Genomic DNA, 56336 nt, shown 5'->3' on the forward strand with positions numbered 1-56336 from the left:
TCACCGGCTCGGACGGCCCCTTCACGGTCCACACCCGCTGGATCGAGACCGAGTTCGTCAACGAGATCAAGCCCTTCGTCCCCGCGGCGGAGGGCGGGGAGGAAGGGCTGGACGGCCGCGAGACCCTGGCGGTCGAGGTCGGCGGCAGGCGGATCGAGGTCCGGGTCCCCGCGTCACTGGGTGTGCCGCGGGCGCGTACGGCACCGGGCATGCCGTGGGGGCGTACGGCGCCGGGCGTGGCAGGCGCGCGTACGGTGCCGGGTGGCGCGCGTCAGGTCAGGCGCCGCCCGGGCGGCCGCGGTGCCGGCTCCGCCGTCTCGGGTGACACGCTGACCTCGCCGATGCAGGGCACGATCGTCAAGGTCGCCGTGGAGGAGGGCGCGACGGTCGCCGCCGGTGACCTCGTCGTCGTCCTGGAGGCGATGAAGATGGAGCAGCCCATCACCGCCCACAAGGCCGGCACGGTCGCCGACCTCCTGGTCCGGCCCGGCGCGGCACTCACCGCCGACGCCGCGATCTGCGCGATCAGGGAGTGAGGGCGATGACGACGTACCAGACGTATCAGCAGACTGCTGTACTGCTGCGCTCGTCGCCGAGCGGACCTCACCTCCCCGACGGCGGCGCGGGATTGATGGCCTCGCTGCTCCCGCCCCGGGTGGCGGCGTCGGAGGCGTTCGGACACGGGGACGAGGAGTGGTGGGGAGCGCTGCTGCCCGCCGAGGCGCGGCTCATGGCGGGCGCGGGGGCCAAACGGCGGCGGGACTTCGCCGGGGTGCGGGTGTGCGCCCGGCGCGCGCTGCGGGTGCTCGGCTTCGGGCCGGTGCCCGTGCTGCCGGGTCCGCGGGGAGAACCGCGCTGGCCGGCGGGTGTCGTGGGCTCGATGACGCACTGCGCGGGCTACCGGGCAGCGGTGGTCGCCCGCCCCGAGACGGGCCTGGCCGGACTCGGCATCGACGCCGAGCCGCACGCCCCGCTCTCCCCGGATGTGCTGGAGATGGTCGCGAGTCCCGCCGAGCGCGCGCATGTGGCGATGCTGGCCGACGGCTGGCCGCGAGTGCACTGGGGACGCGTGCTGTTCTGCGTGAAGGAGGCGGTCTTCAAGGCGTGGTACCCGCTGGCCCACACCGAACTCGGCTTCCTGGAGGCGGAGGTGGCGTTCCAGGTGAACGGCGACGGCTCCTCCGGTGGTGTCACGGCCGAGGTGCGGCGGCCGGGCCCGTTCACCGTGGTCTCGGGCCACTGGCGGGTCGCCGATGGCGTGATCGCGACCGCGGTGGTGGCGGAGGCGGCCGCGGCCTGGAAATCTGCCCAGCCGCCGGCGGCCTGATCCGCAGCGCCCTGTGCCCAACCTGTCTATTTTTCAACCAACCACGTCCAGGAGGAAGAAACGATGCGTCTCGCCGATGCCCGTGTGGAGTGCGTGACCGAGATCGCGGCCGCGCCGCAGCGGGTATGGGAGCTGGTCTCGGACATCTCCACCTCGGCCCGGCACAGCCCGGAACTGCAGGAGGTGGAGTGGCTCGACGGGGCCGAGGGTCCCGCGGTCGGCGCCTGCTTCTCCGGCCGCAACCGCAACAGCGGGCTGGGGGAGTGGCGCACGGTCAGCCGGGTCGCGCGGATGGCGGAGCAGCGCGTCTTCGAGTGGGAGGTCGTCCACTACAACGACCGGCGCCACGGCGAACCGCTGGCTGTCTGGACGTACACCCTGGAACCGCTCACCGACGGCTCCGGCACCCGCCTGCGACACGGCATGCGCTTCGGCTCGGCACACGGCCCCATGCACGAGGTCGTCGAGCGGTACCCGGACCGCGAGGAACAGATCATCGACGGCCGCCTCGCCCTGCTGCGCACGGGCATCGAGCGGACCCTGGCCGGGGTGAAGGCGGAGGCGGAGGGAGTTTTGCTGCCCTGAGGGGTGGATGGGGAAGTCCCCGGACCGTGATCGGTCCGGGGACTTCCTTCGGTGCGTCGGGTGGTGCTGTCACCACCACCCGTCGTCGTCGCAGATCACCCGGAAGCTGCCCACGACGCCGTGGTGACCGAATTTGCCGTCGCCGCCGCCGTCACGGTCGGAGCCGAATTCGCCGTCGTGGCCATGGGGCTTCACGCCGAAGGTCGCGCTGCGGGGTCCCACGATGGCGACCGGAGCGCCCCCGTCGCAGTTGAAGCCCCGGAAGACCTCGACGGTCCTCCTGCTTTCATTGAGCACATTGAAGCTCTTCGCGCCCAGTCCGCTGGCCACGGTGATGCACCCCTCGATGGAGCCGGGGAACGAACGTTCGTTGATGAAGATCCTTCCGAATCTTCTGTGGCCGTGACCGCGTCCACCGCCGCCGTGACGTCCACCGCCGTCGCGCCAACCACCGCCGTCGCGTCCACCGTCGCCGTCGCGTCCACCGCCGCCGTCGCGCCCACCGCCGTCGCGGCCCCCCTCGTCGCGGCCCCGGTTTCCGCCTCCGCCTCCGCCCCCGTTCTTGGCGCCCGAAGGGGCTGCGGCAGAAGCGGCAGAAGCTGCTGATGCGGCGTGCTGCGCAGGCTGGGCGGCATGGGGGGCCGGTTGGGCCGGGTGGTGGGCCGGTTGGGCGGGGTGGTGGAGCGGTTGGGCTGCCCGGTGGACAGAGGGGGAGGCCGGGGTGGACTCGACGGTCGAGGCGTAGGTGATGCCGGCGGCTGCAAGGACGGTCGCGCCTACTCCGGCGCCGACCACAGCGAAAGCACGCGAGGGCATGGGCACTTCTCTCTTTCTCATGTGCGTCGGCCGGACGGACGACCGACCTGCGATGAACGTACCGATAGCTCAGATAACCGGCATTCCGGGCCTGTCCAAGGTGTGACGCTGTGAGGCCAACCGGGTGTCAGGGCTTCAGGGCGCTACATGACTGCAGCCGTAGGGCATCGGCAAAGACCCCGGCAGGGTTCGACCCGCGGCACCCGCATCGGGAGTCGTGGATGTCAGCCGGCCCCTCGATACCTGTGGTCGCCCGCCTTGCGCGTTCGGGTGCGTATCTCGCGCAGGTTCCGGCTCAGGTGCCCAGGCTTGAACTCGCGATGTGTCCCCTGGTGGAGGTGGAGATCATGCCGACGTACGTCGCGTTGCTGAGCTGGACTGATCAAGGGATCCGGAACTACAAGGACACCGCGAAGCGCGCCGAGAGCTTCGCCTCAGCGGTACAAAAACTCGGGGCGAAGCTCCTGAGCATCTACTGGACCGTCGGTCCGTACGACCTCGTGGCCATTGTTGAGGCACCCGACGACGAAACAGGCGCGGCGGCACTTCTGCAGCTCGATGGGGTGGGCAACGTCCGTTCCACGACTCTGCGGGCCTTCGGCGCAGAGGAGATGCAGCACATCATCGCCAAGGCGGCCGGCTGACGAGTGCAGACGCACGCTTTTCAAGTCTGTGTTGGTGGCTTGCGGCGCGACGTGCAAGGGCGTTCACCCGTGTTCATGGGCGGGTGGCCGCCGACGCGGGGACGGCTCGGGGTCTCGTCCGAGCGGCCATGAACGAGGCTGAATGCGACGGAAACGCGGCGCTCGCTGCGACTGTTCGGCGGTGTGTCCGTGCTGCCGATTGAGCGCTCGCCACTTCTCCGCGGCTGACAGCGTGACGGCGCCGATCCAATCCGGATCGTCAGGGCCGTCCCAGATCGCCGGGTCCGGCCGATGTACAACTCCGGCTGTGCCGGAGCACTGGCGCTGGACCCCGACGGTGTGGCTGCCCTTCTTCACGTCGTTGGTCTCGTCGACAACGAGCACTGCGGCTTCGTCGTGGAGGCGCTCGACGACGTATTCGCGCACGTAATGACCTTGTCATCCGGCACGCACTCCCAGCGCCCCAGCAACTCTCCTCTGGTATCGCAATCATCCCGGCCCCCTACGTGCCAGGCTGCTGCAGCCACCAAGCGCAAGTCGGCCACTGCTGCCCGGCAGACCGGCACTATGAAGATCGCGATCTACAGCTGGTGTACTTCGACACGCATCCGACACGGCCACCCGCGAAACCCCGGCCGCAGCCGGACAGCCCCGGACTCGGTCCTTGATCGCCAAGACGGCGTCCGAGGCGCACCCGTGTCGAGCCCCACCCGCCCTGACCAGCAAAAAGCCCTCCCAATGGGAGGGCTGAGGCTATGCGCCCCCGGCAGGACTCGAACCTGCGGCCAAGCGCTTAGAAGGCGCTTGGTGTTTGAGAGGCCAGGTGGGCGCTGATCTGCTCAAACGTCCGATCAGATCCCTCTCAACTGCAAGCTTCGACACGCATTCGACTCGTATTGGGGAGGCGATCGCCGCACCGCTCAGCGTCAGACCCCCGGCTGAGCCGCCGGCGGCAAGCTGCCACTGCGCCAAAGGCGGTAGTCAGATCGAGTAGCTCCGTACGGATCACGGGAAACGAGGCACGTGTAATGAAGGCCGAGTAGCGAACCGGCGTCAACACCCAGGTTGGTAGCGAGGACCCGAGTGGGCAGCGGATGCTTGTCATTCGGGTCAAGGACCGCAACCGAATCAGCCAGCACGCCGCGAACTTCGACTACCTCGTACTCGACTCGGGTTCCGAGAGTCTCCTTCTCGTGGGAATGATCCCCGTCGAGCGGTTGATCGTATAGGCCACAGGTGTTCGCATGACGGGCGGCATCGGTCATGTTCGCCACGCTACCTAGCATCGGGGGCATTGACCGAGATCCTGGCCACCGGGAGTGACCTGCAGTTCCAGAAAGCGCCTGGCCATCTCCTCACCGCCTTCGGCCGGACCGTGCCGGGTACTCCCCAATGACCGCCGATGGATGTGGTTCCTATCCACGCCCATCGAGTGGCGAGCTCGCCGTCGTGTCTCGGCTAGGGGTTGATCGGGATCTCATAGACGATCTCGCAGTGAGCTGCAGGCACGATGATGTCCGCCGTCTCCACGGGCCGCCCCTGGTCGCTGTAGTACGTCCGCCGGATGTGCGTGACGAGGGCGGCCTTCTGGATGCCCAGGAGTGACGCCTCCTCGGCGGTTGCCTGCCGCGGCTCCGGCTGCTCCACCGCATGGCTGACAGTGACGCCGATCGCGGCCATGCGATTCACGACGCCCGCCCCTGCATGCGGCCCTCCTTCGGGGAGGACGACGAGGGTGCCGGCGGTGAGGTCGTACGGCTCCCAGCTCGTAGAGAGCTGCACCGGCCTGCCGTCGGCCAGGAACTCGTACGTCGTCCGGACGCACAGGTCGCCCTCGGCGATGCCGAGCCGCGCCGCGATATCCGTCGGCGCCGGCACCTTGGCCTCGGTCCGGCTCTCCCAGTCTCCTTGCCTGCCCACGGCCTTCATGTCCGCTCGGAACGGCGACCCGTCGGGCCGCTCACGCGCCGACGAACGGACCACTCGGACCCGCTGCCGGGGCTCGGCGACGTACGTGCCTGAACCCGCGCGGCCCTCCAGCACACCCTGGGAGATCAGCAGCTCCTGAGCCCGGCGGACCACGTTCTCGCCCACTCCGCACTCCTGGCCGATCTGGGCGCGGGACGGCAGGCGGTCCCCGGGCTCCCACACGTGCTCCGCGATCCGCCGCCGGAGTTCGTCAGCGATGCGGAGGTAGGGCGGCTGCTCAGGCATATGGAAAATCTAGTCCACTAGCTCTAATCTAGTTAACTAGCTTCACTGAAAGTGATCGCCGGTTGACGGAGGCTGCCCTGTGCCCGCTTCGGGAGTTAGCGCGGCGGCCATCGCTGCCCGGCTGTCGGCCGTCGGGCTCCCCGCGCGCGTGGAGGAGCACGACCGGTACTGGTCGGTCGAAGCGGAGGTGCCCCAATCGCTCTCCGCCGACTTATGGCGGGAGGTCCTGGAAGTGGTGGCCGAGGCCGATCGGTTCGGGCTCCTGGCCACCAGCTTGAACGGCCGCACCCTCTGGGCGGTCGTACACAAAGCGGTCCCCACGACGGGCGATGTCGGGGGACCGAGCCATCAGCGATAGGAGCTGAGCAGCGTGCTCAACCGTATCCGCCGTGCCGTCTCGCTCACCAGAGCGCGGTACGCCCCCAAGGGCAGGCACCGCCGCCCCTTAACGCCCTCTCGACCGAAGGCCGCCCGGGCCTTCCCGGCGTTCGCCGAGGCGTCGGCGCCCTTCCTGGGCCGCGTTTCCGAGAGCGCGAACCATCGACACCGGCTCGCGGGGGAGGACAACGCACTCGTCCGCCAGTACGTGCTGGCCTGGGAGGAACGAGTAAGGCCACGGGCGGTGGTCGTCGCTTCCCATCTGCCGACTGAAGCCTGGTCAGCCCTGACGGGGGTCCGCTGATGCCTCCTCGCCAACAGTTTCACGTCACCGACGCCTCGGCCGTCCCCTACCAGTCGACCGCGTGCCGTATCGGCACACACCCTGTCTGCGCGGAGTTTTCCTCGGCCTCCGCGCCGATCGACCTGCCGGTTGTCTACGAGACGTGCGCCTGCGTATGTCACTCGGTGTCGGACTGCTCCACTCCCACAGAGGTGCAGCGGTGAGCGGCTGGGCACCCGGTGGCGCGCTAGTTTCCACCATTGAGGTCACCGCGACCACCGTGCAGCGTGGCGACGTCATTCACCTCGGTGGCAGGGCGTGCCGGGTTATGGACCTCTTCCAACTCCCACAAGGGGCCAAACAACTGCTCTTCGAGTCGGGTGAGCTGCTGACCATACACACGCGAACCCGGCTTGCCGCCGTTCGCGTACGGAGAAGGCGGTGACCCGGTCTGTGCCTTCACGCCATCATGACATCGCCGACGATCTCCGACACCAGATCACAACCGGCCGCATCAAACCCGGCGAACGCCTGCCGTCCGAGGCTGGCCTCGCCGACCGATACAAGGTCAGTACGGTGACACTGCGAAGTGCCCTCGCGGTCCTCCAGAGCGAAGGTCTCGTCGAGAAGATCCACGGCAAAGGCAATTTCGTCCGCCGCCCACTCCGCAAGGTCGTGTACGTCGGCGGATGGGGGACGCTGGACCCATGGACCGCCGCTGAAGCGGCCCTGCGCGTCACTGTTCGCACCACCACCGTGCAGGCGGACGGGCATCTGACGACCTTGCTGAAGGTGCCGACGGGCAGCCCTCTCGCCGAGTTCTTCTGCATCAGCCACGAGGGAGACTCACCGCACGGTCTGGCCCGCATCTACATCCCGCGCGACCTGGCACAGGCCGGAGTGCTGGGCGACGACTCCTCGTGGCGGGAGACGGCCACGCGATTCGCCGTCCTGAGCTCGCCGCCGGCAGCTGTCCAGGAGACGGTATGTGCCCGTCCACCGACGCCGGACGAGGCATCGGCCCTCCGGATCGGCTCCGCCGTTGCAGTCCTAGCGATCACAAGGGTCGCGACCGACTTCACCGGTCGAGTCGTCGAGGCCGCGCTTCTCGCGTTCCCAGGGGATCGTGTCGACGCGGTCTTCACCACCCACCACATGGCCGATGAGAGGCAGACGCAACGATGACGGCACCGAACGAGCTGCGGCTCCTGCCGTGGTCTGGTCCGGAGGGGAAGCCCTGCTACCTGAACACCGACGATAAGACGGGCTATATGTCCCGCTTGGCGGACAACATCGAAGCGGTGCAACTGGGAACGGCGGCCGAGCTGCTGGAGCACGCCTCGGAAACCCTCGACGATCAGGAGGCAGGCCTTGAGGACCTGCGACGGCTGGCGAAGGAACTGACCTGCGCTTTGCGGGACGTACTCCGCGTTGCGACCAGCCGCGGTCACCTCCTAGTGGTGAGTGATCCCCAACGCTCCTGAAGAGGACGGCTGAGCTCGGTGACTGCTGGCGGTGAGGTTCCGCTCCCCTTTAGGGGAAACGAACCCGGGCTTCTCTACGGCCGCCATGCCTGACTTGCCGGTCTATTAAGCACGGGTCTCGCTGGCCAGCGGGACTGACGAAGCCCATGGCTCTGACCTGGTCGGATGCCGTGGGCTTCTGTCGTTGTCTGTCGGCGACGGCTAACCTCGGACGGCCCAGAGACGGCCTGGCTGCCGCAGGGCGCCCCTCCTGGCGCTGGCCGCTGGCATGCTGGCAACGAGGGGGAGCCATGGCACTGGGACGCAAGGGATCACGGCGCATAGTCGTTGACGGCACGAGCTACCGCTGGCGGCTACGACGCAGGCCCACCTACGGCCAGGGTCTCTGCTGGTCGCCGTGTACGTACGCCGTGGAGCATGCGGAGCACCCTGGTACGACCCTGGTCGTCACCACGAACCAACCTCACACCAGCAACTGGCTCGAACGCCCGAGCAACCCGGTCTTGCCCTCCAATGTCGCCGAGGCCATCACGGCTGCCCTGCAGCAGGGATGGGTTCCGACTCGTGCGGGCTCACCGTTGCACCTCGACCAGTCCGCCGGCTTCTCTCCCTCGCTCTGAAGTGGGTAACGAGCGCACCGCTTTAGGAGTTCGATCCGGAGTCCGTGGGCTCGGTGATGCTGACCGCTTTCCCAGTCGCATAAAGACGCTTGCGTGCGTCTCTGTCTGGTGTCGTTGATGTCAGGCATGGATGTCAGCGGGCTGCTGACTAGAGCCGCTGACGGGTTCTAGAGCCACAGACAGCGGCCAGCCGCTAGGGTCGCGCGCATGGGTGCCACGACTGCCGCCATGGTCACTGCCGTCGTTGGAGTGCTCGGCACGCTCCTGGCGCCTGTGATCACGACTTGGACGACGAAGCGCCAGCGGGCGGAAGAGAGGCAGGCTGAGGAGGGAAGGCGGGTCTTTGAGGAGCGGCGCGCTGCGTATAGCGCTATGAACCGCGCGTCCCGTCACTTCCACACCATGCTGAAAGACGCCCTCCACCGCATGCGAGACGGTGTCTACACCGACGACGACCGCGCCCAGGTCGAGGAGGCGCGGCGGGACTACCGGGATCGCTACGCCGAGGCTCAGATGATCGTCCCCGAAGCGGTACTCAGGGCATCTCGCGAGTTGAACGTTGTCCTGGCCGCGATCGACGCTACTGCCAAGCGCATTGATCGGGGTCTGGCTCGGGAAGGGGAGAGCGCGGATCAGGCACTCATCGACCTGAAGGCGGCAGAACCCGCACTGACTGCCATGCGCCGGATCATGCGTGAGGACCTGGGCGTGTCTGACTAACCCTGTCTTGCCTACGGGACCGCTTTGTCCCGAAGCAACTTGGAGCGGCCGTTGTGCTTGGGGTGTAGTGCCTGTCATCTGCGCTAATGGTCCGCTGACGTCCACGGGTGTTCGCCGTTGTGCGTCGTGGTTGTCACGCAGTTAGACACTCAGTGTGCCTCGCCCGCATCGCTCTAGGGGTGTGTTATGCGCGAGCCACGCGATCTCTAGGCCCGCTCCACCAGTTCAATCGCGATGGGCGCGGCGGACTCGATCTCGATCGTGGCCCCTTCATCCTCCTGGAGGGCGTCAGAGGAAACGTCGATGGGGAGTACGACCAGTCTCGTGTGCGGTCGAGGAAGCCGACCCAGGTCCAGGGGCGGATCGTGACGCAGGATGTCGACGACGCGAACGAGCGTCTCGGGGATGCTGACGCTGCACAAGTCCCCACGGTTTAGGTACTGAGGGCTCGGCTCGGTGCGAAACAGCGTGTACGACCACTCCCACGAGCCAGGGTCAACGGGAAAGGCCACTTGCCCGTTCCATCGGAACCGTGAGTCCGGATCGACCTTCTCCCAGGGCCACTCCACAGAGATGTAGAAGCCCCGAACGTCGGCAACTCGCGCCCTCGCTGGCGAGCAACCCACTCGCAGTACATCGCCCACCTGGTAGGCCGGTCGACCGGCTTCGCGCTTCACCACGCTGTTCCTAACATGTCTGATCCGTGTCCGAAGGCTACGGCTGGTTGCTGTCTTCTTCTTGCCCTGGGTCTTGTCGGGGATCTTGGTGAACTCGGTTTTTGACGGTCAGGGGCGGTGGGCTCGTGCGCCTGGTGGTCGTCGTTGGTCGTCATTGGCCACTGTTGAGCGGCCTCGGACGGCCCAGAGACGGCCCAGAAAAACGACCCGGCGGCCCGCTCGGCGGCCTACGAGCTGATGGGCAACTCCCGGGCTCGTTGGCGAGCTTGGGCCCGTAGCTCCTTCAAGCGGAACGCGTTGTGACGGTTCTGGTCGAGGTTCAGTGGGAGGTCGAGTCGGGAGATGAGCTGTGACTCGAGGTCCCACGGTTCGTTCTGCTCGATCCAGCACACTCGCGCGTTGTCCGCCATCCACTGGCTCAGGGTGGCTTCGCCGGCCTTGCCGAAGGTCATCCGCTTGCCGCTGCCCACGCGGCGCAGTTCAAGTCCGAGCAGGCAGCCGAGGGTGAGCCGGAGGGTCGAGCCGGCCGCGTTGCCCCGGTAGTGGTAGCGCACCCGCTTGCGCAGGTTCTGCGTGCTGGTCCGGTTCGCCATGTACCGCGGTGCTATCCCGACGTAGAACAGGCGCCCAGCGTCCAGGTCCTGGTGGGGCGGCTGCTTGAAGTGCCACCCGTAGACCCCTGCTGCCGCCGGGACAGGGCTAGGACGCACCAAGACCTCTGGCGCCGACCACAACCGATCGGGACTGACGAGAGCGGTAGTTTCCACGAACCCTCCAGGCGTGCCACGAATGATCGCCGCAGGCTACTGGGCGACGCTAACAGAAGGCCCCAGCGTGCACAGCTATGTGACATCAGCTTGGGAAGCTGCGAGCATTTGCGGTTTGTTCGGGCGCTGACCTGCGCGAACGGTCACGATGGGGCCTCGTAGGGGTGGGCCGCTTTCACCGTGATGCCCCGCTGTTCCCCGCTCGATCTGGTGCGCTTGTGGTGCGGCCGTGGTGCAGACCACGGCCACAACTTCTGATCGGTAGCTCTGAAAGCTGTCGCTCATGGTCGTTGGCTGCACTTCGCTGCTGTACTCGCAGGCGCGCTGACTTGCTGCGGAGGGCGGCGTAATCAGCCGTAGGTGCGACGTAGCGTTCTGGGCTTGCCCAGCTACGACCTGTGCTGGGAAGATTCAACGCATAGTAGCGGCTTGAGCACCTGGGAGACGTGAGTGAGCCTCCATGAAATCTCTGGTCTGGCGAAAGCGCTCATTGCCGAGCCGGCAGAAGACTCAGGAAGCGATACATCCTCCAGGTACAACTTCCAGTATCAATGCGCAGCGCGCCACTGCTTCGCAATGCTCACCGACTCGCGATTGAAAGGTGTGGTTTGCGAATGGCACGTTGACTACGTGCTTATATATGACGACGGAACAAATGAACTAGTATCAGTAAAACATCGAGAGCCTCAAACGGGCCCATGGCCTTTCTCGGAACTTTGGACAAAGGGTGGCCTGGCGACACTATATGCCCGCTGGAGGGCCACGCCCGAGGCGAAATGCCGTCTCGTCACCAATGGTTCTATGAAATCCACCCGAGACATAGCCGCCGCGTTTTCTCAATCCTTGGCCAGTCAGGATGTCGAAGATTACGTAACTGATGCTGCGGACAAACTCGATTGCGATGCAGAAGAGGCAAGGGAGTTTCTGAAAGCGCTACGCATCGAGCATGGAATTCCGGACAGAGTCACTCTGCGTGCACATTCGATCGTAAATCTCGTGGAGGGTGCCCTAGCTGAGTCAAGTATTAGAGATTGCAACGCTGCTGAGGCTTGGGACGCTGTCGTAAATCTTGTTGCATCGAAGTCTAGAGATCTCGACAACCGTGACTTCTCATCCATTGACTTGGCGAGCCCGAAGGCCCTCGATTCAGACGTCCTTACTTCCGCTAAGGCTGTGAGGCGCACGATTACACGGCCCCAAGTGGTGAACGCTCTCTCATTGTCACGCGAGGAGGCCATAGCGGATTATCCCCACACGTCCAACTTGTGGATGCGTGAACCCGTCTCCGATTTTTTCGGCAGAAGAGACACTCTTCAGAAAATTGAAGAATCGCTGAAGGATGGACTGGCATCTAAGCCTTCACTTGCGCTCATCGGGATGAGCGGCGTGGGAAAAAGTGAGCTGCTTGCACAATATGCCTGGGAGCATGCGGAGCAGTATAAGTTTGTATGGTGGGTCCGAGCGGATTCCTTGAACGCCATGGTAACCGACCTATCTTTTCTTTCCGAGGAACTTGGCTTGTCGGCACCGGATTCCGATGACGGACTTCGGCGAATGAAGCAATATTTCCTCAAGAATCGTGGCCTGATTCTTTTGGATGGGGCGCCCGCGAATCAGGAAATTCTGAATTTCATCCCAAAAGTTTCTGCGACTCAGTTCTTGATCTCAAGTCTCGACCAGAGCTGGGCGGCAAATGTGGCGACAATCAACGTCGCACCGCTTAGCGATGCCGATGCCATAGCACTGTTGGCGTCGACTCTCTCTGATGCATCCCAGGACGATCTTGTAGCCCTTAATGAAGCCTTGAACGGGCTTCCCCTGGCACTGAGACAGGCCGCTGGCTACATCGCTACCTCGGGCATCCCACTGGGCACCTATACAAGTATGGTGCGTGACCGAGCGAGTGAGCTCTTGAGTCGGTCAGCGCCACCGGAGCATGTAGGGCTCACTGCTGCGCTATCGATAACCACTGAACGATTGAAGAAAGATCATTCGAACGCTCTTGCGCTTTTGCATGTCTTCTCCTTCCTGGCCCCGCACGGATTTCCGACCGAGCTTTTCAAAATCGAGCTAACTCCAGCCGGGCAAGGGCGAGAAGATGGCGCTGTGGTTCTACCAACTTCCGTAGAAGTCGAACAGCTTGCAGCTACCGAGCTTACGGGTATCTCTCATAGCGCGGCTAGGCTTCTTGAACTTCTCAAGGATCACCTTTCTCTCTTTGATGCGGTGGCGGACCTTCAAAGGTTTTCCTTGGTTGAAGCGCAGCAGAACGGCGTTAGCTGCCATGCTCTCACTCAAGCCGTGGTACGCCAGTCACTCACACAGGAGCAGACGGCTGAGGCCTTGGAAGTGGCAACGGTGCTCCTGAATAAGGTCGCTAACCTAAGTCCCTTTGACTCACGGTTCTGGCCGCACTACAGGCACATGATGCCTCACTTCGAGGCTCTCCTTGTCTACTTGGAGGATCGCGGTCAGCTTCCTGAAAGCACTATCCTCTTTTATTCCGCGATTACATTGAATCTCGGAATGCAGGGTTTCAAGGGGACTAGCCTTTCCTATGCGGACAAGGCAATGGCCAAGATAACCAGCCGAGATGACGTAGCCGTAACCACGAGGGTATTTGTTCGTACGCTGCTTGTTGAGGCTCTAACTGGTTCTGACCGTTGGAACGATGCTCTTCGAGTGGTAGACGAAACTATGGCACTCGCTGCAGAAGAGCCAGTGGATAGCGTCTCGATGGCGACTCTGCACACGAAGAAGGCAGCGGTTCTCCACTTGCAGGGTAAGCTAGAAGAGGCGCTCCTTGAATTTGATAAGGCTCATACCTACGCTGAATCCTGCGTTGACTCTGATGACATGTCAACCCTCAAACGCTCAGTGAGGGCGAATAAAGCCACGCTGAAACGTGAAATGGGCGACGCTCATGGTTCAGCACAGGAGTTCAGGGCGCTAATTTCGGAGTATCCAGAGACTTCAACACGTAACGGTCTGGCCACTCTTTACAGCAATTTGGCTCTCGCGTATCTAGACGCCACGGAGTTCCAGGATGCGTTGACGGCATCGGAGAAGGCGCTCGAAATTGATTACGAGAATTCCGACGGATTTCATCTTGATGCGGCACGTGATTGGAATAATGCAGGGCTAGCGCTACTCGAATTGAGTAGAGCTGATGATGCTGCCGCAGCCTTCGAGGCTGCACTACGTATACACGAGCACCTAGGAAACGTGGGATCAACGCTTGATCTCATTGTGCGCATGAATCTTGGCCGAACGCAGTTGGCTGGAATGGATTTCATTGCAGCGCGAAAGACGTTCGAAGAGACGTTGAAGCGGCAAGAGGAGGTCCTCGGCCCTAGGCATCGCGACATTGCATCGACGTTGGCCAACTTGGCGGTCGTCTATACAGGCATGCGACTCTTTGGGAATGCGGCCTCGGCGGCCCATCGAGCGATCAAGATCGATCTCGTGGTTTACGGTGAGGGGCATCCTGAACTTATCCCTGATTACAATAACTTGGCTGGCGCGCTGATGATGGCGGGGAACTATCGAGCAGCCTTGAAGTGGCTACGCAAAGGGTATGAAATCGCCCTAGAGACATTTGGGTCTGGAAACGTTAGAGTTGGATACTGTTTGGAAAAGATTGCTGTTTGCGTATACAGTGGTGGTAATGCTGCCGAAGGGATTTCTGTCATGAGTGAAACCGTGGCAATTTTTGAGTCCAAGCTTGGCGCCGATCACCCTGAGACGATGTCCTGTCGTTCCCTCCTAGGGCAGATGCGTCAGCGTAAGTTCCCCCTAGATTGGGCAAGCATCTGAGCGCCGTCGATCGAGGTCGGTGGAGCGGCTTTGGGGTGGCGCTGCTTTGGCGCGAGTGATCATGGCCCCGTAAGCTTCCGGCGCGTCGGGCAGTCTGTGGACCTGCCCGGTAAAGCACGACGTTGGGGCCATGATCTTCGAGGCTCGCGCCAAAGTGGCTCCGTAAAGCCGTGGAGCCGACCGCCCCAGCCACGACGTACCTCTTGTCTGGCATTAGGCGGCTGATTGCTGTGAGCGCGGCACGGGCGCCGGCCGGGCTGGAGCGGGGCGGAGACATGAGCGCAGGCCCGGCCGGGGGCCGGGCCGCGCGCGGTGAGCGGAGCGAGCCGCCTTGATGAAGTAGGGAAAGTCTTATCCCTCGGCTGGGTGGGCCTCTTGTCCGATCCCGGGTGATGCTTGACAGTTCGATCCCAGCTGATGGTTGACACTGGCCGTGATCGGCTTTTCTGCGCGCATCGTTGCGGTGCATGGCAGGAGGCCGGGATTGGCGCTGGTGGAGTTGTCGGTTGTCGAGGCCGACCTCACGGCCGCTCACTCTGGTGGTGCATGGGTGGCCGATCGAGCACTTCGACGTACATGATCCGGTCATCCACGACGTCCAGGCACAGCATGCCTCGCGAGGGCAAGAGAGGCACGCACCGATGGCCGGCGCCGTATGGCTGCCCCTGCGGATGAGCTGCTGTCTGGAAGCTCTGGCAAAAGTCATCGCCGCAGCCGCACTCGTCAACCAGACGAAGATCCCACGCACAGATGGCTAGCTCACGTTCTCCTTCGTTCTCCAGGAGAGTGATCAGCTCTGTGACGAGCTCCGGGAAGACGGTGCGGACAAGGGGGTAGTCCTGCTCCATGACCGGAGGGTAACTGGAGACGGACAGCCCTTAGGCCCACCGTCAACCATCACCTGGGACTGGAACGTCAAGCATCAGCTGGGATCCGACAGCTGGGTGGGCCTCTCGTCGGTACTCATCGAACAGGCTGAAGAACAGCTCAACCGCAGGTACGCCGGCCTCTTGTGCCTCGCGTTCGATCTCGACCGCCCAGCCAAGGGAGCTGTGACGGCCGAGCCGCTGCCACAACCACTCGGCGAACGGGCCCTGAGTGCCAGGGCTCCAGAAGGGGAAGTCTTCCTCGGCACCGTGCACTGCCATCGCGGTTCGGTAGCCGATGAGCATGGAGTCCAAGTGCTGGAGTGAGCCGCCGCGTAGCCACATTTCGGGGCGCAGGCGTATCTCATCGAGGAACTCATGGACGCTGGAGAGCTCCGTGACGTGCCTCGGTTGCCGACGTGCGTTGTCCGCTTCTGTCATCGGGTGAGCAGCTGCCTGCCATCGTGGCTGCGTACGTGAGGACCGTTGCCGTCCAAGGCGTCCAAAAGCCTGACGGCGAAGACCTCGGACATACGCGCGCTGACCTCGTCGGGTGTTAGCCAAGCGACAGCCGTGGACTCGCTTGAGGTGCGCTCTGTGCCGCCGGAAGGCTTGCAGCGGAAGACCAGGGCCACGATGCCGCGGGTCAGGTTCTTGTAGACGCCGGTCAGTTCGTCCACCTCGACGTGGATGCCGGTCTCCTCCAGGACCTCGCGGGCGACGCCGGCCTCGGGGGTCTCGTTGAGTTCGAGGATGCCGCCGGGGAGCTCCCAGGTGCCGTTGTCGGCTCGGCGGATCGCCAGGAGGCGGCCGTCCTCGCGCACCACCACTCCGGCCACGGATACGGAGTGCAGGGGAGACGGCGTCGCTTCCTGTGCTTGACTCATGTAGAGGAGCATAGGAGGCAGAGAAGGACTATGGGAACTGCGGCTGGAGGGGTCGGGTCCGGACCTCGGTACGTGCAGATCGCGGACGAGATCGTGCAACAGATCCGGGCGGGAGTTCTCAAGCCTGGCGACATGGTGCCGAGTGAGTCTGAGCTGGTGGAGCGCTACGGCGTGTCCGGCGGGACGATTCGTAAGGCCATGGTCGAGGTGCGGGCGAGTGGGCTGGTCGAGACCCGGCACGGCAAGGGCTCGATCGTGAAGAACCGGCCTCCAGTGCGGCACCGCTCCTCCGATCGCTTCCGGCGCTCGCTCCGGCAGGGCGGACAGGCGGCCTACCTCGCGGAGTCCGCTCAGTCCGGCGCCACCGCCAAAGTCAGCGTTCTCTACATCGGGCCCATGGAGGCGCCCGAGGATGCCGCCCAGCGACTGGGCGTCTCGGTCGGTACGCAGGTGCTGGCTCGTCGTCGCCTGTACTTCCGTAACGGCACCCCGGTCGAGACCGCGACGTCGTACCTGCCCTGGGACGTCGTGAAGGACATCCCGGAGCTGTTCGCCGAGAACCCCGGCGGCGGTGGCATCTACGCCCGACTCGAAGACCACGGGCATGAGTTCGCGGAGTTCGTCGAGACGCTGCAAGCACGGCCGGCCTCCAAGGCGGAAGCCTCGGAGCTGGCACTGAGTCCGGGTGCGCCCGTGGTTCATCTGATCCGTGAGGCCCGTACGACCGCGGGTCTCGTGGTTGAAGTGTGCGACACCCTCATGGCCGCCGACCAGTTCGTTTTCGAGTACCGGATCCCTGCCGCCGACTGACGCGCACTCAACTCTCCGCAACCCGTCACGAGTTCCTCTTCGTGGCGGGTTGACTCATGTACAGGAGTCAGGCACTCTTCTTCACGTCACTCATGTACATGAGTGACGGAGTTCGGCATCTATAGAGGAGTGATCTCTGTGCGTCAGATTCCCGTCGACACCGCCGGCGCGGTCGTGATGGTCGCCAAGTCCCCGCAGGTCAAGGTCCGTGACCGCCGTACCGGCGAGATCGCCACCGACGCCGAGACCGGGGCCAAGCTGATGACGGTTGACGTGATGTTCGCGGCGAACGAGGAGGTGGAGATCCTCTCCATCACCGTCCCGGAGCCCGGCATCACCGGCGAACTGGCCATGGGCACGCCGGTCGCACTCACCGGCCTGATCGCCCGCCCCTGGGAGAACGACTTCAACGGCCAGAAGCGGCACGGCATCGCGTTCCGCGCGGTCGCGGTCACCTCACTCGCCGACGCCGCCGCAGGGCCCAAGGCGGCCTGATCATGACCGGCTTCTCGGTCTCCCTGGTGCTGGTCGCCGTCGCCGCGGTTCTTCTGCGGTGGCGGCGCCCCGCCTGGTACTGGCTGACCTTCGGGGTCACGCTGGCCGTGGTGCGGGTCCTGGTCCGGTACGGCTCCGTCATGGACGCGTGCGGGTTAACGGTGCCGCCTGCGCGGTGGCGGCTCGCTCTCGCCCGTGCCACCAACCGGCCGATACCGGGACCACGGGCCCCGCGCATCCTGCGGTTGCGGCCCACTCGCACCGGCTTGATCCTGCGGCTCAAGCTCCGTCCCGGGCAGGACGCCTTCGATATCGCCGCCGCCTCGGACCGGCTCCGGCACTCGTTCTCCATGTACGGCGTGACCTCGCGAGAGCTGCGCTCCGGCGTCGTAGAGGTGCGGATGACCGGCTACGACGTCCTCAAGCGGGTGCAGATGCCGGCCAAGACCGACATCCGGCCAATGCGGGTACCGGTCGCCCTGCGGCAGGACGGCTCAGTGCACTACCGGGACTATCGCGCGATACCCCACGCCCTCACCCTCGGCGCCACGGAGTCCGGCAAGTCCGTCTACCAGCGGAACCTCGTCGCCGGACTCGCCCCGATGGACGTCGCCCTCGTCGGCATCGACTGCAAACAGGGAGTTGAACTGTTCCCGCTGGCCCGCCGATTCTCCGCGCTGGCCGACGATCCCGACACCGCCGCCGAAGTACTCGATGCGCTCGTGGTCCGGATGGAGCGCATCTATCAGGTCATCCGGGCTCAGCAGCGCATCACCGCCGACGTGTCGGACGCGGAGATCGCCGCCAACATCTGGGACCTGCCCGATCACCTGCGCCCGGTCCCGGTCGTGGTCCTGGTCGACGAGGTCGCCGAACTCGCCCTGTACGCCAACAAGGAGGAGGAGAAGCGCCGGGATCGCATCATCACCGCCCTGGTCCGCCTCGCCCAGCTCGGCCGCGCGGCCGGCATCTACCTCGAAATCTGCGGACAGCGCTTCGGCTCCGAACTCGGTAAGGGCATCACCATGCTCCGCGCCCAGCTCACCGGCCGCACCGCCCACCGCGTCAACGACGAGACATCTGCCAACATGGCCTTCGGCGACATCGCCCCGGACGCCGTCCTCGCCGCCATCCAGATCCCGGCCGAAATGCGGGGGCTCGCTATCGCGGGCGACTCCTCCGGAGGATGGCACCGCATCCGTGCTCCGCACACCTCGCTCCGCCAGGCCGTGAACATCTGCAACCGGCACGCCGACCGGACCCCGGACCTGCCCGAGCTGGCTCCGTTCCGGCCCGTCCTCTCCGCCTCCGCCGCCGCTCCCGTGTCGCTGGCCAAGGCTTCCTCAGCCGCTGTCTGATCCCTCTCGGATCCCCACCGGTCGGCGCGACCGCCTTCGCGCCAGGTCCCTACCCCCGCCATGCCTAAAGAAGGGAGAACTCGCCGTGTGCCCGAACTGCGAGGACTTCGCCCGGACCGTGCTCCTGCTCGGCCAACTCGCCTTGTACGCCGACATGGCCGGCGCTGACCTCGACTTCGTGGAAGTCGTCAGCGCGTCCCTCGCCGTCTCGCTGCCCGAGCCGCCGCCCGGCACGTTCCCGTCCGGCTACGACCCCGACGGCGGCCCCGCCTACCCCGGTGACTCCTGATGGCTGCCCGTCACGGGCTCCGTGTCGACGCGGTCCTGGTTCAGGCCGTCATCGCCGGTGCCCTGTCCTTCGCCCACCTGCACGACCTGGCCTCCGCTGCCGGACAGAACGGTTGGAAGGCCTGGGCCTACCCGGTCAGTGTCGACCTGCTCTTGGTCGCCGCCTGGCGGCGCCTGCGCAGTGAGGGCCCGTCTCGACTGGCTTGGTGCTGGTTCGTCGTCGCGCTGTTCGCCTCGCTCGGCGCCAACGTCGCCACGGCCGGGTTCCTCGACCTGGCCGACCCGCCCGCCCTGCTCCGTCTCGGCATCGCCGGATGGCCCGCGCTCGCCTTCCTCGGCGGAACGCTCCTCGCGCACTCGTCGGCTGCGGAGTCGGGACCGGTGCCGCCGGCATGTGTCGCGGACGTGGAGGAGGTCGTGTCTCCGGTCGAGCAGCCGGTCCCGGACGCCGAACGCGCATCGGGAACTGAGCCGGTGCCCGAGCCTGACGGCGTCCCCGCATCTCAGGCCCCGGCTTCCGCTCCTCCGGTCCCCGCCGTCCTGGTCGACCACGCCCGGAAGGTCGCCGACGAGTACCGCGCCCGTACCGGTGCCCCGATCGACACAGACACCCTGCGCTCCCGCCTCGGCGTCCCGCCCCACCTCGCCGACGCCATTGCCGCCCACCTCACCTGACCAGCACGAGAGGAAGACCAGTGACCCGCGACCCGGCCGACCTGACCGCCTCCGACTACCTCGACGGCGCCCGCGAGATGGCTGCCGCCAACCGGCCCTTCCTCGCCCACCTGCTCGCCGAGGAAGCCGCCCGCCTCACCGCCGACCCGGCCACCGCCGCCGGTATCCGCGCCAGCTTCCCCGCCCCGACCACGGCCCGAGAGGAGACCGACTGACATGCCCGCCCGCGACCACTTCCACTCCGTGATGCACATCGGCCCGGTGCAGATCGGCACGCACCGCGACCGCCACGGCCAGACCAAGCACGCCGCCGTGTGCACCTCCGACGACTGCGGTTGGTCCGCCGACTACTCCAGCCAGTCCGCGGCCCAACTCGCCGCCCGCACCCACCGCTGCCGCGTCCGCTAGGAGACCCACCGCCATGCAGGTCCCGCTCTGGTTCGCCCTGCTCGTCGTCGGCTACCTCGGCGTCAAGCTCATCCGCCCGCCCGCCTGGCTCATCGCCGTACTCCTGCTCGGCGGCTTCCTCCTCGCCGACAGCGTCCTCGCCCCGGCCATCAACGCCCTCGTCAAGTAGCCCGCCCGCGAGAGGAGACCACCCATGCTCCGTCCGAAGATCCCCACCATGCCGATGCCGACGGGCCTCACAACCCCGCCCGCCGTCGTCGAGCCGACCACCGTCACCCGGAACGCAGAGATCCCGCCGGTCACCACGCCTACTCCGGCGCCGTCCCGGCCCACGGTCCAGTTCACGCCCGGCACCGCGCTCGCCCTCGTCGGCGGCGGCACGGCCGTCGTCCTGGTCCTCGGCGCCGTCCTGGTCTCGCTGCTCCTGGCGGTCGCCATCACCGGCGCCTCGGTCGCCGTCTGCGCGGTCGTCCTGCGCTCCCTGCTCGCCGCCGACGCCAAGCGTCGCTGACCGGCACCCGGGCGGCCTCGATACCGCCAAGCATCCGCCGCCCGGGCGCCGTCCCTGTCCGATCTCACAACCGGAAGGAACCCCAAGCATGGCCCACCGCGCCTCACCCGCGACACCGAGTGCGCCCATGCCCGACACATTGCTTGACCCGATCACCCTCGGGGACGTGCTCCGGGTGGCCTCGGCCTCCGACTACGCACGCTGGGAAGACCAGATCCGCCGCACCGGCGGCTGCTCCGACCCGATCCACCTCACCGGCTGGGTCCTCCACAAGGACAAGACCACCGGCGAGACCCTGCACCACTACTCCACCGAGAAGGAGCCGGCCGGACGCCTCCGCCTCGCCTGCGGCAACCGTCGCGCCTCGCGCTGCCCGTCCTGCGCCTGGACCTACGCGGGCGACACGTACCACCTGATCCGCGCGGGGCTGGCCGGGGACGACCGCCGCAACGTCCCCGCCACCGTCCGCGATCACCCGCGCGTCTTCGCCACCCTCACGGCGCCCTCGTTCGGCCCGGTCCACAACCGTCCCGATCACGGCTCCTGCCGCTGTGGCACCCCGCACGCGCCCGACGCTCCGGAGCTGGGCACCGCCCTCGACCCGGACACCTACGACTACGCGGGCGCCGTACTGTTCAACAACCACGCCGGACAGCTCTGGCAGCGATTCACCACCCGGCTCCGCCGCGAACTCGCCGCCCGCGCCGGCCTGCCTCGCCGGGAACTCGCCGAACACCTTCGGGTCTCGTACGGCAAGGTCGCCGAGTTCCAGAAGCGCGGGGCTCTGCACTTCCATGCCGTCGTGCGCCTCGACGGCCCGGAGGGGCCCGGAACACCACCGCCCGCCTGGGCCACGGTCGAGCTCCTCACGGACGCCGTACGTGCCGCCGCAGCGCACTCGTACACGTCCGTCTCGGTCCCGGCTGCCGGTGATGAGCCCGCCCGTACCTTCCGCTGGGGCCGACAGGTCGACGTCCGCCCGGTCAAGGCCTTCGGTGACGGCTCCGACATCACCGAACAGGCCGTCGCCTCGTACGTGGCCAAGTACGCGACCAAGGCCGCCGAGAACACGGGCACCCTCGACCGCCGCATCGGCGAACTCGCCGAACTCGACCGCCACCAGGTCCCGGACCACACCCGGCGGCTCATCACCGCGTGCCGCGACCTGGACAGCCTGTACCCGGACCGGCGCCTGTGGGCCTGGGCCCACATGCTCGGCTTCCGCGGGCACTTCTCGTCCAAGTCGCGCACCTACTCCACCACCCTCGGCGCCCTCCGCCAGGAACGCGCCGAATACCGCGCCGCCCAAGAGGCATCCGTCCTCGGCCTCGACGACCGCGAGCCGGACACCGTCCTCGTCCTGGCCGACTGGCAGTACGCCGGCCACGGCCACACGCCGGGTGAGGCCGCCCTCGCCGCGACCATCGCCCGCGACCTCCAGACCAACCGCGAGACCGCCCGCGACGCCCTCCTGAGCGAAGGGAGCACGGAATGACCACGGCCATCCGGTCACGACGCACCATGCTCACCCTCGCGGAGGTCTGTGAGGAACTGGCCATCTCCCGCTCGACCTTCTACGACTGGCGCGCCAAGCACCGCGCGCCACGCTGCATCAAGCTCCCGAACGGCGATCTCCGGATCCGGCGGAGCGACCTCGATCACTGGCTCGACGACTGCGAGGACGCCGCCTGATGGAGACCACGTACGACGTGAAGATCTACAAGATCCTCACCTACAAGGGCGCCAGGAAGACCACGTACACCGTGCGTTGGACCGTGGCGGACAAGCGCTGGCGCGAGCCCTTCAACACCGTCGCACTCGCCGAAGGCTTCCGCTCCGAACTCATCCGGGCCACAGGAAAGGGCGAGGCATTCGTCGTCGCTACCGGCCTTCCGGTGTCCCACCGTTCCAAGTCCGCCGCCATGAGCTGGTACAAGTTCGCCGTCGAGTACGTGGACGCCCGCTGGTCTCAACTCGGCGGCAACAGCCGCAAGAACATCGCCAAGACCATGACCGCGACCACCATCGCCCTGCTGCGGGCCAAGCCCACCCAGTTCGCACCTGCTGCCGTGCGGACGGCCCTCCGCGAATGGGCGTTCAATACCAACCGACGCCCCGACGCACCCCGAGACGTGCTGGCCATCCTCAAATGGGTCGAGCGGAACTCCCTGCCCGTCTCGGCCTGGGAGGACCCGGAGAAGGTCGACCAGGTCCTGCAAGCCATCGACACCCGCCTCGACGGCAAGCAAGCGGCGGCCTGGTCCCGGAAGCGCAACCGCCGGATCCTCAACGTCGCCATGAAGTACGCGATCCGACGGCGCATCCTGCGGACCAACCCCCTGCCCAAGGGCAAGGATTCGACGGCGGCCACGAAAACCACGAATGCCGTCGACAAGCGGTCTTTGCTGAACCCCGTGCAGGCGGCGGCAATCCTCGACTGGATTCGGCGCCGGCCGCGCGGCGGCAAGCGGCTCCACGCCTTCTTCGCCACGCTGTACTACTGCGGCCCCCGGCCCGAGGAAGCCGTAGCCATGCGCGTGGAGGACGTGACGCTGCCCGCCCCCGACGCCGACGACCAGTGGTGCGAGCTGCTGATCCACACAGCGACGCCGGAGATCGGGAAGCAGTGGACCGACACGGGGGAGATCCACGAGCAACGCGACCTGAAAGGCCGTGCGGAGGGTGAAACACGCACCGTGCCGGGGCATCCGGCGCTGACGCGCATCCTGCGCCAACACATCGAGGACGAACAGCTCCAGCCGGGTGATCTCCTCTTCCAGGGGGAGACCGGTGGCATCCTCGCCGGCTCTGTCATCCGCCGGGCGTGGCGCAGCGCCCGTAAGGCCGTGCTGCCCCCGCACGTCTTCGAGTCGCCCACCGGACGCCGCGTCTACGACAACCGGAACACGCGCCTGACGAAGTGGCTCAACGACGGCATCCCGCCCGCCCAGGTGGCGGAGTGGGCCGGGAACAGCGTCGCTGTGCTCCTGGCGACCTACGCCCGGTGTGTCGACGGGCAGCTGCCGGATCTCAAACGGCGGCTGGAAGCCGCTGGCGATCTCCCTGAGGCGGAGGTGCCGGGCGCTGGCTGATCTTCCACCGGTCGAGAACTTCGACACGTATTCGACACGGCCACCCGCGAAAACCCGGTGACAGCCGGACAGCCCCGGACCGCGCCCTTGATCACCAGAGGGGTGTCCGGGGCTGACCCGTATCGAGCGAAACGGCCCCTGACCAGCAAAAAGCCCTCCCGAGCGGGAGGGCTGAGACGTGCGCCCCCGGCAGGACTCGAACCTGCGGCCAAGCGCTTAGAAGGCGCCTGCTCTATCCACTGAGCTACGGGGGCCTGGTGGCGGGACCAAGGATAAAGCTCCCTGTTCCTCGACCCTGTCGCTTCGCCTCCGTGGCTCGATGTGGAGGTTCGGTGAAGCGGTCCTGATAATCGCAGGCAGGTACGAATCGTGCACCGCTTTTGGCGTCCGACGCACCGGGTGTTGTGCACTCGTTATGCCTGGACTGTGCCTGCGTCCCAGTAGTCCCTTCTGTCCGTTCCACTCGGTCGGCACGCAGACATGTCCATATGCTTCAGAATTCCCCTAAAATTGGGCATTCTTCGCATGTGGTGACCTTGGACGTACGGCCTCAGCTGCTCGACACACTCTCCGCGCTGCGCGACCGTGTCGCCGCCGCTCGCTTTCCGCTGCCCCTGGCCGGAGCGCCACGCACGCGTGCCAACCGCGACGAACTCCTCGCGCAACTCGACGACTACCTGGTACCCCGCCTGAGGGATCCCGAGGCGCCCTTGCTGGCCGTCGTCGGCGGCTCCACCGGCGCCGGCAAGTCGACGCTCGTCAACTCCCTGGTCGGCCGCAAGATCAGTGAGGCCGGCGTGCTGCGGCCGACGACCCGGACGCCGGTCCTCGTCTGCCATCCGGAGGATCATCACTGGTTCAGCGGCATGCGCGTGCTGCCCGATCTCACGCGCGTGTGGTCGGCCCAGCAGGAGGCCGCCGACGACCTCCTGCTGCCCGGCGCGCACCCCGCGCGCGTGCTGCGCGTCGAGACCGCCGAGACCCTCCCGCGCGGACTCGCCCTCCTCGACGCCCCCGACGTCGACTCCCTCATCGCCGACAACCGGGTCCTCGCCGCCCAGCTGATCTGCGCCGCCGACATCTGGATCATGGTGACGACGGCCGCCCGCTACGCCGACGCCGTCCCCTGGCACCTGCTGCGCACCGCCAAGGAGTACGACGCCGCCCTCGTGACCGTCCTGGACCGGGTCCCCCACCAGGTCGTCTCCGAGGTCTCCCGGCAGTACGGCGCCCTGCTCACCAAGGCCGGGCTCGGCGACGTACCCCGCTTCACCGTGCCCGAGCTGCCCGAGTCAGCCTGGGGCGCCGGACTGCTGCCCGCCACGGCCGTCGCGCCCCTGAAGAACTGGCTCGTCCACCACGCCCAGGAGCCCGCCGCCCGGCAGCACGTCATGGCCCGTACCGCCTACGGCCTGCTCGACTCGCTCAAGTCCCGCATGCCCGAGCTGGCCGGCGCGGCCGCCGCCCAGTACGCCGCCGCCCTCAGGCTCACGTCCGCCGTCGACTCCGCCTACGACAGCGAGCACGCGCGCGTGCACAGCCGACTCCAGGCCGGTGCCGTACTCGCCGGAGACGCCCTCAAGCGCTGGCGCGCCTTCCCGCTGGACTGCACCGCCGGGGAACTCCTCGACGCGCTCGTCGAGAGCCTGGCCGCCCTGCTGCTCTGCTCCGTCACCGCAGCGGACGAGCGCGTCGACGACGCCTGGCGGCGCGAGCCCGCCGGAGCCGACCCGGCCCTCACCGCCGGCGAGTCCACCGTGGAGAGCGCCGAGCACCGCATCGGTATCGCCGTACGGCGCTGGCGGCGCGAGCTGGAGGAGTACGCCGAGGAGGAGTCGCGCGACCTGGAGCGCTCCACCACCCCTGATCCGGAGGCGGTCGCCGCCCTGGTCGCCACCGCGCTGCTGGGCGGGCGCCGGGCGCGCACCGCCGGCGAGGGGCTCGCCGAGCGGCTCGGCGCCCACGGCGCGCTGCGGCTGCGCGACCGGGCCGGCCGGCTCCTGGGTGACCACGTGGACCGCGTCCTGCACGCCGAACGCGAGCGGCGCCTCGCCCCGCTCGACGCCCTCGACGTCCATCCCGAGCCCCAGGCCGAGCTCATCGCCGCGCTGTCCGTACTGCAGAAGGAGAGGTGACCGGTGACCGCCGTCACTGACCAGGACCACACGGATCACACCGACCACATGGGGCGCATGGAGCGCATGGAGTACGGCATGGAGTACGACAGCAACGGCCGCGTGGAGCAGAGCGAGGGCACAGACACCGTGGGGGACCGCCGCGCCGGTGCGGACAGTACGGAGACCAGGGCTGGGGCCGGGGCCGAGAACGCGGTGAGTGAGCCGTACGCGCGCGTGCGGGACGCCATGGACACCCGGTACGACAACGACATCTACGAGCAGGACATCTACGAGCACGACGGCTATGAGGAGGACGAGGGGGGCGAGGAGGACGAGCACCCGGAAACCGGCGATGGCGCCCGCCCTGACCTGTCGCGACGTCCGGACCTGGCCCCGACCTGGCTCCCGACCTCGGACCCGACCTGGCGTCCGAGCTTGTCGAAGACCCCGGATCAGGCCGCCGTCCCCACACGCCCGCTCCCGCTCCCACTCCCGACCCCGCACCCCCGTACCCCTGTCGGCCTCACCCCCCGCGAGCCCGCCACGGACGCCGAACCCGGCCCCGGGGCGGCCGAGTCGGTCCGATCGGCCGAATCGGTCCGATCCGCCGAATCGGTTGGAACCGTTGGAGCGGTTGGATCAGTCGGGTTGCCTGAACGAGCCGGACCGCCGAAGTCGCTCGGATCGCCGAAGTCGGCCGGTTCGGCCGAGTCGGCCAGATTGCCGCATTCGGCGGACTCACCGGACTCACCGGACTCAACAGACTCACCAGACTCACCAGACCCATGGGACTCACCAGACCCACGGGACTCGCCCCGGGACTCACCAGACTCACCAGACTCACCGGACGCGGCGGAGTCGGCCGAGGCGTGGGACGACGGGCTCATCGCCCGGCGGGTCACGGAGGCCACCGCCGCCGCCCTCGCCGCCGAACGCGCCTCCGTGCTGGACGGAGCCGGCCGCGGCCCGGGCCACCAGACCCCCACCCCGCTCGCGTACGACGGCCCGCTGCGCTCCCGCCTGGACGCCCTGCGCGAACTGGTCGGGCTCTCCCGCACCCGGCTGGACAGCCACACCCTCGCCGAGGCCGGCCGGGTCCTGGACGAGGCCGCCGCCCGTCGCAAGCTGTCCGGCCGCCACACCGTCGTCGCCATCGCGGGCGCGACCGGCAGCGGCAAGTCACAGCTGTTCAACGCCCTCGCCGGAGTGGCCATTTCGGAGACCGGGGTACGGCGTCCGACCACGGCCGCGCCCATCGCGTGCAGCTGGAGCGACGGCGCCGCGAGCCTCATCGACCGCCTCGGTATCCCGGGCCGGCTGCGCCGCCGTCCGCTGCAGAGCCCGGAGGCCGAGGCGCAGTTGCGCGGGCTGGTCCTGGTCGATCTGCCCGACCACGACTCCGCCGCCGTGGAGCACCGCAAGCAGGTCGACCGGATCCTGAAGCTGGTCGACGCGATGATCTGGGTGGTCGACCCGGAGAAGTACGCCGACGCCGTGCTGCACGAGCGCTATCTGCGGCCCATGGCCGGCCACGCGGAGATCATGTTCGTCGTCCTCAACCAGGTCGACCGGCTCCCCGGCGAGGCCGCCGATCAGGTCCTCGACGATCTGCGTCGGCTGCTGGACGAGGACGGCATCGCGCTCGGCGAGCACGGCGAACCCGGCGCCACCGTGCTCGCGCTGTCCGCGCTCACCGGCGAGGGCGTCGACGAACTGCGCGAGTCGCTCGGTCAGTTCGTGGCGGAGCGCGGCGCGGCGGCCCGCCGGGTCGCGGCCGACGTCGACGCCGCCGCGGCCGAACTACGGCCCGTCTACATCACCGGGCACCGGGCAGGCCTCAGCGAGGACGCGCGCGAGGAGTTCGCCGCGCGGCTCGCGGACGCGGTGGGCGCCACCGCGGCGGGCGATGCCGCCGAACGCGCCTGGCTGCGCAACGCCAACCGGGCCTGCGGCACGCCCTGGCTGCGGCTGTGGCACTGGTACCGGCGCCGCGGCGAGTCCGCCACGGGCCGCCACCTGGTGCGAACCCAGACCGACGAGGAGGCCACGGCCCGCCAGCGCGTGGAACAGGCGGTCCGTACGGTGTCCGACCGGGCCTCGGCCGGGCTGCCGACACCCTGGGCGCAGGCGGTACGCGAGGCGGCCGTACGCGGCTCCCAGGGGCTGTCCGAGGCGCTGGACGAGCTGGCCGGGCGGGCCGGTCTGCCACCGGGGCGTCCGCCGCGGCCGGGGTGGTGGCCGGCGGCGGTGCTGGTGCAGGCGGCGATGACGCTGTTGCAGGTCGTGGGCGGCCTGTGGCTGACGGGTCAGATCGCCGGTGTCATGGCGCCCAACCTGGGGATTCCGGTGCTGCTGATGGTGTGCGGGATCATCGGCGGGCCGCTGGTGGAGTGGGGCTGCCGGATGGCCGCGAGAGGCCCGGCCCGGCGCTACGGCCAGGACGCGGAACGGCGCCTGCGGGAGGCGGCCGCGGGCTGCGGCCGGGCCCGGGTGCTGGATCCGGTGGCGGCGGAGCTGTTGCGCTACCGGGAGGTGCGCGAGCAGTACGGGCGGGTGATGCGGACCGGGGTGGGGGGCGGGTGAGGGGGTGTCCGTTGACGCGGGGTGAACGGCGTTTCCCTTGCTCCAGCGTTTCCCCTGCTCCGCCGTTTCCCCTGCTCAGGGGTGTGAGTGAGGGAGCTGTGGACGAGGATCACTCGTCCGGGTGACGGAGTTTTCCACAGGTGGGGTGGTCGTCCACAGAGCTCAGCGGGCCCGGCCCGACGGCGGCAGTCTGGGGGTGGCGGCGATCGCGGTGCGGTCGCCGGACGTACCAGACACAGCCGTACGGGGCGGGCCCGTACGCGTGCCGCCCGCCGGCCGGAGCGCGCCGGGCGGGGGAGGGGAGCGAGGACATGAACGAGACCATCGTCTGCGTGGTGGGGAACGTGGCGACCCAGCCGGTGTACCGGGAGCTGGCGGCGGGCCCCTCGGTCCGGTTCCGGCTGGCGGTGACTGCCCGCTACTGGGACCGGGAGAAGAGCGCCTGGACGGACGGGCACACCAACTTCTTCACGGTGTGGGCGAACCGGCAGCTCGCGGTCAACGTGAAGGCGTCGGTGGAGGTGGGCCAGCCCGTCGTCGTCCAGGGCCGGCTGAAGGTGCGCACGGAGGTGCGTGACGGGCAGCAGCAGTGGGCCTCCGCCGACATCGACGCCGTGGCGATCGGCCACGACCTTTCGCGCGGTACGGCGGCCTTCCAGCGCGCGGCCAGGCCGGAGACGCAGCCGACGGCACCGAGGCCGGAGCCGAACTGGGAGACACCGCGCCCGGCGGACCCCGCGGCCGAAGCCGCTGAACAGTCGCAGCCCCAACGGACGCGGGAGCCGGCGTTGGTGACGTGATGCCCCAACGAGACGTGGGAGCCGGCGTTGGTGACGTGATGTCGGTCGTCGGCCCCGGTAGGCGTGTGGGGACGCAGTCCGACCGCCCAACACCCCACCCGAACCGGTGGATTTGTCGATATGCGCAGCTCATGGACGGTCCCGGCGATAACGATTCCGGATCGGATCGGCCATCGGATCATCCGACCGGCAGGAGAGGCTCCGCGTGATCCATAAGATGCCGGGCATGCCCCTCGGGGCCGCCGATTCTGCTGGTGGGACCGTCCCCCACGTCCAACGGGTCCTGCTCGAAGGGGAATTCTGTGCTTCCTGCGTTCTCTGGGTTCCGCCGGTCCGCCCTCGTGGCCCGCCTGGCCGCCGCCGCGACGGTGTCCGGCATCGCGGCGGCCGGTGTGCTGTCCGGCGCCGGCACGGCCGTGGCCGAGGGGACACCGCAGGCCGAGGGCGGCGCGACGGCCACGATCAACGGCCTGAAGACCTACGGCGAGGCCGTGGTCCACGAGGCCGGTGGCGAACAGCGGGTGGCGGCGGGCCTGTTCGAGATGTCCGTCGACGGCGGCGGAACCCTGCAGACGTACTGCGTCGACCTGCACAACCCCACCCAGCGCGACGCCCACTACCAGGAGACACCCTGGAGCGGCACCTCGCTGGGCACCAACAAGAACGCCGGCAAGATCCGCTGGATCCTGCAGAACTCCTACCCCCAGGTCAACGACCTCGCCGCGCTGGCCCGCAAGGCGGGCGCCGGCAACCTCACCGAGCAGGACGCGGCGGCCGGCACCCAGGTGGCGATCTGGCGCTACTCCGACGGTGCGAAGGTCGACGCCGTCGATCCGCAGGCCGAGAAGCTCGCCGACTACCTGGAGAAGAGCGCCCGCGACCTCGCCGAGCCGCAGGCCTCCCTCACCCTGGACCCGCCCGCGGTCTCCGGCCGGCCGGGCGATCTGCTGGGCCCGGTGACGGTGCACACCAACGCGTCCGGTGTCGCGGTCAGCGGGCCGGCGGACGCGGCGACCACCGGGGTGCGGATCATCGACAAGACCGGCAAGGTGATGACGACCGCGAAGAACGGCAGCCGGCTGTACTTCGACATCCCCGAGGACGCGGCGGACGGCACGGCCCAGCTGACCGTGCAAGCATCCACCACCGTCCCGACGGGCCGTGCCTTCACCTCCGACAGCCGCAGCCAGACCCAGATCCTGGCCGGTTCCAGCGAGTCCACGGTGTCCGCGACCGCGAGTGCCAACTGGGCGGCCGAGGGCGCGATACCGGCGGTGTCGGCGCGCAAGAACTGCGCCAAGGACGGCGTGGACATCACTGCGTCCAACAGCGGGGACAAACCCTTCACCTTCGAGCTGATGGGCGCCGAGCACACCATCCCGGCGGGCGCCACCCGCACGGTGACGGTCCCGCTCCAGGAGGACCAGGCCTACGACTTCACGATCACCGGCCCGAACGGCTTCACCCACCGCTTCACCGGTGTCCTCGACTGCAAGACCCAGGGCGCGATCACGACCGAGCAGGCCAGGATCCACAACGACCCCCGCCCCGCCACGGTCGGCGGCACCACGGCCCCCGACACCAACCTCGCCGCGACAGGCGGCTCCGCGATCACCCCCCTGATCGCCGGCGCGGCCATCGGCCTGGTCGTCATCGGCGGCGCGGTCCTGGTGATCCTGCGCCAGCGCGAACAGCGGAACGACTCATGACCATCCCCGGCAGTGCCGGACCAGCCACCCTCACCAGCCACGAAGCCCCAGACGGCCGTCCGCCTCCCGGATCGGCCTAGGATCTTCTGTCATGGACATCGTGGAACTTCTCCTGATACTGGGCCTCTTCGCGGGGATCGCGAGCGTCCAGAGCCGTCTCTCCGGCATGGACAAGCGACTGGTGCGCATCGAGGGCCGACTCGCTCTGATCGCCGACCGGTTGGGCCTGGAGGAGTCGGACGAACAGCGCGCGCAGCGGGAGCGGGTCGAGGCGCTGGTGCGCGAGGGCAAGCAGGTCGCGGCGATCAAGGCGTACCGAGAGATGACCGGTGCTGACCTGAAGGAAGCCAAGGACGCGGTGGACCGGATGGGTGGCCGCTAATCTCTACGGCTTCCTGGTCTGGCGATGTACGGCGTCGTGGTGTGGCGATGTACGGCGTCGTGGTCTGGCGATGGGTGAGTACGCGTGGCCCGCGGGCCCGAGTGTGCCAGCATCAGACGCGGTCCGGCGTAGCCGGGCGGCGACCGTCGCGGCTCTGCCGGTAGGGACCCGGGTCACCGGAGAGGTCATCGGCCGCCGGCCCTTCGGCGTCTTCATACGGATGGACGGTGTACGTGACGCTGTCGCCCTGGCTGAGATCACGGCCATGCCGCACGCACGAAACCCCAGGTCACAGCCCCCCAACCAAACGGGTTAACACCCAAGCCTGGCGTTCAGGCAAGATGGGGTGTATCTGCCCACTGCCAGATTTCAAGCTGCCGGACGGTTTCTCTTGGCTGAGTTCATTTACACCATGCGCAAGGCGCGCAAAGCGCACGGCGACAAGGTGATCCTCGATGACGTCACCCTGAACTTCCTGCCGGGGGCGAAGATCGGCGTCGTCGGTCCGAACGGTGCCGGTAAGTCGACCGTGCTGAAGATCATGGCGGGGATCGAGCAGCCGTCGAACGGCGATGCCTTCCTGTCGCCGGGCTACACGGTCGGCATCCTGCTCCAGGAGCCCCCGCTGAACGAGGAGAAGACCGTCCTGGAGAACGTCCAGGAGGGTGTCGCCGAGATCAAGGGCAAGCTCGACCGGTTCAACGAGATCGCCGAGCAGATGGCGGTCGAGTACACCGACGCCCTCATGGACGAGATGGGCAAGCTCCAGGAGGAGCTGGACCACGCGAACGCGTGGGACCTCGACGCTCAGCTCGAACAGGCCATGGACGCGCTCGGGTGCCCCCCCGGCGACTGGCACGTCACCAACCTCTCCGGTGGTGAGAAGCGCCGCGTCGCGCTCTGCAAGCTGCTGCTGGAGCAGCCCGACCTGCTGCTCCTCGACGAGCCCACCAACCACCTCGACGCCGAGTCGGTGAACTGGCTGGAGCAGCACCTCGCCAAGTACCCGGGCACCGTCGTGGCCGTCACCCACGACCGGTACTTCCTCGACAACGTCGCGGGCTGGATCTGCGAGGTCGACCGCGGCCGTCTGCACGGCTACGAGGGCAACTACTCCAAGTACCTGGAGACCAAGGCTGCCCGCCTCAAGGTCGAGGGCCAGAAGGACGCCAAGCGGCAGAAGCGGCTCAAGGAAGAGCTGGAGTGGGTCCGGTCCAACGCCAAGGGGCGTCAGGCCAAGTCCAAGGCCCGTCTCGCGCGGTACGAGGAGATGGCCGCCGAGGCAGACAAGATGCGGAAGCTGGACTTCGAGGAGATCCAGATCCCGCCGGGGCCGCGGCTCGGCAACGTCGTCGTCGAGGTCGACAAGCTCAACAAGGCCTTCGGCGAGAAGGTGCTGGTCGACGGGCTGTCCTTCACGCTGCCGCGCAACGGCATCGTGGGTGTCATCGGCCCGAACGGCGCCGGCAAGACCACCCTCTTCAAGATGATCCAGGGCCTTGAGACCCCGGACGCCGGTGACATCAAGGTCGGCGAGACCGTCAAGATCTCCTACGTCGACCAGAGCCGCGAGAACATCGACCCGAAGAAGACGCTGTGGGAGGTCGTGTCCGACGGGCTCGACTACATCAACGTCGGCCAGGTCGAGATGCCCAGCCGGGCGTACGTCTCCGCCTTCGGGTTCAAGGGTCCGGACCAGCAGAAGCCGGCCGGTGTCCTCTCCGGCGGTGAGCGCAACCGCCTCAACCTGGCGCTGACCCTGAAGCAGGGCGGCAACCTGCTGCTCCTCGACGAGCCCACCAACGACCTCGACGTGGAGACCCTCTCCTCGCTGGAGAACGCGCTTCTTGAGTTCCCCGGGTGCGCCGTGGTCGTGTCCCACGACCGGTGGTTCCTCGACCGCGTCGCCACGCACATCCTCGCCTACGAGGGTGAGTCCAAGTGGTTCTGGTTCGAGGGCAACTTCGAGTCGTACGAGAAGAACAAGATCGAGCGCCTCGGTCCGGACGCCGCGCGTCCGCACCGTGCCACCTACAAGAAGCTGACCCGGGGCTGATCGATCTTGCGCCACATCTATCGCTGCCCACTGCGCTGGTCGGACATGGACGCCTACGGCCATGTCAACAACGCGATCTTCCTCCGCTACCTGGAGGAGGCCCGCATCGACTTCCTGTCCCTGCGGGGCAAGGAGTCCAAGCAGGGGTCCGTGGTGGCGCGCCATGAGATCGACTACAAGCGCCAGCTCGTCCACCGGCCCACGCCCGTGGACATCGAGCTGTGGGTCACGCAGATCAGGGCCGCGTCCTTCACCGTCTCCTACGAGGTGAAGGACGCGGACGTGATCTACGTCCAGGCCTCCACCGTGGTCGTGCCGTTCGACTTCGAGACGCAAGCGCCGCGCCGGATCACCGCCGGGGAGCGCGAGTTCCTCCAGCAGTACACCGACGACGCGGACGGCGCCGACGAGGAGGCCGCCGCGGCATGACCGTGCTGCACCTCGTCGACGAGACGGAGGCGGCCGACCTCGCCGCCTTCCTCTCCCGGCTGCTCCACTACGACCGTGGAGCGGCTGTACGGCTCCAGGCGGCGGGCACCGCGCTCGCCGTCTTCGGGCGGCCGCCCTCCTTCGAGGTGCTGGCCGTGCGCGCGGTGCGGCTGGCGAAGCCGTACGAGGACGGGCTCGACGTCACCCTCGACGTGACCGTCTCCGCCGGTGAGCTGCTGGAGTCCATGGACGAGCGCGCGGCCACCGCCGCCGTACCGGCCGCCGTCACCGGCCCGCCGTGGGCCGGGGTGCTGCCGCCGCGCGGCGGCTGGACGCCCGAGCCGGGGCTGCCCGCCCCGGACGCGCTGCGGGCGACCGTGGCCGCCGCGGTCAGCGAATTCCGGTCCCGCAGCGAGGAGTTGGCGCCGGACGGTCGTACCCGCGCCGAACTCGACCGGATCGGGCGGGACATCTGGTCCCGGGAGATCGGCCGGACCGGCCTCCCGGTACGGGCCGTGCACGCGGCCCAGTCCCTGGGCTTCCTGCGGCCGGGGACCGCGGCCGCCGACACCGGGCTGTTCTCGTCCGGTGCGTGGCTGCGGCTGCGCACCCCGTACGGCTCCGTCGTCGTCCGGCGGGCCGGACTCGGCCCGCTCGGCATCAGCGTCCGCTGAACCTGCGGGAACTGCGGAACAGCGTCCGTTGAACCTCCGGAACAGCGCCCATTCAACCTACGGAATCCGCCGGCTCACTCCGGGGTGTTGATCATCGACTGGGCGGCGTACGTCAGGTAGTTCCACAGTGTCCGCTCGTGCTCCTCGGACAGCCCGAGCTCGTCGACGGCCACCCGCATGTGCCTCAGCCACGCGTCGTGCGCCGCCCGGTCCACCACGAACGGGGCGTGCCGCATGCGCAGCCGGGGGTGACCGCGGTTCTCGCTGTATGTCGTGGGGCCGCCCCAGTACTGCATCAGGAACAGCGCCAGCCGCTCCTCGGCCGGGCCCAGCTCCTCCTCGGGGTACATGGGCCGCAGGAGCGGGTCCTCGGCGACCCCCTCGTAGAAACGGTGGACCAGCCGACGGAAGGTCTCCTCCCCGCCGACCTGCTCGTAGAAGGTCTGCTCCTGAAGCGTGCCGCGCCGAATCTCGGTCACGTTGGATTGCCTCACTTCTCTTGCCGGTCCACCCCGAGGCTGTTCGGCCGGGGGGCCGGGGGTTGTCCCCCGGGAATTGCAGTACCTGTCTATCGTCTCAGACCGGGTGACCCAGGACTCAAGGCTTAGGACCCCGCGTACCTCCCGGCCTTACCACCTCCCGCCCCTACTGTGGAGCCATGGGCGCCTACGACACCGAGACCGACGCTTTGGCCGCCGACGCACGGGCCGGGCTGGTGCGGGAGATCGACGCCGAGGGGATCTGGGACGAGGACCCGGTGTGGCGGGAGGCGTTCGCCGCCGTGCCCCGGCATCTGTTCGTGCCGTACTACTACGTCGCCGGGCCGCGCGGTTACGAACGCCGCTGGGGCGAGAGCCCCGATCCACGGGCCCGCGAGCGCTGGGTGCGCGGCGCCTACGCGGACGCCCCGCTGGCCACCCGGCTGCGCGACGGCGAACCGGTCTCCTCCAGCAGCCAGCCCTCCCTGATGGCCCGCATGCTGGTCGCGCTGCGCGTTGAGGACGGGAACCGGGTCCTGGAGGTCGGCGCCGGCACCGGCTGGAACGCGGCCCTGCTCGCCCACCGGCTCGGCGCCGACGACCTCGTCACCACGATCGACCTGGAACCGGAGATCACCGAGTCCGCCCGCCGGCATCTGGAGGCGGCCGGCCACCGCCCGGTCGTCGTGGTCACCGGCGACGGCGCGCGCGGGGTGCCCGAACGCGCCCCCTTCGACCGGATCATCGCCACCTGCGCGCTGCCCACGGTCCCGCGCGCCTGGCTCGCCCAGTGCCGCCCCGGCGCCCGGATCCTCACCCCGCTGGCCACCGGCGTGCTGGCGCTGACGGTCCGGGACCCGGCACACGCCGAGGGCCGCTTCCTGCCGACGGCCGCCTACTTCGTCCCGCTGCGCGGCGAGGTCAGGCCGGAGCCGGTGGGGGTGTCGCTCGCGGGGCTGCCGGACCGGGGCCGTGAGCAGGAGACGTTCCGCTTCCTGCTCACCCTGACCCGGCACACCCTCGATCCGCGGGAGGCCGGGGCGCTGTGGGAGCGCGAGGGCATGCCGGGGCGCGAGCGCTACGGCGTCACGGTCGGCGGCGAGCACGCCTGGGCGTGGCTGGACGACCCGGAGGGGCCGTACGTCTGGCCCCTCCCCTGAACAGCTCCGGACCGGCTCAGCCCCGGCGGATGGTGATCGTCGTCCAGGCGCCCACGTGCACCCGGTCACCGTCCTGCAGCGGGACCGGCACGAACGGCTGGATCGGCTCGTCGGAGCCGTTGACCGTGGTGCCGTTGGTCGAGTTCTGGTCGACGACCGCCCAGCTGCCGTCCGGCTGCTGGACCAGCATCGCGTGCTGGTGCGAGACGCCCGGGTCCTCCGGCGGCACCGACAGGTCGATGTCGGGGGTGTCGCCGGTGGAGTGCCGGCGGCGGCCGATGCTGACCTGGTTGCCGCTGAGCGTGCGCTGCTGCTCGGGCGAGTACGCGGGCAGGTTGAGCCCCGCGGCCTCGGGGCCCGAGCGCTGCATCATCGCCATGAAGTACTCGCGGTCGGGGCCGATGGTCGCCGTCCAGGTGACCGGACCCGCGGGCTGCTGCGGGAAGCCGGGGCCGGGCGGGGGCGGGGCCTGCGTCGAGGGGGGCTGCGGGTAGCCGTAGCCACCGCCCGGACCGCCCGGACCTCCGGGACCAGCAGGACCTCCGGCGGGGCCGGTGGACGACGGCGGGGAGATCACCCAGTCGTCGTCACCGCCGCCGAACGAGGGACCGCCGCCGGGTGGGCCGCCCACCGGGGGCCGGCCGCTCTCGCGCGGGAACGCGGGCGGCGCGGGCGGTGCGGACGGACCCGACTGCTGGAACGCCTGCGGCGCACCGCCGGGGCCCGCACCGGGACCGGCGGGCGGGGTCGGCCCGGGCGGCGGAGGCACCGGACGCGACGGGTCGCCGCCGAAGCCGGAGGGGCCGCCCTGAGGCGCGCCGGGAGCGGAGGGCTCACGACCGAAGGGAGCACCGGGACCGGCCGGCGACGGCTCACGGCCGAAGGACGGCGGACCGGCGGGGCCACCGGGACGCGACGACGGCTCACGCCCGAACGACGGGGGACCGGCCGGACCACCGGGACCACCGGGACCTTGACCAGGACCCTGCCCCGGACCGCCACCGAACCCGGAGGAACCGGAAGGACCACCGGCGCCGGGACCCTGCCCCGGACCGGCACCGAAGCCGCCCGGACCCTGCCCGGGACCGCCACCGAAGCCGGACGGACCACCAGGACCACCAGGACCACCAGCACCGCCCGGGCCACCGGGACCACCCGGGCCCGGAGTCGTCGGCGGGCCGGCCGGTGGGCGTTCGGTGCCGAACGGGGTCGGGCCCGACGGCTCGCTGCCGAAGGACGGGATCGGCTCGGCGGGGCGGTTCATCTGCGAGGGCCGCGAGCCCTGGTACTCGTACCCGTCACCGCCGCCGTACGTCGCGCTCGGCGGCTGGAAGCGGGGCTGGGGCGGGCGCGGGGCGGCCGGGGTGTACGACGTGGCCGTGTTGGTCAGGAAGTTCCACCGGCACTCCTCGCAGAAGGGCGCGCCGCCCTCGCGGGGCGTGCGGCACTGCGGGCACAGCTCCGGCTCCGGAGCCGACCCGGCCGGCGGGCGTGCGCCGGCCTGGGCACCGGGGCCGCCGGGCCCGGCGGGCGGCGGGAAGCCGTAACCGCCCGCGGGCGGGGGCGGCGGGGGAGGGGGCGGAGGTACGGCACCGGCCATGCGGTGACCGCAGACCTCGCACCAGTCGTCGGAACCCGACTGGTGTCCGTTCGGGCAGGTCGGCATGTCGGTGCTTCCCTTTCTCCTACGTTTCCAGGGTCACTTCTTTACACGAACAGTCTTTGTGGACCGGGTCTCCAGAGTCATCTCGTCCGCCTCCGCGACCTTCGTCTTCAACCGCACAGTACCTGTCGCGGCGTCGACCACGTCCACCACCTTCGCAAGCAGTTTCGCAGTATCCGCGTTCCCGGAGGCGCTGGCGAGCTGAACCGCCCGCCCCAGTTTGGCCGTTGCTCCATCGAAATCGCCCGCTTTGCGAAGGTCGAGGCCTTGCTGGATGGCCTGCGCCAGTTCGGCCTGTCCGGTGTAGTGGGCGACTTGGGGATTGATGGAGGTGGAGGCCGTCATGTCGTCGGTCCACACCGCCCGTACGAGGCCCTGCGGGCCGAGATTCTGTACCGATCTGTCCGGTAGGGGAACCACCAGCGACACCCGCGCGGCCAGCATCTCCTGGCCGATCCCGGCCGGCGGGACCTCCACGCACACGTGGTAGTCGCGGGACTCGTCGCCCCAGGAGCCGGTCGGATAGTCGCCGGCGCGCGGTCCGGCCTCGGTGCGCCGGGCGGTCAAGTCCTCGACGGTGGGCGCGACTTGCTTCACGTACCGGATGCTCGTGCCGACCGGTGTCCACACCCGCAGGGCGACGTCGGCGACCTCCTTGCCCATCGCCGTCTCCATCATCTGCGTGAAGTCGGCCGCGAGGCCCGCCGGGTCGGCGACGATGTCGGCGGAGCCGAGGAGTGCGGAGGCGATCCCTGTGACTTCTTTCACTTCCCAGTCGGTGCCCACCCCGCGGGCGTCACAGGTGAACCGTCCGGCACACGCCTCCAGCGCCGCCCGCAGATCCTCCGGGGACTCGTGCTCGTTGCGGCCGTCGGTGAGCAGGATGCCGTGCCGGATGGTGACGTCCGCCGAGGACAGCAGCCGGTCGGCGAGCCGCAGCCAGGTCCCGATCGCCGTACCGCCGCCCGCGCTGAGCCTGCGCAGCGCCTGCTTGGCCTGTTCGCGGGTGGTGGCGTCGGCGATCGCGAGCCGTCCGGCACCGGGATAGACCTCCTGGGCCACGTGCGTGCCGCCGATCACCGCGAAGTGCGTGCCGTCGCGCAGGGCGTCGATCGCGGCGGCCGTGGCGTCGCGGGCGCCGCGCATCTTGGTCGGCGGGTAGTCCATCGAGCCGGAGCAGTCGACCATGAGCGCCACGGCGGCGGACGGACCGTGGCCCTGCGGATACACCTGGGACACGGCGCTGCCGATCGTGCCCCCGCCGGTCGCCGTCACCGTGACGATCGCGTTGACCTCACGGCCGCCCTCCGGCAGATACGCGTTCTGGTAGACGTCCATCGAGAACTGGGGCACGCTCGACTTCGAGAAATTGGCCATACGTACTCAAATCCCCCTTGACCACCCTGTTGATGCAGGGCATGACTGTGAACGGACAGCCCGTCCCCTCGGGCCCGACCGGTCCCCTCCGGCCCGCGCCCTCAGGCCGATCCTGCCCCCTGCGGCGGCATCGGGAACGGCACGACGGCCACTGTTACGTTGTCGTGGCCCCCGCCGTCCAGGGCGTGACCGACCAGCACCCGGGCGCTGTGCAGCGGGCGTTCGGCCGCGTCCGCGGGCACCGCCTCGGCCATCTCCCCGGCCGTCTCGGCGTAGTTCCACAGGCCGTCGGTGCACACGATGACGACACCGGGGCGGTCCGGTTTGAAGGACGCGGTGTGCGGCTCCAGTTCGTAGGCGTCCGCGCCGAGCCAGCCGGTGATCGCGTGGGCGCGCTCGTCGGCGTACGCCTCGGCCTCGTTCATCAGCCCGGCGGCGACCATCTGCGCGGCCCAGGAGTCGTCCTCGGTGAGCCGGGCCGCCGGGGCCGTACGGTCGTCCGGCACCCAGTAGGCGCGGCTGTCGCCGACCCAGCCGACCACCAGCAGCCCGGAGGTGACCACCGCGCCGACGATCGTGCAGGCCGGGGCGTTCTGGTGCGGGGCGTGCTCGCGGGCCGTGGCGGGCTCGTCGGCCAGGGCGTTGACGGCCTGCGCGGCGGCGACGATCGCCTCGTGCAGGGCCGCCTGCGGGTGCGTGCCGCGCGGCAGGGCCGCCAGCACCGCGTCCCCGGCCGTCCGGGCGGCGGCCAGCGAGGCGTCGTCGGGGCGGGTGGCCGAGGAGACACCGTCGCAGACGATCGCGACGGCCGCCGGGGTGCCGTCGGGCAGCGCGGTGTGGCCGACGGCGAAGGCGTCCTCGTTGCGGTGGTGGCGCAAGCCCCGGTCGCTGACGGCGGCGACCGGGCCCGACTCCCGCTCCACATGGTCGCGTTCGCGGGGCTGGGCGTGCCCGCAGTTCTCGCAGTAGCCGTCGCTGTCCACCCGGCCCGCCCGGCAGGCCACGCACACCTGCGCCGGCTCCTCGGGTACGGCGGGTTCGGCGGCCGGCCGCGGGTCGGGCGCCTGCAACGGGTACTCCTCGGGCTCCTCGGGCCGGTCGAAGCGCACCCCGGAACCGGCCCGCGGATCCTGCGCGCCCTGTCCGTGCCCGTGTCCGTGCCCGTGTCCCTGCCCGTCTCCCTGCCCGTGTCCGCTTCCGTGCAGGGGCGTGTCGCCGGAGTCCGTGCCCGGCAGATCGCTCGGCAGATGCACCGCGTCCGGCGCTCCGGAGCCCTCCTGCTCGGGGGCGGGCCAGGCCACACCGTCCCCGTCGCCTCCGCCGTCGTCCCCGTCCCCGGGGACACCGGTCATGGTGAGCGTCGGATGGTCCTGCGGCGGCGCGGGTACGACGGAGAGGTCGTACCCGCAGGCTCCGCAGAAGAGGTCACCCGACTCCACGGGCTCCGCGCAGCTCGGGCACTTCGGCAGTGCGGCCTGCTGGGGCATCTGCGACATCGACTACACCCACGTCCGGGGGCGGTAACGGTTGGCCCGTTCCACCAGTTCGATCCTCTCCTCGCCGCCCGGCGCCAGCCGGGCCAGCGTGCGGTAGGCGCGCTCCAGGCCGAAGCGGAGGCCCCGCTCGTCCAGACCGCTGCCCAGCAGCATCCGTCCGCCGGCGACCGACGGTGTGCCCTGGCCCCCGGAGAGTATCCAGTCCAGCGCGCAGCCGAGGACTTCCGCCGCCAACTGCTCGCGCCGCGCCGGGTCCAGGCCGTACGCGTCGAGCGCCTCGACCTGTCCGGCGGCGGCGGTCAGGTCGTCCAGGAACGGTACGTCGCCCGCGCTCGCCGTGCGGTGTCTGAGCCGGGCCCGTACGGCGGCGACGCGGGCGGCCGTGAAGTGGATGGAGGACTCCGGCACCGACTCCAGGGTGTGTACGGCCCCGTGCCGGTCCCCGGCCGCCAGCCGCACCCGGGCGAGGCCGAAGGCGGCGCTGACGAAGCTCGGGTCGGTCGCCCACACCAGCCGGTAGTACTCGGCCGCGTTGTCCAGCTGGCCCAGCACCTCCGCGCACAGGCCGAGCGCCAGCTTGGGCGCGGCCTCGCCGGGGAAGGCGTCGTAGATCGCGTCGAAGGCGAGCGCGGCGCCCTCGAAGTCACCGGTGACCAGCGCGGCCAGCCCCCGGTACCACACCACCCGCCAGTCGTCCGGCCGTTCCTCCTCCAGCTTGGCCAGGCTCATCAGCGCGCTCTGCCGCTCCCCGCTCTCCAGCCGGGCCCGGATCTGCCGCAGCCGGGTCTCCACGGTCCGCGTCGGCGCCGCGTCGAGGGCGGCGATCAGCTCGGCGGGGGCGGAGGTCATCAGTCCGGCCAGGAAACCGGCGTTGGGGTCGCTCGGATCGACCAGCGGCACGGGCAGGGCGAGCGCGGCGGCGGGGGTGTCGACGGGCTTCACGAGGGCGGCCGGGGGCAGCGCGGGGGCAGCGGGCGCGGACTTGCGCACCTCCCGCGCCCCCAGCCGGGACACGTCCCCGTCCAGCCGGGGGAACAACTCCCGGTCCGTGACCTTCACCTCGGGGCCGAACAGGGTCGACAGCGCGGGGCGGGCCTGGCCTGTCTGGAGGGAGACGACCTCGCGCAGGACCCCGGTGAGCTGCTCGGCCATCTCCTGGGCGGAGCCGAATCGGCGGGCCGGGTCGGGGTCGGTGGCGCGGACCAGGAAGCGGTAGAAGGACTCGTAGCGGCGGAAGACCTCGATGGTGTCGGGATCGGGCAGGGAGTCGACGTAGACGTTGGTGTAGCCCTGGAAGTCGAAGGTGAGCACGGCCAGGGTGCGGCCCACCGTGTACAGGTCGCTCGCCACCGACGGGCCGGCCTCGGCGACCTCCGGCGCCTGGTAGCCGACCGTGCCGTAGATGGCCGACTCCTCGTCGTCCGTCCTGCGCACCGCGCCCATGTCGATCAGCTTGAGCTGGTCCTCGGTCTGGATGGCGTTGTCGACCTTGAAGTCGCAGTAGAGGAGGTTGCGGCTGTGGAGGTGACCGAGGGCTTCCAGGGCCTCGATGCCGTACGCGCACGCCTGCTCCACCGGCAGTGGGTCCCGGCGGCCGTCCGGCGTACGACGCGCGTTGGCGATCTCCTTCAGGGACTTGCCGCCGACGTACTCCATGACGATGTAGCCGTCGAGGGAGCCGGTGCGCTGGTCGAGGTGCTCGACGAAGTTGTAGATCCGCACGATGTTGCTGTGCTCGATCTCCGCGAGGAAGCGCCGTTCGGAGATCGCCGCCGCCATCGCGTCCTGGTCGCCGGTGTCCAGCAGACCCTTGAGCACCACCCAGCGGTCGGACACGGCCCGGTCCACGGCGAGGTAGATCCAGCCGAGCCCGCCGTGCGCGAGACAGCCCGCGACCTCGTACTGGCCGTGCACCACGTCCCCGGCCTTCAGCTTCGGCACGAAGGAGTACGGGTGCCCGCACTTGGTGCAGAAACCTTCCGTGCGGCCCGGACGCTCCCCCCGGGCCCGCCCGACCGGCGCCCCGCAGTCCGAGCGAGAGCAGAACCGCTTGCGCTCCGGCACCTCCGGGTTCTCCAGCACCATCGCGCGCGGGTCCGGCCGCGGCACCCCCGGCACGCTCACCAGCCCGGCGCCGAGCCGCCCGCGCGCCGACGCCCCCGACGACGAACCGGAGCTGCGCACCGACACCGAACGGCTGGTGGACCGCCCCGACGCGGACCGCGACAGCCGCCCGGACACCGAGCGGCGCGACTTGGCGGACTGGGAGGAGGACCGCGAACCGCCGCTCTCCACCGCGCCCTTGGTGATCCCGGTCGGCGTCGAGCCCACCATGCCGCTCGCCGAGACGACCGGCGCGAGACCGCACGTGTCGCAGTACAGCTCACCGCCGCCGACGTCCTCGTACGTCCCCTCGCAGCCCGGCCGCTGACAGCTCTGCCCCGGCTGACTCATGACTGGTCCCCCTTACGGTCCTGAGGCGCGCCCTGCCCGGCGAGCAGATCGGCCGCCAGCTGCTGGTAGCGCAGCACGGCCTGCTCGGCCACCCGCAGATCGCAGGGCGCGCTCCACAGCATGCGCCGGGCCGCGTCGTACCGCTCGACCAGGAACGGGTCCTCGGCCAGCCCGTGCCGGGCCACCTTCGCCTTGTACGCGTCGAGCCGGCCGCGCAGCTCCGCGCGGACCGCGAGCGGCGCGGTGACGGCGGTCAACGACTCGCGGGCGCGCAGCAGTTCGTCCTCGGCCTTCTCCTCCAGCGACTCCAGCAGCGGGGAGAGCCGGTGCCACTGCGCCTGCCTGCGGTACTCGGCGGCCGCCGCGAGCTGCTCCTGGAGCGCGGTCGGCGGGCCGCTGACCACCGGCACCTCGGTCGCGGCGATCTTCGCCAGCACCTCGCCGCGCGCGGTGCGGGCCTCGGCGAGGGTGCGGTCGGCGCGCGAGAGCACGTCCCGCAGCCGGATCAGCCGCTGCTCGGCGTCCTGCCGGACCGTCAGCACGGCGTCGATCTCCCGGCGCACGTCCTCCAGGGCGCGCGCCTCACGGTCGTACACCGTGGTGTCCGGCCGGCCGCCGCCGGGCGCCGAACTGCCCTCGGCCGGCACCCAGAACGCGAGCGGGTCGGAGACGACGTCCTCGCGCAGCTTGGTCAGGGTGCGGGTGATCCGCTCCAGGTCGTCGCCCGCCGGGTGCTCGCCGGGGCGTACGCCGACGGAGTGCGCGAGCGTGCGGGTGCGCTGGAGCTCGGCGGCGAGTAAATCGATCCGGGCGGGCAGCGCCGACCACACCGCGTCGGCGGCGACGACCAGGTCCAGGCTCGTCGCGTACAGCTCGTTCATCCGGTCCACCAGGGTGGCCAGCGAGAAGGTCTCGCTGAGCCTGCCGACCTCGCTGCCGGCGACGGTCACCGCGTCACCGCGCAGCAGCCCGGTCAGCTCCGTCAGGTCCTCGCGGCTGGACCAGCGGCGCCGGGCCCGGATCTCGCGGGCGCCGCGCAGCGCGGCGGTGTAGGCGTCGAAGTACGTCCACAGCAGGGTGATCCGCGCCTCGGTGGCCTGCCAGCGCTCCCTGGTCACACCGGTCAGCACGGCGCCTTCGAGGAGTCTGCGGCCCGCGTGGTCCTGGAGGGCCAGCAGCGAGGTCTCGATCGCCTCGTGCTCCTGGCCGAGCCGCGCCAGCGCACGGTCCACCTCGTCCCGGTCCATCACCGGCCCGGCGGGGTCCGTGACGCCCATCGATCACCTCTCGCTTCGTTCCCGGTATTCCAAGTGTTCCAAGGCCGTGTGGGGATTCAACTGGTCCGCAGATAGCGCGGTGCGGGCGGCTCGGAGGCCGCCGAGTCCTTTCCGAGTGTCGCCGACAGCCAGGTGTCGTACGACTGCTGCCAGCCGCTCGCGCGGTAGTCCACCAGAACGCGGTTGACCCGGCGTACCAGATCGGAGGCGTCCTTCTTCATCGCCACGCCGTAGTACTCGGTGGTGAACGCCCCGCCCTTCAGTTCGACGGTCGGGTCCTGCGCGGCCTGGCTGGCGGCGAGCGCGCCGTCGGTCACCACCGCGTCCACCTCGCCGAGTTGCAGCCGGACCAGGCAGTCCAGCTGGTTCGGCACGGTGGTGGAGATGTCGGTCGTCGCGGGCAGGGTGCCGGCCTTCTTGTCGGCGTCCAGCTTGGTGTACGCGGTCGAACCGGCCGCCGTGCAGAGCTTCTTCCCGGCCAGCGTGGAGTTGTAGCCGGTGATCGACGACGACTTGGGCGCGAGGACCTGCTGGCCGGTCTTGAAGTAGGGCGCCGAGAAGGCGACTTGGGAGAGCCGGCCGCAGGTGATCGTCATCGTCCGGACGACCATGTCCACCCGGCCGTCCTGGATCGCGGAGATGCGCTGGCTGGTCGGGATCGCCTTGAACTGCACCGCGTCCGGGTCGCCGAGGATGTCCTGGGCGATCCGGTGCACCAGGTCGATGTCGAAGCCCTCCAGCTCCGCGCCCTGGGTGTTCGGGTTGCGGTAGCCCCAGTGGTAGCTGTTCTGGTCGACGCCGACGATCAGCTTGCGCCGCTCGCCCGTACGGGCCTTGATCGCGTCGATCGTCGGCCCGTCCGCGCCCGACGGCGACAGGGTCTGGTCCTGCGCCGAGGAGTCCTGGCAGCTCCCGGCGCGGGCCTGGACGCCGTCGGCGACCGGCTGACCGGTGCGCGGCGCCTGGTCCGGGGCCCGCTGGGTGCACGGCAGCAGCAGGACGAAGGCCAGCGCCAGCGCGCATGCCACCATCATCGCGCCGACCCCGCCCCAGCCCCGCAGGGAGGCCCGTACACGGCTCGCGTACATCGTCCTGCCCCCTGTCACCGGTACTCCGAGAGTCTGCGCCCGATGCCGGCCACCGCGCCGGCCGCGCCGAGCACCGCGAGCACGGCCGCGCCCGCCGGCAGCCCGGCCAGCGCGTCCCGCCCGTCGGACGCGGCCTGCTGGAACTCCGCCTGCTCATGCCCGATGGCCTGGGCGAGATTGCTGTCCACGCTGTCGAAGCACTCGCCGGTGGCGCCCTTGGCGCCGATGACCTTGTCCAGCGCCTGCTGGTAGTTGCCGTTCTCGTCCTCGGTGCGGACGGCCGTGTGCCGCTGCTTCCACACCGCCATGTTGCTCTCGGCCGCCTTCACCGGGGCGCTGCCGCCCTGGTCGTCGGCGAGCGTCGCCGCCTGGCCCAGGCCCTTGCCGAGCACGGCCATGTCCTTGTCGAAGTCGTAGTAGTAGGCGTCGTACGTCTGCCCGTCGACCGTGACGGTCTCGGCGCCGCGCGCCACCAGGCTCAGGTTCTCGTTGCCGCGCGCCTTCAGGGAGGCGATCCGGGCGTCGTGCAGCACGGTCAGCGAGCGGATGCCGTGGTCGTAGGAGCCGTTCAGCTCGGTGCGGGCCACCGTGTGCCCGACGACCAGCCACAGCAGGGCGACCGTGGTGGCGGAGGAGGCGGCGACCAGGCCGTGGTTGAGGACACGGTGGGTGCGCCGGTAGGTGCGGTGCTGGGCCCAGCCGAGCGCGGCCAGCGCGAGCACGCCGAGCCCGATCGCGACCCAGGGGTACGGCGTGGCGTCGCCGTAGTCGGCGTCGAGCCGCCCGTTCTCCGTGGTGTAGAGATCCTCCGCGGCCGGGAGCATCTCCTTCTGCATCTTCTCGTTGGCGTAGCGCAGATAGGCGCCGCCGACCGGATAGCCCTGCCGGTTGTAGGTCCGGGCCCGCTCCACAAGTCCCTTGTACTCGGGCAGCAGCCGGTTCAGCCTGGCGATCGTCGCCTCGGAGGCGGAGCCGGGCTCGGCGTTCGCGGCCGCCGTCACCAGGCCGGAGGCGGCCGCGTCGATGTCCTTCTCGTACCGGTCCCGGGAGGCCGCCGTCTCCTGGCCGCCGGCCAGGAACCCGCTGGAGGCGGCCGTGTTGGCGTCGGCGAGCGAGCGGTAGATGTCGGCCGCGCCGGAGCTCAGCGGCTGGCTGCGGTGCAGCACGTCGTCGGCGGCGGCCGAACGCGTGTCGGCCTGCCAGGCGGCACTCGCCCCGAACGCCACGACCAGCAGCGCCAGGACGGCCCCGATGATCCGCAGCCGGCCCGGCTCGGTGGTGGCCGCGGTCCGCAGCCGGTCGACGCCCTCGGCGAAGGCGGTCCGACGGACGGACGCGGCGGGACCGGCGGCCGTGGGCGCCGGACGGCCGGGCTGCGGGGGGATGCCGGGAGCGGCGGCGGGCATGCCGGGGCCCGCCGGTGGTGGCGCCGTGCTGCTTCTCGGCGGGTGTGTCACTCGACCTCCCCCAGGGTCCTTCGTCGCCGCCCAGTATCGCGGCACGCACCGGCATCCGCACCGGCCTTCACTGGATCTTGATTGGATCGCAGTGTGCGCCTCACACGAAGCGCCGTGCGCGCCCCCCATGAATACGCCCTGTGCAGCTGTTCGGTTCCGCCGGGGTCCGCTACCTCTCCCAGTACGCCCGCGCCCGCTCCTGCGCCCGCATGTCCGCCCCCAGCCGGTCCAGCCCCAGCAGGGCCGCGCCCAGGACCGGGCTCGCCGTCACGACGTGGACGCCGGCCTTGGGGGCGCGGGTGGCCAGCAGGTCGCGGATGCCGTCGTCGAGGAGGGCGTGACCGGCCGTCAGGACGCTGCCGCCGAGCAGCACGGGCGTCTCCTCGCCGAGGAGGTCCAGGCGGGTCAGCGCCACGGTGGCCATCGCCGTCACCTCCTCGGCGAGCCGGGCGACGATCGCACGGGCCACCGGGTCGCCCTCGGCGGCCGTGGCGAAGAGGACCGGGGTCAGTTCGTGCCGGCGGTCGTGGTCGACCTGCTCCAGGTGCAGGGCCTCGATGAGCGCGTACATCGTCGGCAGGCCGAAGTGGCCGGGCAGGCTCCGGGCCAGGGCCGTCGAGCCGCCCCTGCCGTCCTCCGCGCGGGCCGCGTGCCACAGGGCCTCCTCCGCCAGGCCCCAACCCCCGCCCCAGTCACCGGAGATCCGGCCCAGCGCCGGGAAGCGGGCGGTACGGCCGTCGGGGCGCATGCCGACGCAGTTGATGCCCGCGCCGCACACCACGGCCACGCCCCGCGGTTCGGCCACCCCTGCCCGCAGGATCGCGAAGGTGTCGTTGCGGACCTCCACCGACGTGCCCCATCCGCGTGCCTCCAGCGCGGCCGCCAACCGCTCCTCCTCCACCGGAAGATCGGCGTTGGCGAGGCAGGCCGAGACATGCGCGACGGAGGTGACGCCCGCGTCGGCGAAGGCCCGCCCCACCGGGTCGGCCAGCGCGTCCAGCGCCGCCGCCACCCCCACCACGGGCGGTCGGAAGCCGCCGCCGCGGGCCGTGGCCAGGACCTCCCCGGCGGCGGTGACCACGGCCACGTCGGTCTTGCTGTTTCCCGCGTCGATGGCGAGTACCCCTGCGGGAACAGGTGAGGTCAGGCCCACGCGAGGTGCTCCCGGTTGTGTGCGATCAGCTGGTCGGTGAGGCGGTCGGCATAGTCGTACTGGCCGATCAGCGGATGGGCGAGCAGCGCGCGGAAGACACGGTCGCGGCCGCCGCGCAGCGCCGCCTCCAGGGCCAGGTCCTCGTACGCCGTCACATTCGCGATCAGCCCCGAGAAGAGCGGGTCGAGGTCGCCGACGGGCAGCGGGGCGGGGCCGGCCGGGCCCACCGCCGCCTGGACCTCGATCACCGCGTCGTCGGGGAGGAAGGGGAGTGTGCCCTTGTTGAGCGTGTTCACCACCTGGTACGGGCTGCCCCCTCCGCCCAGCAGGGCCGCCGCCAGGTCCACGGCCGCCTCCGAGTAGAAGGCACCGCCCCGCTTCGCCAGCAGGGCCGGCTTCTCGTCCAGGGCCGGGTCGCCGTACATCGTCAGCAACTCCCGCTCCATCTGCGCCACTTCGGCGGCCCGGGAGGGCTTCGTGCGCAGCTCGTTCACGACCTCGTCGTGGGCGTAGTAGTAGCGCAGGTAGTAGGACGGGACCACGCCGAGGCGGTCCAGCAGGGGGCGGGGCAGGCGGACGTCGCCGGCGATCGCGTCGCCGTGCTCGGCCAGCAGCCTCGGCAGCACGTCCGCGCCCTCCGGGCCGCCCAGCCGGACGCCCGTCTCCCAGGTGAGGTGGTTGAGGCCGACGTGCCCGAGGTGGACGTCGGCCGGGGCCACACCGAGCAGGTTTGCAAAGGTGCGCTGGAAGCCGATCGCCACGTTGCACAGCCCGACCGCCCGGTGCCCGGTCTGGAGCAGGGCGCGGGTGACGATGCCGACCGGGTTGGTGAAGTCGACGATCCACGCGCGCGGGTTGGTACGGCGGACCCGTTCGGCGATGTCCAGCACCACCGGTACCGTCCGCAGGGCCTTCGCCAGACCGCCCGCGCCGGTGGTCTCCTGTCCGACGCAGCCGCACTCCAGCGGCCAGGTCTCGTCCTGCTGCCGGGCCGCCTGGCCGCCGACGCGCAGCTGGAGCAGGACGGCGTCGGCGTCCTCGACGCCCGCGTCCAGGTCGGAGGTGGTGACGATCCGGCCGTCGTGGCCCTGCTTGGCGAAGATACGGCGGGCCAGGCCGCCGACCAGGCGGAGGCGCTCGGCGTCCGGGTCCACCAGGACCAGTTCCTCGACGGGCAGGGTGTCCCTGAGCCGTGCGAAGCCGTCGATGAGTTCGGGGGTGTAGGTCGAGCCGCCGCCGACCACGGTGAGTTTCACAGTCAGATCAACCCTTTACTCCGGTGAGGGTGACGCCTTCCACGAACGCCTTCTGGGCGAAGAAGAACACGAGGATCACGGGGGCCATGACCAGCACGGTCGCGGCCATGGTGAGATTCCAGTCGGTGTGGTGGGCGCCCTTGAAGGACTCCAGGCCGTAACTCAGCGTCCAGGCACCGGGGTTCTCGGACGCGTAGATCTGCGGGCCGAAGTAGTCGTTCCAGGCGTAGAAGAACTGGAAGAGGGCCACGGCGGAGATGCCCGGTTTGGCCATCGGCAGGACCACCCGCACCAGGGTCCTGAGATCCCCGCAGCCGTCGACCTTCGCCGCGTCCAGATACTCGTTGGGGATCGTCATCAGGAACTGGCGCAGCAGGAAGACGGAGAAGGCGTCGCCGAACGCCATCGGGATGATCAGCGGCCACAGCGTGCCGGACAGGTCCAGCTGCTTCGCCCAGAAGAGGTACATCGGGATGACGACCACCTGCGGGGGCAGCATCATCATCGAGATCACCAGCATCAGCGACAGATTCCGGCCCCGGAAGCGGAACGTGGCGAGCGCGTACGCCACCGGGATCGAGGAGACGACGGTGAGCACGGTGCCGAGGCCGGCGTAGACCAGGGTGTTCCGCCACCAGGTCAGGAAGCCCGGTGTGTCGAAGACCTGCCGGTAGTTGCCCCACTCCCAGGTGTGCGGGATCAGATCCCGGCTGAGGGCCTGGCTGTCGCTCATCAGCGAGGTCAGGAACACGAAGACGAAGGGCAGCGTGAAGAACAGCGCGGCGGCGACGCCGAGGGAGTGGACCGCGATCCATTCGAGGAGGGCCCTGCGCCGGGCGGTGCGCTCGGCCCCGGACACCGGGGCGGTCAGCTCGACCGGTTGGTCCAGTACCTGGGTCATGGTCAGTCACCTGCCTGGATGAGACCGCCCCGGCGCCGCATCAGCAGCGCGGTGAACGCCATCGACAGGGCGAAGAGGACGAGGGCGACGACACACGCGGAGCCGTAGTCGAAGCGCTGGAAGCCGAGGTTGTAGACGAGCTGGGGGAGGGTGAGCGTGGACTTGTCGGGGTAGCCGGGTTCGAACTGGGCGCCGGCGCCCTGGATCACGCCCGAGGCGACCTTCCCGGCGATCAGCGGCTGGGTGTAGTACTGCATCGTCTGGATGACGCCCGTGACGACGGCGAACATCACGATCGGCGCGATGTTCGGCAGCGTGACGTACCGGAAGCGCTGCCACGCGGACGCGCCGTCCAGCTCGGCCGCCTCGTACTGCTCCGTCGGCACGTCGAGCAGCGCGGCCATGAAGATGACCATCAGGTCGCCGACGCCCCACAGCGCGAGCAGGGTCAGGGCGGGCTTGGACCAGGTGGGGTCGTTGAACCAGCCCGGCGCCGGGACGCCCGCATTTTCCAGGATCGAGTTGACCGGCCCGGTACCGGGGTTGAGGAGAAAGGCGAATGCCATGGTGGCGGCGACCGGCGGGGCCAGGTAGGGCAGATAGAAGAGGGTGCGGAAGACCCCCGTGCCGGTCTTGATCTTGGTGATCAGCAGCCCGATGCCCAGCCCGAACACGACCCGGAGCGAGACCATCACCACGACCAGCCACAGGGTGTTGCGCAGGGCGGGCCAGAAGAGCGGGTAGTGCGCGAAGACGTAGGTCCAGTTCTTGCCCCCGCTCCACGTCGGCGGCCGGAAGCCGTCGTAGTGCATGAAGGAGAAGTAGACCGTCGAGATCAGCGGGTACGCGAAGAAGACCGCGAAGCCGATCAGCCAGGGCGACATGAAGGCGGCCGTACGGAGCGCTGCCCTGCGGCGCTTCGAGGCGAGAGTGACCGTACTCATGGGCTGATGCGCCTACTTCGCCTGCGCGATGTCGGTGTCGATCTGCGCGGCCGTCTTCTTCAGGCCGGACTTCAGATCGGTGACCTTGCCGCTTTCGTAGTCGTAGCCGAACTGCTGGATCGTCACCAGGTACTGGCCGCCGTTGACGGAGGCGGGGGTGGTGGCGGAATCCGGGTCGGCGGCGATGTCCAGGAAGGTCTTGAAGCGGGGGTCGTACGTCAGCTTCGGGGACTTCAGGGCGGCGAGTGTGGAGGGCACGTTGTGCAGGTCGTTGGAGAACCCGACCACCGCGTCCGTGTCCGTGGTCATGTACTTCACCAGCTCCCAGGCCGCGTTCTGCTTGTGGCTGGTGGCGGCGATGCCCGCGATGGTGCCGGTGATGTAACCCTTGCCGTACTGCGCGGCCTGGTCGTCGGGCACGGGCAGCGGGGCGACCCCGATGTCGAAGCCCGGCTTGGCGGCCAGCGCCATCCCGAGCCGCCACTCGCCGTCGAGCTGCATGGCGACCTGACCGGTGTGGAAGGGGTGCTTCGGACCCCACTCGTCACCGAGGGTCGACCGGAACCTCTCCAGCTTCCGGAATCCGCCGAGTTCGTCCACGAGCCGCTTCTGCAGGGTGAATCCCTTGTCGAAGGCGGGGTCCTTGGCGAGGTTCGACTTTCCGTTCTTGTCGAAGTACGTCGGCGAGAACTGCGCGAAGTAGTGCTCGGTGGTGGATTCCCAGCCGTGGTAGTCCGGCATGAACCCGAGCTGCTTGTAGGAATCCCCGTCGGGAACGGTCAGCTTCTTGGCGTCGGCCTCGAACTCGCTCCACGTCTTGGGCGGTCCGGCGATGCCGGCCTTCTTGAAGGCGGTCTTGTTGTAGTAGAGCCCGTACGCGTCACCGAGCAGCGGGACCGTGCACCGGTCGCCCTGGAACTGGGTGTACTCGTTCATCGTCTTCGGGAAGGTCGCGGCGGGATCGATGCCGGACTTCTTGAAGAAGGGGTTGAGATCGACCAGCGCGCCCGAGGAGCAGAACTTGCCCACGTTGTTGGTGGTGAAGGAGGAGATGACGTCCGGGGCGTCGCCGCCGCCCGACCGCAGTGCCTGATTGATCTTGTCGTCGGTCATGTCGCCGACGATGTGCACATGGATGTTGGGGTGCGCCTTCTCGAAGCCGGCGACGAGCTTCCTGACCGCCTGCACCTCGTTCGGCGCGCTCCAGGCGTGCCAGAAGTTGATCGTCGTGTCCTTCGAGGCGTCGTCCGTGGCGCCGGAGCCGGACTGCCCCGTACAGGCGGTGGTGAGCAGGGCGAGGGTGGCGGTGAGGGCGAAAGCCGCTTTTCGGGCAGCTGAGGGTATGGCTTCGGGCATGGCGAGGTCTCCCAGGGACGGGGTCGGGAAAAACGGGGGGTGGGGGGCGCTCTAGCGCGAGGTGTCGAAGACCTCGTCGCGGGTGGTGCCGAGCGCGGACTCCAACGCGCCGCGCAGGACGGGGTGTTCGTGGACGTCGCCGACGACCAGCCGGGGCCGGGCCGCCGCCAGCTCCGCCAGCTCGGCCTGGACGAGGGCGCGCAGCACCTCGCCGCCGGCCGTCAGGATGGAGCCGCTGAGGACGACGAGTTCGGGGTCGAGGACGGAGACGAGCGAGGCGAGACCGGTGGCCAGCCGGGTCGCGTAGGTCTCCAGCAGCTCCCGGTAGGGGCCGGAGGCGTGATCGGCGGCGCGGGCCACGAGTGCGGTGGCGGCCTCGGCGTGCGGCCCCGGCGGTACGTCCGTGATGCCGAGCTCGCGGGCCAGCGCGGGCACGGCCTGGGAGCCGGCCAGCTCCTGGTAGCCGCCGCTGTTGGCCTTGGTCACCTGGCGCACCAGGGGCGTGCCCGGCACCGGCAGGAAGCCGACCTCGCCGGCGCCGCCGGTCCAGCCCCGGTGCAGCCGGCCGCCGAGGACCAGGGCGGCGCCGAGACCCTCCTGGCTCCACAGCAGCACGAAGTCGCCGTGTCCCTTGGCGGCGCCGAGCCGCTGTTCGGCGAGGGCGACGAGGTTGACGTCGTTCTCGTACTCCACCGGCATCGGCAGGGCGGCGGCGAGCTCGTCCAGCAGCGTGGGGGAGTGCCAGCCGGGCAGGTGGGAGGCGTAGCGCAGCCGCCCGGTGGTGGGGTCGAAGGCGCCGGGGGTGCCGATGACGAGCCGGTGTACGTCGGCCCGCGCGAGCCCGGCAGCCTTCACCGCCCCGTCGAGCGCGTCGGTGACCTGCTGGACGACGGGCCGCGCGGGATGCCGCCCGGGGGTGGGCAGCTCGTACTCGCCCACGGTCCGGCCGGTGATGTCGGCGACGGCGGCGCGGATGCGGTGCGGGGCGACGTCGAGCCCGGCGGCGTACGCGGCGGCCGGGTTGACCGCGTACAGCTGGGCGCTGGGGCCGGGGCGTCCCTCGCTGGTGCCGGTGACCCGGACCAGTCCGGCCGCCTCCAGACGGGCCAGCAGCTGGGAGGCGGTGGGCTTGGACAGTCCGGTGAGCTTGCCGATCCGGGTGCGCGACAGCGGCCCGTGCTCCAGCAGGAGGTCCAGGGCGGCGCGGTCGTTCATGGCGCGCAGGACGCGCGGGGTGCCCGGCGTACCGGCGGTTCCTGCCATGGGGTCCACACCTGCCTCTCCAGCCGCCCAGCTTCTCAGTGACCTGGCCGGACGTCCAGTCTTGATCACCGGCCGCCGGAAGATCACTGTTAGGAAAGTTTCCTATCGCGGTGCGAGGAACGTAAGCCCAGGACGAAGGGGGCGTCAATAGACAACGCCCCCGAGGCGACGGAGTCGTTGTCTCGGGGGCGGGTGCCGGGGGTTCAGTTGTCGAGGAAGGGGGTGGTGTCGAGGGTGGGGTAGGGGGCGGGGAGGGGGAGGGGGTCGCCGAGGTCGACCGGGGTGTCCACGTTGTAGTACGCCCCTGTGGGGTCGTCACTCGGGAGAATGGGGTCCCTATAGCAGTGGGCAGTCTTCGCGTTGCGGTTGATCAGAACGTAGGCGGGGATACCGGCGGCAGCGTAGGTGCGGAGTTTCGGTCCGGTGTCCGCCCAGTGATTGGATGACGTGACTTCGCCGACCAGGGCGATCATGTCAACCGGGTACCAGCCCTTGTTGGCCTTGCGATACGACTCGTCGAGTTCCGAGGCCTTACGGCGACGCACGTAAAAGTCCGGAATGAGCAAGGCCATGGTGCTGCCGTCCTTATGGGCGGCGCGGTAGCCGCAGCCGAAGCCGACGAGGCGGAAACCGGCTGTGCGGAACTGGTAGTACAGTTCGCCGATGCCGTCGTTGTGGTTTTCGTCAGGTTGCGGCGGCACGATGACCGTCCCCTCGACATACTCGGGTCGAATCGGCGTCGGCGACGCTTCTTCGATCACGCTCAACAGGTCGATGGGGTCCACCTGCATCACGACCCTCTCCATGATGGGTTCGGCGCTCATCCCTGGTTCTCCTCGTCACGCTGATGCCAGGCTAAGCCCGCGCTGGGCGCCCCGGCAGAACGATGGGGCACCCCGCACGCCCTCCGCGCCGGAATGCCCCACCTGTTCACTCGAACGAGTGTGCTGAACCGTTCCGCTATTTCCCCGGCGGAGCCGACTGCTGCGGAGCGATCGGTGCCGTCGCCTTCGCCTGCGCGGAGTCCGCGTTGGAGAAGGCCGACGGGGCCGCGACCGACGCCGTCGGGTCGGGGGTGTCCTCCGCGTCCTCCACCGAGGTCGCACCGCCCACGATGCGGATCCGCGCCTCGTCGAAGGCCCGCTTGATCCGCCAGCGCAGCTCGCGCTCGACCGACACCGCCTTGCCCGGCATCGTCTTCGCCGAGACCCGGACGACCATGGAGTCGATCAGCACCGAGTCCAGGCCGAGGATCTCGATCGGGCCCCACAGCAGCTCGCTCCAGGGCTCTTCCTTGCTCATGTGCTCGGCGACCACGTCCAGGGTCTCCTTGACCTTGTCCAGGTCCTCACCGGAGCGCACGGTCACATCGACCCCCGCCGTCGCCCAGCCCTGCGAGAGGTTGCCGATGCGCTTGACCTCGCCGTTGCGGACGTACCAGATCTCGCCGTCCGAACCGCGCAGCTTGGTCACGCGCAGCCCGACCTCGATCACCTCGCCGGTCGCGACGCCCGCGTCGATCACGTCACCGACGCCGTACTGGTCCTCCAGGATCATGAACACGCCGGACAGGAAGTCCGTGACCAGGTTCCGCGCGCCGAAACCGATCGCCACGCCGGCCACGCCGGCCGACGCCAGCAGCGGGGCCAGGTTGATCTTGAAGGTGGACAGCACCATCAGCGCCGCCGTACCCATGATCAGGAAGCTGGCGACCGAGCGGAGCACGGAGCCGATCGCCGCCGACCGCTGCCGGCGCCGCTCGGCGTTGACCAGTAGCCCGCCCAGCGCGGTGCCGTCCACGGCCTGCGCGGTCCGGGCCATCCGGTCGATCAACTTGGTGATCGCCCGCCGCACCACCGCTCTGAGGGCGACCGCGGTGACCACGATCAGCAGGATCTGCAGACCCATCGCGAGCCACGTCGACCAGTTCTGCTCGACCCAGCTCGCCGCATTCGTCGCGCTCTGCTGAGCGTCCTGGAGCGAGGGAACGGCCGGTTCCGTCGACCCCGAGGGAGAGGGGGTCGGCGACGCACCGGCGGCCAGCAGGACGACGGGCAAGGACGACACGGCAGGTACCTCCAGGTGCTGCACGGTCCGTACCGGCGGGGCGGTCAAGGGGTTCACGGACTTTCAAGGTCACGAAAAGATCACCGGTCGGACATGACCACCACACTAACGGGGCATTGTGTGTGACCCCTCCGGATCCGCCAAGGAGAGGCACAGGAGAGACCGGGGTCACCGTGGCTTGAACAGGGCGTGCGCCTGGGGATGTATCGGGTGTGGTCGAAAACACTCCCAGCCCGTTACCGGGACATGGTGGCGCGTTCACCAGGCATGAGGGGAGACTGACTGCAGATCGTCCCGGCGCGAGCCACGCGCCGCCGACGCCCAAGGAGGCCCCCGTGCCGCATGTCCTGGTCCTCAACGCGTCGTACGAGCCGCTCGGCGTCGTACCGCTCCGCCGCGCGCTCGTCCTCGTACTGGAGAACAAGGCAGTCGCCTTGGAGGAATCTGGCGCCTATATGCACAGCGCGACCGTCA

The 56336-nt window shown here is 69.4% G+C and carries 57 protein-coding genes, 2 tRNA genes and 1 pseudogene (1 of these 60 running past the window's edge); 34 read left to right on the plus strand and 26 right to left on the minus strand.

Annotated elements, in window-relative coordinates; all coding sequences use genetic code 11:
* The 3 genes from LE548_RS36975 to LE548_RS36985 form a co-directional block, all read left to right on the plus strand.
* A partial coding sequence (locus LE548_RS36975) for a biotin/lipoyl-containing protein (protein WP_308030982.1) occupies positions 1 to 536 on the plus strand: 536 nt, incomplete at its 5' end.
* Between the two features lie 5 nt (positions 537 to 541).
* Positions 542 to 1327, plus strand: a complete 786-nt coding sequence (locus LE548_RS36980) for a 4'-phosphopantetheinyl transferase (protein ID WP_225101420.1) — start codon at positions 542 to 544, stop codon at positions 1325 to 1327.
* A gap of 63 nt (positions 1328 to 1390) precedes the next feature.
* Entirely contained in the window at positions 1391 to 1912 is a 522-nt protein-coding gene (locus LE548_RS36985; protein WP_225101421.1) for an SRPBCC family protein, read from the plus strand.
* 69 nt (positions 1913 to 1981) lie between these two features.
* Here the strand turns inward: LE548_RS36985 and LE548_RS36990 are convergent, their stop codons facing one another.
* A complete protein-coding gene (locus LE548_RS36990; protein WP_225101422.1) occupies positions 1982 to 2242 on the minus strand; it encodes a hypothetical protein in 261 nt (86 codons plus the stop codon).
* Positions 2243 to 3075: 833 nt separating this feature from the next.
* On the opposite strand from LE548_RS36990, the gene LE548_RS36995 reads away from it, so the two are divergent.
* A complete protein-coding gene (locus tag LE548_RS36995; RefSeq protein ID WP_225101493.1) occupies positions 3076 to 3372 on the plus strand; it encodes a GYD domain-containing protein in 297 nt (98 codons plus the stop codon).
* Positions 3373 to 3666: 294 nt separating this feature from the next.
* Here the strand turns inward: LE548_RS36995 and LE548_RS37000 are convergent.
* From LE548_RS37000 to LE548_RS37010, 3 genes and pseudogenes are all read right to left on the minus strand, one after another.
* Positions 3667 to 3798 (minus strand): annotated as a pseudogene (locus tag LE548_RS37000) (transposase); the annotation flags it as partial.
* Between the two features lie 332 nt (positions 3799 to 4130).
* Positions 4131 to 4201: transfer RNA gene (locus LE548_RS37005), tRNA-Ser, on the minus strand.
* 629 nt (positions 4202 to 4830) lie between these two features.
* Entirely contained in the window at positions 4831 to 5586 is a 756-nt protein-coding gene (locus LE548_RS37010; RefSeq protein WP_225101423.1) for a GntR family transcriptional regulator, read from the minus strand.
* Between the two features lie 79 nt (positions 5587 to 5665).
* On the opposite strand from LE548_RS37010, the gene LE548_RS37015 reads away from it, so the two are divergent.
* The 7 genes from LE548_RS37015 (at position 5666) to LE548_RS37040 (ending at position 9071) form a co-directional block, all read left to right on the plus strand.
* Positions 5666 to 5944: a hypothetical protein gene (locus tag LE548_RS37015; protein WP_225101424.1), complete on the plus strand. Its 279-nt coding sequence runs from the start codon at positions 5666 to 5668 to the stop codon at positions 5942 to 5944.
* A 12-nt stretch (positions 5945 to 5956) separates the two neighbouring features.
* Positions 5957 to 6268, plus strand: a complete 312-nt coding sequence (locus LE548_RS46740) for a hypothetical protein (protein WP_374116223.1) — start codon at positions 5957 to 5959, stop codon at positions 6266 to 6268.
* Positions 6269 to 6467: 199 nt separating this feature from the next.
* On the plus strand, positions 6468 to 6692 hold the full coding sequence (locus LE548_RS37020) for a hypothetical protein (RefSeq protein ID WP_225101425.1): 225 nt from the start codon (positions 6468 to 6470) through the stop codon (positions 6690 to 6692).
* Entirely contained in the window at positions 6689 to 7432 is a 744-nt protein-coding gene (locus tag LE548_RS37025; RefSeq protein ID WP_225101426.1) for a GntR family transcriptional regulator, read from the plus strand. Before LE548_RS37020 ends, LE548_RS37025 begins: the two co-directional genes overlap by 4 nt.
* Positions 7429 to 7731: a hypothetical protein gene (locus LE548_RS37030; protein WP_225101427.1), complete on the plus strand. Its 303-nt coding sequence runs from the start codon at positions 7429 to 7431 to the stop codon at positions 7729 to 7731. The genes LE548_RS37025 and LE548_RS37030 overlap by 4 nt, the downstream gene beginning before the upstream one ends.
* Before the next feature lie 290 nt (positions 7732 to 8021).
* Positions 8022 to 8351: a hypothetical protein gene (locus LE548_RS37035; RefSeq protein ID WP_225101428.1), complete on the plus strand. Its 330-nt coding sequence runs from the start codon at positions 8022 to 8024 to the stop codon at positions 8349 to 8351.
* A 207-nt stretch (positions 8352 to 8558) separates the two neighbouring features.
* Positions 8559 to 9071, plus strand: a complete 513-nt coding sequence (locus LE548_RS37040) for a hypothetical protein (protein ID WP_225101429.1) — start codon at positions 8559 to 8561, stop codon at positions 9069 to 9071.
* 206 nt (positions 9072 to 9277) lie between these two features.
* Here LE548_RS37040 and LE548_RS37045 read toward each other — a convergent pair whose 3' ends face one another.
* Positions 9278 to 9751 (minus strand): hypothetical protein, encoded by a 474-nt coding sequence (locus tag LE548_RS37045; protein WP_225101430.1) that lies wholly within the window; start codon positions 9749 to 9751, stop codon positions 9278 to 9280.
* A 224-nt stretch (positions 9752 to 9975) separates the two neighbouring features.
* Positions 9976 to 10341, minus strand: coding sequence for a GIY-YIG nuclease family protein (locus LE548_RS37050; RefSeq protein WP_225101431.1), 366 nt, complete (start codon positions 10339 to 10341; stop codon positions 9976 to 9978).
* Between the two features lie 624 nt (positions 10342 to 10965).
* On the opposite strand from LE548_RS37050, the gene LE548_RS37055 reads away from it, so the two are divergent.
* Positions 10966 to 14331, plus strand: coding sequence for a dsDNA nuclease domain-containing protein (locus tag LE548_RS37055; RefSeq protein WP_225101432.1), 3366 nt, complete (start codon positions 10966 to 10968; stop codon positions 14329 to 14331).
* Positions 14332 to 14852: 521 nt separating this feature from the next.
* Here the strand turns inward: LE548_RS37055 and LE548_RS37060 are convergent.
* The 3 genes from LE548_RS37060 to LE548_RS37070 are packed head-to-tail and all read right to left on the minus strand — an operon-like array spanning position 14853 to position 16096.
* A complete protein-coding gene (locus LE548_RS37060; protein ID WP_225101433.1) occupies positions 14853 to 15179 on the minus strand; it encodes a hypothetical protein in 327 nt (108 codons plus the stop codon).
* 42 nt (positions 15180 to 15221) lie between these two features.
* Positions 15222 to 15638, minus strand: coding sequence for a hypothetical protein (locus LE548_RS37065; protein ID WP_225101434.1), 417 nt, complete (start codon positions 15636 to 15638; stop codon positions 15222 to 15224).
* On the minus strand, positions 15635 to 16096 hold the full coding sequence (locus LE548_RS37070) for an NUDIX hydrolase (RefSeq protein WP_225101435.1): 462 nt from the start codon (positions 16094 to 16096) through the stop codon (positions 15635 to 15637). The genes LE548_RS37065 and LE548_RS37070 overlap by 4 nt, the downstream gene beginning before the upstream one ends.
* A gap of 18 nt (positions 16097 to 16114) precedes the next feature.
* On the opposite strand from LE548_RS37070, the gene LE548_RS37075 reads away from it, so the two are divergent.
* The 12 genes from LE548_RS37075 to LE548_RS37130 all read left to right on the plus strand — a co-directional run bounded on the left by LE548_RS37075 (position 16115) and on the right by LE548_RS37130 (position 23721).
* Positions 16115 to 16894, plus strand: a complete 780-nt coding sequence (locus tag LE548_RS37075; protein ID WP_225101436.1) for a GntR family transcriptional regulator — start codon at positions 16115 to 16117, stop codon at positions 16892 to 16894.
* Positions 16895 to 17032: 138 nt separating this feature from the next.
* Positions 17033 to 17389, plus strand: coding sequence for a hypothetical protein (locus LE548_RS37080; protein WP_225101437.1), 357 nt, complete (start codon positions 17033 to 17035; stop codon positions 17387 to 17389).
* Between the two features lie 2 nt (positions 17390 to 17391).
* Complete coding sequence (locus LE548_RS37085; RefSeq protein WP_225101438.1) at positions 17392 to 18747, plus strand: FtsK/SpoIIIE domain-containing protein; 1356 nt, start codon at positions 17392 to 17394, stop codon at positions 18745 to 18747.
* Positions 18748 to 18832: 85 nt separating this feature from the next.
* Positions 18833 to 19036, plus strand: coding sequence for a hypothetical protein (locus LE548_RS37090; protein ID WP_225101439.1), 204 nt, complete (start codon positions 18833 to 18835; stop codon positions 19034 to 19036).
* Positions 19036 to 19710 carry a DUF2637 domain-containing protein gene (locus LE548_RS37095; RefSeq protein WP_225101440.1) on the plus strand — a complete coding sequence of 225 codons (675 nt, stop codon included), beginning with the start codon at positions 19036 to 19038 and terminating at the stop codon, positions 19708 to 19710. Before LE548_RS37090 ends, LE548_RS37095 begins: the two co-directional genes overlap by 1 nt.
* Positions 19711 to 19730: 20 nt before the next feature.
* A complete protein-coding gene (locus LE548_RS37100; RefSeq protein WP_225101441.1) occupies positions 19731 to 19925 on the plus strand; it encodes a hypothetical protein in 195 nt (64 codons plus the stop codon).
* 1 nt (position 19926) lies between these two features.
* Positions 19927 to 20118 carry a mobile element transfer protein gene (locus tag LE548_RS37105; protein ID WP_225101442.1) on the plus strand — a complete coding sequence of 64 codons (192 nt, stop codon included), beginning with the start codon at positions 19927 to 19929 and terminating at the stop codon, positions 20116 to 20118.
* Between the two features lie 13 nt (positions 20119 to 20131).
* Entirely contained in the window at positions 20132 to 20287 is a 156-nt protein-coding gene (locus LE548_RS37110) for a hypothetical protein (RefSeq protein ID WP_107069211.1), read from the plus strand.
* Between the two features lie 24 nt (positions 20288 to 20311).
* A complete protein-coding gene (locus LE548_RS37115) occupies positions 20312 to 20629 on the plus strand; it encodes a SpdD-like protein (RefSeq protein WP_225101443.1) in 318 nt (105 codons plus the stop codon).
* A 127-nt stretch (positions 20630 to 20756) separates the two neighbouring features.
* Positions 20757 to 22124 carry a replication initiator protein RepSA gene (repSA, locus tag LE548_RS37120; RefSeq protein WP_225101444.1) on the plus strand — a complete coding sequence of 456 codons (1368 nt, stop codon included), beginning with the start codon at positions 20757 to 20759 and terminating at the stop codon, positions 22122 to 22124.
* Positions 22121 to 22321: an AlpA family transcriptional regulator gene (locus tag LE548_RS37125; RefSeq protein ID WP_225101445.1), complete on the plus strand. Its 201-nt coding sequence runs from the start codon at positions 22121 to 22123 to the stop codon at positions 22319 to 22321. Before repSA ends, LE548_RS37125 begins: the two co-directional genes overlap by 4 nt.
* Entirely contained in the window at positions 22321 to 23721 is a 1401-nt protein-coding gene (locus LE548_RS37130) for a site-specific integrase (protein ID WP_225101446.1), read from the plus strand. Before LE548_RS37125 ends, LE548_RS37130 begins: the two co-directional genes overlap by 1 nt.
* A 181-nt stretch (positions 23722 to 23902) precedes the next feature.
* On the opposite strand, the gene LE548_RS37135 is transcribed toward LE548_RS37130, so the two are convergent.
* A tRNA-Arg gene (locus tag LE548_RS37135) sits at positions 23903 to 23975 on the minus strand.
* A 273-nt stretch (positions 23976 to 24248) separates the two neighbouring features.
* On the opposite strand from LE548_RS37135, the gene LE548_RS37140 reads away from it, so the two are divergent.
* The 8 genes from LE548_RS37140 (at position 24249) to LE548_RS37175 (ending at position 34471) form a co-directional block, all read left to right on the plus strand.
* Positions 24249 to 25856: a dynamin family protein gene (locus LE548_RS37140; protein ID WP_225101447.1), complete on the plus strand. Its 1608-nt coding sequence runs from the start codon at positions 24249 to 24251 to the stop codon at positions 25854 to 25856.
* A gap of 702 nt (positions 25857 to 26558) precedes the next feature.
* On the plus strand, positions 26559 to 28421 hold the full coding sequence (locus tag LE548_RS37145) for a YfjP family GTPase (protein WP_374116225.1): 1863 nt from the start codon (positions 26559 to 26561) through the stop codon (positions 28419 to 28421).
* Positions 28422 to 28732: 311 nt separating this feature from the next.
* Positions 28733 to 29221, plus strand: a complete 489-nt coding sequence (locus tag LE548_RS37150) for a single-stranded DNA-binding protein (protein WP_225101448.1) — start codon at positions 28733 to 28735, stop codon at positions 29219 to 29221.
* A gap of 302 nt (positions 29222 to 29523) precedes the next feature.
* Positions 29524 to 30930 (plus strand): Cys-Gln thioester bond-forming surface protein, encoded by a 1407-nt coding sequence (locus LE548_RS37155; protein ID WP_225101449.1) that lies wholly within the window; start codon positions 29524 to 29526, stop codon positions 30928 to 30930.
* A 91-nt stretch (positions 30931 to 31021) separates the two neighbouring features.
* Positions 31022 to 31312 (plus strand): ribosomal protein L7/L12, encoded by a 291-nt coding sequence (locus LE548_RS37160; protein ID WP_225101450.1) that lies wholly within the window; start codon positions 31022 to 31024, stop codon positions 31310 to 31312.
* Between the two features lie 391 nt (positions 31313 to 31703).
* On the plus strand, positions 31704 to 33368 hold the full coding sequence (gene ettA, locus LE548_RS37165) for an energy-dependent translational throttle protein EttA (RefSeq protein ID WP_225101451.1): 1665 nt from the start codon (positions 31704 to 31706) through the stop codon (positions 33366 to 33368).
* A gap of 6 nt (positions 33369 to 33374) precedes the next feature.
* Entirely contained in the window at positions 33375 to 33797 is a 423-nt protein-coding gene (locus LE548_RS37170; RefSeq protein WP_225101452.1) for a thioesterase family protein, read from the plus strand.
* On the plus strand, positions 33794 to 34471 hold the full coding sequence (locus LE548_RS37175; RefSeq protein WP_225101453.1) for a hypothetical protein: 678 nt from the start codon (positions 33794 to 33796) through the stop codon (positions 34469 to 34471). Before LE548_RS37170 ends, LE548_RS37175 begins: the two co-directional genes overlap by 4 nt.
* Before the next feature lie 74 nt (positions 34472 to 34545).
* Here the strand turns inward: LE548_RS37175 and LE548_RS37180 are convergent, their stop codons facing one another.
* Positions 34546 to 34950 (minus strand): globin, encoded by a 405-nt coding sequence (locus tag LE548_RS37180; RefSeq protein WP_225101454.1) that lies wholly within the window; start codon positions 34948 to 34950, stop codon positions 34546 to 34548.
* 179 nt (positions 34951 to 35129) lie between these two features.
* Here LE548_RS37180 and LE548_RS37185 point away from each other — a divergent pair, with 179 nt between their 5' ends.
* Positions 35130 to 36110: a methyltransferase domain-containing protein gene (locus LE548_RS37185; RefSeq protein ID WP_225101455.1), complete on the plus strand. Its 981-nt coding sequence runs from the start codon at positions 35130 to 35132 to the stop codon at positions 36108 to 36110.
* A 16-nt stretch (positions 36111 to 36126) separates the two neighbouring features.
* Here the strand turns inward: LE548_RS37185 and LE548_RS37190 are convergent, their stop codons facing one another.
* From LE548_RS37190 to LE548_RS37260, 15 genes are all read right to left on the minus strand, one after another.
* Positions 36127 to 37776, minus strand: coding sequence for an FHA domain-containing protein (locus LE548_RS37190; protein ID WP_225101456.1), 1650 nt, complete (start codon positions 37774 to 37776; stop codon positions 36127 to 36129).
* 33 nt (positions 37777 to 37809) lie between these two features.
* Complete coding sequence (locus tag LE548_RS37195; RefSeq protein ID WP_225101457.1) at positions 37810 to 39150, minus strand: VWA domain-containing protein; 1341 nt, start codon at positions 39148 to 39150, stop codon at positions 37810 to 37812.
* Positions 39151 to 39251: 101 nt separating this feature from the next.
* Positions 39252 to 40646 (minus strand): PP2C family serine/threonine-protein phosphatase, encoded by a 1395-nt coding sequence (locus LE548_RS37200; protein WP_225101458.1) that lies wholly within the window; start codon positions 40644 to 40646, stop codon positions 39252 to 39254.
* Between the two features lie 3 nt (positions 40647 to 40649).
* Positions 40650 to 43100: a serine/threonine-protein kinase gene (locus LE548_RS37205; RefSeq protein ID WP_225101459.1), complete on the minus strand. Its 2451-nt coding sequence runs from the start codon at positions 43098 to 43100 to the stop codon at positions 40650 to 40652.
* Positions 43097 to 44377 (minus strand): hypothetical protein, encoded by a 1281-nt coding sequence (locus LE548_RS37210; protein ID WP_225101460.1) that lies wholly within the window; start codon positions 44375 to 44377, stop codon positions 43097 to 43099. The genes LE548_RS37205 and LE548_RS37210 overlap by 4 nt, the downstream gene beginning before the upstream one ends.
* A gap of 56 nt (positions 44378 to 44433) precedes the next feature.
* Positions 44434 to 45465, minus strand: a complete 1032-nt coding sequence (locus LE548_RS37215; RefSeq protein ID WP_225101461.1) for a glutamate ABC transporter substrate-binding protein — start codon at positions 45463 to 45465, stop codon at positions 44434 to 44436.
* Between the two features lie 14 nt (positions 45466 to 45479).
* Entirely contained in the window at positions 45480 to 46871 is a 1392-nt protein-coding gene (locus LE548_RS37220; RefSeq protein WP_225101462.1) for a hypothetical protein, read from the minus strand.
* A gap of 220 nt (positions 46872 to 47091) precedes the next feature.
* Positions 47092 to 48075 carry a BadF/BadG/BcrA/BcrD ATPase family protein gene (locus LE548_RS37225; protein ID WP_225101463.1) on the minus strand — a complete coding sequence of 328 codons (984 nt, stop codon included), beginning with the start codon at positions 48073 to 48075 and terminating at the stop codon, positions 47092 to 47094.
* On the minus strand, positions 48066 to 49331 hold the full coding sequence (locus tag LE548_RS37230) for a 6-phospho-beta-glucosidase (RefSeq protein ID WP_225101464.1): 1266 nt from the start codon (positions 49329 to 49331) through the stop codon (positions 48066 to 48068). The genes LE548_RS37225 and LE548_RS37230 overlap by 10 nt, the downstream gene beginning before the upstream one ends.
* Positions 49332 to 49338: 7 nt before the next feature.
* Positions 49339 to 50232, minus strand: coding sequence for a carbohydrate ABC transporter permease (locus LE548_RS37235; RefSeq protein ID WP_225101465.1), 894 nt, complete (start codon positions 50230 to 50232; stop codon positions 49339 to 49341).
* 2 nt (positions 50233 to 50234) lie between these two features.
* On the minus strand, positions 50235 to 51176 hold the full coding sequence (locus LE548_RS37240) for a carbohydrate ABC transporter permease (protein WP_225101466.1): 942 nt from the start codon (positions 51174 to 51176) through the stop codon (positions 50235 to 50237).
* A 12-nt stretch (positions 51177 to 51188) separates the two neighbouring features.
* The gene (locus tag LE548_RS37245) at positions 51189 to 52532 is read right to left on the minus strand and encodes an ABC transporter substrate-binding protein (protein ID WP_225101467.1); all 1344 of its coding nucleotides are present in this window, start codon (positions 52530 to 52532) and stop codon (positions 51189 to 51191) included.
* 51 nt (positions 52533 to 52583) lie between these two features.
* A complete protein-coding gene (locus tag LE548_RS37250) occupies positions 52584 to 53795 on the minus strand; it encodes an ROK family transcriptional regulator (protein WP_225101468.1) in 1212 nt (403 codons plus the stop codon).
* A 203-nt stretch (positions 53796 to 53998) separates the two neighbouring features.
* Entirely contained in the window at positions 53999 to 54619 is a 621-nt protein-coding gene (locus LE548_RS37255; RefSeq protein ID WP_225101469.1) for a Uma2 family endonuclease, read from the minus strand.
* 136 nt (positions 54620 to 54755) lie between these two features.
* Positions 54756 to 55862, minus strand: coding sequence for a mechanosensitive ion channel family protein (locus tag LE548_RS37260; RefSeq protein WP_225101470.1), 1107 nt, complete (start codon positions 55860 to 55862; stop codon positions 54756 to 54758).
* A 335-nt stretch (positions 55863 to 56197) separates the two neighbouring features.
* Between LE548_RS37260 and LE548_RS37265 the strand changes: the two genes are divergently transcribed.
* A protein-coding gene (locus LE548_RS37265; RefSeq protein ID WP_225101471.1) for an HNH endonuclease crosses the window boundary here: on the plus strand, positions 56198 to 56336 show its 5' end (the start). 398 nt of this gene lie beyond the right edge of the window; the window shows 139 of its 537 coding nt (coding positions 1-139); the start codon lies at positions 56198 to 56200; its stop codon lies beyond the right edge, outside the window.

It is taken from the genome of Streptomyces sp. CoH27, assembly GCF_020181035.1.
In the GTDB taxonomy this organism is placed as follows: domain Bacteria; phylum Actinomycetota; class Actinomycetes; order Streptomycetales; family Streptomycetaceae; genus Streptomyces; species Streptomyces camelliae.

Coding starts and splice junctions, on each gene's coding strand:
- LE548_RS36980 (WP_225101420.1), top strand. CDS start 542: ATGACGACGTACCAGACGTATCAGCAGACTGCTGTACTGCTGCGCTCG.
- LE548_RS36985 (WP_225101421.1), top strand. CDS start 1,391: ATGCGTCTCGCCGATGCCCGTGTGGAGTGCGTGACCGAGATCGCGGCC.
- LE548_RS36995 (WP_225101493.1), top strand. CDS start 3,076: ATGCCGACGTACGTCGCGTTGCTGAGCTGGACTGATCAAGGGATCCGG.
- LE548_RS37010 (WP_225101423.1), bottom strand. CDS start 5,586: ATGCCTGAGCAGCCGCCCTACCTCCGCATCGCTGACGAACTCCGGCGG.
- LE548_RS37030 (WP_225101427.1), top strand. CDS start 7,429: ATGACGGCACCGAACGAGCTGCGGCTCCTGCCGTGGTCTGGTCCGGAG.
- LE548_RS37035 (WP_225101428.1), top strand. CDS start 8,022: ATGGCACTGGGACGCAAGGGATCACGGCGCATAGTCGTTGACGGCACG.
- LE548_RS37040 (WP_225101429.1), top strand. CDS start 8,559: ATGGGTGCCACGACTGCCGCCATGGTCACTGCCGTCGTTGGAGTGCTC.
- LE548_RS37050 (WP_225101431.1), bottom strand. CDS start 10,341: ATGGCGAACCGGACCAGCACGCAGAACCTGCGCAAGCGGGTGCGCTAC.
- LE548_RS37060 (WP_225101433.1), bottom strand. CDS start 15,179: ATGGAGCAGGACTACCCCCTTGTCCGCACCGTCTTCCCGGAGCTCGTC.
- LE548_RS37065 (WP_225101434.1), bottom strand. CDS start 15,638: ATGACAGAAGCGGACAACGCACGTCGGCAACCGAGGCACGTCACGGAG.
- LE548_RS37070 (WP_225101435.1), bottom strand. CDS start 16,096: ATGCTCCTCTACATGAGTCAAGCACAGGAAGCGACGCCGTCTCCCCTG.
- LE548_RS37075 (WP_225101436.1), top strand. CDS start 16,115: ATGGGAACTGCGGCTGGAGGGGTCGGGTCCGGACCTCGGTACGTGCAG.
- LE548_RS37085 (WP_225101438.1), top strand. CDS start 17,392: ATGACCGGCTTCTCGGTCTCCCTGGTGCTGGTCGCCGTCGCCGCGGTT.
- LE548_RS37095 (WP_225101440.1), top strand. CDS start 19,036: ATGGCTGCCCGTCACGGGCTCCGTGTCGACGCGGTCCTGGTTCAGGCC.
- LE548_RS37105 (WP_225101442.1), top strand. CDS start 19,927: ATGCCCGCCCGCGACCACTTCCACTCCGTGATGCACATCGGCCCGGTG.
- LE548_RS37110 (WP_107069211.1), top strand. CDS start 20,132: ATGCAGGTCCCGCTCTGGTTCGCCCTGCTCGTCGTCGGCTACCTCGGC.
- LE548_RS37115 (WP_225101443.1), top strand. CDS start 20,312: ATGCTCCGTCCGAAGATCCCCACCATGCCGATGCCGACGGGCCTCACA.
- repSA (WP_225101444.1), top strand. CDS start 20,757: ATGCCCGACACATTGCTTGACCCGATCACCCTCGGGGACGTGCTCCGG.
- LE548_RS37125 (WP_225101445.1), top strand. CDS start 22,121: ATGACCACGGCCATCCGGTCACGACGCACCATGCTCACCCTCGCGGAG.
- LE548_RS37130 (WP_225101446.1), top strand. CDS start 22,321: ATGGAGACCACGTACGACGTGAAGATCTACAAGATCCTCACCTACAAG.
- LE548_RS37150 (WP_225101448.1), top strand. CDS start 28,733: ATGAACGAGACCATCGTCTGCGTGGTGGGGAACGTGGCGACCCAGCCG.
- LE548_RS37160 (WP_225101450.1), top strand. CDS start 31,022: ATGGACATCGTGGAACTTCTCCTGATACTGGGCCTCTTCGCGGGGATC.
- LE548_RS37175 (WP_225101453.1), top strand. CDS start 33,794: ATGACCGTGCTGCACCTCGTCGACGAGACGGAGGCGGCCGACCTCGCC.
- LE548_RS37185 (WP_225101455.1), top strand. CDS start 35,130: ATGGGCGCCTACGACACCGAGACCGACGCTTTGGCCGCCGACGCACGG.
- LE548_RS37190 (WP_225101456.1), bottom strand. CDS start 37,776: ATGCCGACCTGCCCGAACGGACACCAGTCGGGTTCCGACGACTGGTGC.
- LE548_RS37195 (WP_225101457.1), bottom strand. CDS start 39,150: ATGGCCAATTTCTCGAAGTCGAGCGTGCCCCAGTTCTCGATGGACGTC.
- LE548_RS37200 (WP_225101458.1), bottom strand. CDS start 40,646: ATGTCGCAGATGCCCCAGCAGGCCGCACTGCCGAAGTGCCCGAGCTGC.
- LE548_RS37205 (WP_225101459.1), bottom strand. CDS start 43,100: ATGAGTCAGCCGGGGCAGAGCTGTCAGCGGCCGGGCTGCGAGGGGACG.
- LE548_RS37210 (WP_225101460.1), bottom strand. CDS start 44,377: ATGGGCGTCACGGACCCCGCCGGGCCGGTGATGGACCGGGACGAGGTG.
- LE548_RS37215 (WP_225101461.1), bottom strand. CDS start 45,465: ATGTACGCGAGCCGTGTACGGGCCTCCCTGCGGGGCTGGGGCGGGGTC.
- LE548_RS37220 (WP_225101462.1), bottom strand. CDS start 46,871: ATGCCCGCCGCCGCTCCCGGCATCCCCCCGCAGCCCGGCCGTCCGGCG.
- LE548_RS37235 (WP_225101465.1), bottom strand. CDS start 50,232: ATGACCCAGGTACTGGACCAACCGGTCGAGCTGACCGCCCCGGTGTCC.
- LE548_RS37240 (WP_225101466.1), bottom strand. CDS start 51,176: ATGAGTACGGTCACTCTCGCCTCGAAGCGCCGCAGGGCAGCGCTCCGT.
- LE548_RS37245 (WP_225101467.1), bottom strand. CDS start 52,532: ATGCCCGAAGCCATACCCTCAGCTGCCCGAAAAGCGGCTTTCGCCCTC.
- LE548_RS37250 (WP_225101468.1), bottom strand. CDS start 53,795: ATGGCAGGAACCGCCGGTACGCCGGGCACCCCGCGCGTCCTGCGCGCC.
- LE548_RS37255 (WP_225101469.1), bottom strand. CDS start 54,619: ATGAGCGCCGAACCCATCATGGAGAGGGTCGTGATGCAGGTGGACCCC.